This window comes from Streptomyces sp. NPDC048671 (assembly GCF_055587045.1).
Genome location: NZ_JBVJHB010000007.1, coordinates 1 through 56641 on the forward strand (window position 1 = coordinate 1; position 56641 = coordinate 56641).

Below are 56641 nucleotides of genomic sequence, written 5' to 3' on the forward strand. Positions count from 1 at the left end.
ACGAGGGCACCCCGGCGCCTTGCGATCGCACGCACCGGACCACGCGAGACCCGCCCTCCGGGCGGCCGACGCTACTTCTAAAACACTCCCTAGGCCGCGGACACGACCTGGGGCGGTTCAGACGCCACGGGGCCGGGCGGGATTCCGAGAAGCACGCCCCAGGCCCGTGGGCCCGGACCGCCGGGATCCGCCCCCGGGTCCGGGCCCACGGTCCGCGGTCCGCAGTACCCACAGCAACCACCCACGTCCCGGCCCGGGGCGACAGCGACCGGGCCTCGGGACGACAACGACCGGGGTGTCCGATTGACCATGACCCATACAGCCGCCGCGACCGAGGGCAACGAGGCGGCAGCTCTTCTGGAGTACACCCGATCCCTCGTCGACCCCCATCTGCGGGCGGCGGTCGCCTCGCTGCCCGGATCGATCCGGCGCGTCGCCATGTACCACTTCGGCTGGCAGCACGCCGACGGAAGCCCGGCCGCGGGCGGTGCGGGCAAGGCGATCAGACCCGCGCTCGTGCTGGCCGCCACCAGGGCGCTCGGAGGCGATCCCCGGGACGCCGTGCGGGCGGCCGTCGCCGTCGAGCTGGCCCACAACTTCACCCTGCTGCACGACGACGTCATCGACGAGGACCGGACCCGTCGCCACCGCGCCACGGCCTGGACGGTCTTCGGCATCCCGGACGCCGTCATCGCGGGCGACGCCATGCTGGCCCTCGCCCAGCGGCTGCTCGCCGAGGACGCCCGAGCGGTGTCGTCGAGGGCCTCGGCCCGCCTCTCGACCTGCGTCATCGAGCTGTGCGCGGGCCAGCAGGCCGACTGCGCCTTCGAGGAACGCGGCCCGGACGAGGTCTCGTTGGACGAGTGCCTCACCATGGCCACGGCCAAGACGGGCGCACTGCTCGGCTGCGCCTGCGCGCTGGGTGCGCTCTACGCGGGCGCGGACGAGCGTGGCGTCGGGGCGATGGACGGTTTCGGCCGGGAGGCGGGGCTCGCCTTCCAGCTCATCGACGACCTCATCGGCATCTGGGGTGACCCGGCCCAGACCGGGAAGCCGGTCGGGGCCGATCTCGCCGCCCACAAGAAGTCGTTGCCCGTGGTCGCCGCGCTCACCTCCGGTACCCCGGCGGCCACGGAGCTCGCCGCGCTCTACCGCGGTCCCATGAACACGCCCGGCGAGGTGAGCCGTGCGTCCGACGCCGTCGACCGGGCCGGCGGCCGCGACTGGGCGCAGATCTGCGCCGCCGACCGGATGGCCCGAGCCGTGCACCATCTGTCCCGCGCCGTGCCCGATCTGTCCGCGGCGGGCGATCTCCTGGCCCTGGCGGAGTTCGTCACCCGTCGGACGCACTGAACGAAGGAGCACGGCGGAGGTACTCGGCGCGAAGGGGCGCGGAGCGCGAAACGAAGGGGCGTGGAGCGAAAGGGCGTGGAGCGAGAGGGTGTGGAGCGAGAGGGTGTGGAGCGAGAGGGCGTGACGTGGTGCGGTGAGTCGAGTGGGCTGGTGAGCGGGGCCGACGGGGCGGGTCGATGATCGGCCGAGGTCACAGGGCCCGCGCGGGGAAGTGGAGGGCGGCAGGGGGAGTGTCGGAGGCACGGGCTACAGTCCCTGCCCATGACAGATGAGTCGTGGGCAGGGTGGTACCGGGACCGGCAGGGATCCGATGCCGTCATCCTCACCACCGACGGACAGCAACTCCGCCTCCGTATCCGGGGAGTCGACTTCGAGGGCGAAAGCTTCGACGGTCTGCGCCCCGTGGCGGGCACGCCGGACCAGGGTGAGACGTTCACCCTGGCGGACGGCGTGCTCAACGACTGCGTCCTGGAATGGGACCTGCCGTTCCCGGTCACCGCGGACGGGGTGGCCCAACAGGCGAGGCTGAGCTGCCTGCTGTCCCTGCGCAGGCCGGACCCGTACCTCTACCTGGAGCTGCAGTTCGGCGGAGCGGGCTTCCGCTCCCACCGGGCCGAGAGCGACTTCGGCTCCGCGCTGGCCACCATCCAGCGGGTTCTGCCGCCCGGGGTCCGGCTCCAGACCTGTATCGCCTGCGCCTTCTCGGACTACTTCCCGGCGCCCGGCCGAGGTCTCTCCGGCGGTCTCGCCTGCTTTCGGGGCGCCAAGGAGGCCTACCGCGGCGCGGACGGCCAGGGCGATGTCCTCGATCTCTGGGACCGGCGCAGCGGTTTCGTCCAGGAGACCTGGAGCTGCCCGGAGTTCGAGCCCAGGCCGGCGGCGGGCGCGGGCACCGGCCACCGCGGCGCGTTCCCCCTCGAACTGGCCTGACCGGCCCGCCGCTTACACCGAATCGCCCCTCACACCGGCCCGCCCCTCACGCCGACCCGTCACCAAGCCCGCCTGACAGCGCGTCACCGTCAGGCGGGCTCCGCATTGCCTCACCTTCATTGTTCTACTAGCATGCAAACAATGGAGGTTTCGATGAACCGTAGGAATGCCGGCCGTGTGGCCCTTGCCGCGCTGCCGTTCGTGCTCGCTCCCGCCGCCGACCTCATCCTTTTCGCCACCCGCCGCGACCGGCTTCCCGCGCAGCTGGCCAGCCACTTCGTGGGTAACGGCCAAGTGGACGACCATGCGAGCCAGGGCTCGTACATCGCGATCGTCGCCGTTCTGTTCATCGGGATCGGCGTCCTGTGGACGCTGATGGCGGTCGCGGGGAAGTTCACCGGCCGCTCGTACCGGAGGCTCGTCGCCAGTGGCTATGCCGTCGCCGGAGGCCTCGGCTACCTGATGGCGGTCGTCATGCTCATCAACGTGGATGCCGCCGAGGACGCGCAGGGCCGCGCGCAGGGTGTCTCGTTCCCGATGTGGCACATGGCCGTGGCCCTGGGGGTCGCCGCGCTCACCTTCGGGCTCGGTCTGCTGCTCGCCGCCCTCCTCCCCGTGGAGGAGGCGCCCGCCGGTGACGCGCCGGCCGGTGGCGCCGAACGGATCGCGCTGGCCCACGGGGAGGTCGCGGGGTGGGCGCGCAGTGCCGGGACCTGGTGGCTTCCCCCGGTCGCGCTCGTCGTACTCGGAGGCGGGATCGCCCTGCTGTTCACTGCCGGCTGGGTCTCGGCGCTTCCGGCTCTCCTCGTGGGTGTGCTCCTCGTCTGCTTCGCCCGTCCGTACGTCACAGTGGACCGGCGCGGCATCACGGTCTCCGGGCTGCTGCCGTGGCCGCGCATACGGGTCCCGCTCGACAGGATCGAGGAGGCGAGCAGCCGTGACATCAAGGCCCTGGCCGAGTACGGGGGCTGGGGCTACCGGCTCACCCCCGGTCGTACCGGAATCATGATCCGTTCCGGTGAGGGAATCGTGGTACGGCTCTCCGGCGGACGGGACTTCGCGGTGACCGTCGACGACTCGGCGACCGCTGCCGCGCTTCTCAACACGCTGGTCGATCAGCGTCGAACGGAAAATTGACCGTGCTCTTCCGGGTCGACCCCACCTCCACCGTGCCGCTCGGCGACCAGATCGCGGCCTGCGTACGCCGTGCCGTCGCGGACGGGGCGGTGGGCCCGGGTGAGCGGCTGCCCGCCGCCCGCGTCCTCGCTGAATCGCTGGGCGTCAATGTGCACACGGCGCTGCGCGGCTACCAGCGGCTGCGCGAGGAAGGGCTGATCGAACTGCGCCGGGGGCGCGGTGCGATGGTCGCCGCGGGCGCCTCCCCGCATCGCGCCAGGCTGCTGGAGCGGGTACGCGACATGGTCGGCGACGCGCGTGAACTCGGGATGACGGAGGACGAGCTGCTGGCCCTCGTCCGTACCGAACTGAACAGCTGACACGAACTGAGCGAACGCGACAAGGCCTCAGCGAAGGCGAGGAGGGCTCAGCGAACGCGACAAGGCCTCAGCGAACGCGCGAAGGGCTCAGCGAACGCGAGCAAGGCTGACCGGACGCGCGAAGGGCCACCTCGTCTTGCGAGGTGGCCCCGGTCGGCGCAGAGGTCAGGAACCGCTGCGGGCGAGCGCGGCCGCGAAGCCGTTCTGCCACAGGTAGTTCACCTGGTTGCGCTCATTGGTGTCCGGATACGGGTTGGTGCAGGACGGGCCGGGACCGCCGCCCGACATCAGCTCGCTGCACGGGCCCGAGTAGTGGTCCGGCAGGCCGAGCACGTGCCCGGTCTCGTGGGTCGTGACGCGGGTCGAGTCGTACTGCTGGTTCTGCGCGTAGTCGAGGAAGATGTAGCCGTTGCCGTGCATGTCGGTGCTGGCGTACGAGCCGCTCGGGTCGTTGCCCTCGTAGTAGGTGAAGTCCGCGTTGGACCCCTCCTGCAGCCGGACGTTGGAGACCGAGCTGTTCCAGATCTGCGCGCTGTTGGCTATCTGGGTGCGGAAGGACGGTGCGTTGGTGGTGCTGTACACGATGGTGACCGACTTGATGCCCGGGTGCGCGGCACGCTTCTCGGCCACCGACTTGGTGACCGCGTCGAAGAACGCCTCGTTGGCGGCGGCGCTCTCGTGCGATCCGGAGTGGGCGGCGTAAGCGACGTGGGGGGCCGGGGCGGAAGAGGCAGGTGCCGGGGCGGCGGTGGCGAGCGCGGGTGCGGTTCCCAGCGCGGCGGCGAGGCCGAAGCCGAGGCCGACCACGGCCGACATGACGGTCCTGGGGTGTCTCATGGGGGGTCTCCTACCAGTTACCTGTCCGAGGAACCCGTCCGATGATCGGACTCGGACGGGGGCGGTACGGAGAGAGTGTCGGTGAAGCGGAGCCCCGGCGGATGATGCCAACCGGCGATAGCACCGCCCTATCACCCCGCTGTCGCTCATGGGCGGATACGGGATGACACGTGAGGGCACAAGCGGTGGCCGGCATTCCGACGCACGCTGAATTGCGGGCGTTTGATGGGGTTGGGGTGTCTGGTGCGGCACGGTCCGCCGCCCTACTCTCAGCGGTATGGAGCTTGAGGTGAGGCACCTCAGGGCGCTGTGCGCCATCGCCGACACCGGCAGCCTGCACCGGGCGGCCCGCAGGCTGGGCGTGAGCCAGCCCTCGCTCACCACGCAGCTGCGCCGGATCGAGAACTCCCTTGGCGCCGAGCTGTTCAGCCGCGGACGCACCGGCTGCCGCCCCACCCTCCTCGGCCACGCCGTCCTGAGCCGGGCCCGTCCGCTCGTCGACGGCATGCGGGCCCTGGTCACCGACGCGAAGGCGGAGGCGGAGGCGGCCCGAGCCGGCGGCCCCCGGCTGCGGATCGGCTGCACCGCCAGCCGGGTCATCGGCGGCTGGCTGCGCAGGCTGCGCGTCCGGCTGCCCGGCACGGACATCTCGCTGCGGGTCGACGTGTCGGCCCACGCACTGCTGCGCGCGGTCGAGGCGGGCCGGCTCGACGTCGCCTTCGTGCACGAGGTGGAGGGCTGTCCGCTGTACGTGCCGGACGGTCTGGTGCAGCGGGTGCTCCTGGACCGCGAACCGCAGTTCATCTCGATGGCCCGCGACCACCCGGCCGCCGCCCTGCCCGTCGTCGACCTGAGCGACCTGGCCGCCGACCGGTGGATGGTCGACCCCACGGTGGACGGCGAGTGGGACGGCCTGCGCCGCGTGTTCGGCGCGGCCGGTGTTGCGCCGACCGTGCTGCACGGCGACTACCTCACCGCCGCCTCCCTCGTCGTCCTGGGCGAGGCGGTCGCCCCCTGCCAGCCGACCTCGGGCCCGCGCGACGACATGGCGATCCGCCCGCTGCGCGACGACCCGCTCGCCGTGCGTCTGCTGCTGGTCTCCCGTCCGGGCGCCGACATGGCGGTGGTGTACGGGGAGCTGGAGGACGCGTACCGGGAGGCGGCCCGGCAGGCCGACGGCTACCACCAGTGGCTGCTGCGCAACCGGAGTCCGCTCGCCCGTTCCTCCTGAGCGCGGACCGGGCCGACTCGATTCTGCCCGGAACGTGGTCAGTCCGGCCCGGAACGAGGCCGGTTCAGCTCGGAGCGAGGTCGGTTCAGCTCAGCGCGAGGCGGGTTCAGCTCGGAGCGAGGTCGGTTCCGGTCCGGGGCGCGGGGAGGCAGAGTCGCCGTCATGAGGCTTCTGATGCTGGGTGGTACCGAATTCGTCGGCCGGGCCGTCACCGAGGACGCCCTGGCGCGCGGCTGGGGGGTCACGGTGTTCCACCGCGGCCACCACAGACCGCCGCCCGGCGTGGCCGAACTGCTGGGCGACCGCACCGCCGAGGGCGGTCTGGCAGCCCTCGAAGCCGCCGGGGGGCCGGAGGACGGCACGTACACCTGGGATCTGGTCGTCGACACCTGGAGCGGCGCCCCCTCGGCCGTACGGGACGCGGCCCGGCTGCTGTCGAGCCGCGCCCGGCGGTACGCGTACGTCTCCAGCCGTTCCGTCTACGCCTACCCGGCCCCGGCCGGTCTGGCCGAGGACGGTCCGCTGGTGGACGGCGCCTCACCGGACGCCGGCGGCGACGTCTCGTACGCCCTGGCCAAACGCGGTGGTGAACTGGCCGCAGTGGAGGCGTTCGGTGACCGGGCGCTGCTCGTCCGCGCGGGACTGATCATCGGCCCCTGGGAGAACATCGGCCGGCTGCCCTGGTGGCTGACGCGGATCGCCCGCGGCGGGCCCGTACTGGCCCCCGGGACACCCGGTCTGCCCCTTCAGTACATCGATGCCCGCGATCTCGCCGGATGGGTGCTCGACGCCGCCGGGAGCGGACTGCACGGACCGTACAACCTGGTCAGCCGACCGGGGCACGCCACGATGGGGGAGCTGCTCGACGCCTGTGTGCGTGCCACTGGTTCCGGTGCCGAGCTGCGCTGGACCGACACCGGGACGATTCTCGCGGCCGGTGTGGAGCCCTGGACCGATCTGCCGGTCTGGCTGCCGCCGGGGGAGCTGTACGACAGCCTGCACCAGGGCGATGTGAGCCGGGCGTACGCCACCGGGCTGCACTGCCGGCCGGTCCGGGAGACGGTCGCCGACACCTGGGCGTGGCTGTGCGAACGGGGCGGCGGCGCACCGCAGCGGCCCGACCGGCCCGCGGTCGGCCTCGATCCGCAGACCGAGGCGAAGCTGCTGGCGGGGTGACGGGGCCGCTGTGCGAGCACCCCCGGCCCGCCACCCGATACCCGATACCCGCCACCCCAAACGCACTGTCCGGGACTGGCTCGAACGGCCGACCGGTCGGCGAAAGAGGGCCGTTCGCCCGGCGTGGCACAGCTGATGAACACTCAATAAACCTGCATATTGCGCTGTATGGGAACAAAAGCGCGCAGAAGCGGTAAATATCACCGCGTGGCGGTGACGGTGGTCGCGGCGGCGGCCATGGTGGGGGCCATCGCGCCCACCGCGGCCGCCGACCCGCTGCCAGGCGGTCTCGGTCCGTGCCTCGGGGACGACTGCCCCGCGGTCTGGCAGGACCCGAACAACATGCCCGTCACCCATCACGACAGCAACATCAACGTCTATGTCGGTGGCGACTACCTGGTCAGGGAGGCCGCCGCGGAGGCGGAGGGGAAGATCGTCACCCTCGGCCGGTTCGACATGAGCAAGCGGGCGGGCGCCTCGCAGATCTACAACGTCGGCGTCGCCGGAGTGGGGTCACGGGTGCCGCCGCCCGACGGCTCCGACTACCTGACGGTGGGCGGCGATCTGAGCATCGCCGCCGGGGAGCGGCTGCTCGCCGAGGAAGGGCTCAACCACGGTGTGGTGCGCTACGCCCAAAACCTCACCGGGACGGTGATCCCGTCCGCGGTCCACGAGGCCGGTGCGACCGCCCCGTACACCGCCCTGCGCGACCAGCTGACGGCGGCCAGCCACTGCTACGCGTACGACGACAACGAGGACCACCGCCGCCCGGCGACCGGCACGGTGGAGAGGGACGGCTCCGAGACCCTCTTCACCGGCGACGGCACCTCCGCCCTCCAGGTCTTCGCGCTGGACGCCGATCTGGCCACGGACTCGGGAGGCCCGCAGGGCATCGTCTTCCGCGATGTCCCGGACGGTGCGACCGTGCTGGTCAACGTCTACGGAAGCACCCGCGACATCAATACGTACATGGGCTCGCTGCCTCGGTCCGGGCTCCGCGAGCGGCTGATGTGGAACTTCCCGGACGCCACCGCGATCGGGCTGAAGGGCGCCGGCCAGTTCCAGGGCAGTGTGCTCATCGGGCAGCGGTCCAGCGTGGTGAACCTGACGATGAGCGGCACCAACGGCCGTTTCTACACCGCCGGTTCGCTGACCCACTCGTCGGAGGGCGAGTCGGGCGGCCAGGAGATTCACGCCTACCCGTTCGACGGCCGTCTGCCGGGCTGCGGCGAGGAGCCGTCCCCGACCCCGACGCCCACGGACTCACCCACCCCGACCCCGACGGACACCCCCACCCCCACTCCCACCCCCACCCCCACCCCGACGGACACGCCGGGACCGTCGCCGTCGGAGACGACCCCCGGTCCCGGGCCCACCCCCACCCACTCCTGGCCGCAACGGCCCCACCCGGGAGGCGAACTCCCGAACACGGGTTCGCGCGGCGGTGAATGGGTGATCGGCGGGATCGCGGCGGCGCTGCTGATCGCCGGATCGGCGGCCACGCTGATGGCCCGGAGGACGCGTCGGCGCGGCTAGTTTTGGCTCATGGCCGAACTGCTGCACCTCACCGAAGGCCCGCTGTGGGAGGCGGCCCGCGGGATCGGGACATACGAGATGTCCACCCGCGGCCGCACCCTGCACGAAGAGGGCTTCATCCACTGCTCGCTGCCCCACCAGCTCCCCGGTGTGGCCGAGATGCTGTACGGCGCCGGGAGCCGGGCCGGAGCCGGTGACCAGGACCTGGTGGTGCTCGTCATCGACACCGAGCGGCTCCCCGCGCCCGTGCGGTACGAGTCGGTCACACCCGGCGGCGAGGAATTCCCGCACATCTACGGACCGGTTCCGGTCGACGCGGTCGTGGAAGTGCGCCCCTGGCAGCACAAGGAAGGCGACCCCGTATGACCCCCTCGGACGACACGCACGGACCCGAAGACCTCACGAGCGGCCCCCTCACCGCGGTCACCGGCGCGAGCGGCGCGCTCGGCGGCCGGGTCGCGAAGCGGCTGACCCGGGCCGGAGTTCCCGTCCGGCTCCTGGGCCGCGACCCGTCCCGGCTGCCCGAACTGCCCGGCGCCGACACCGCACCGGCCGCGCCCTACGGCGACGGGGAGGCGATGCGCCGTGCGCTGGCCGGGGCGCACACCCTGTTCCTCGTCTCGGCGCACGAGAGCCCGGACCGGGTGCGCGAGCACATGACCGCCGTGGACGCGGCGACTGCGGCGGGCGTCGAACGGATCGTGTACGTCTCCTTCCTCGGCGCGGCGCCCGACGCGACGTTCACCTTCGCCCGGGACCACTGGGAGACCGAGGCGCACATCCGCGTCTCCGGCGTCCGCCACACCTTCCTGCGCGACAGCTGGTACCTCGCCGGCCTCCCGGCGATGACCGGCACCGACGGCGTGCTGCGCGGGCCGGCCGGGGACGGCCGGGTGGCGGCGGTGGCCCACGAGGACATCGCCGACGCCGCGACCGCGGTCCTGCTGCCCGCCGGCGGCCCCGAGGGCGACGCCGCGCACGACGGGCAGACGTACGACCTGACCGGCCCCGAGGCGTTCACCCTCGCCGAAGCGGCCGACGAGCTGAGCCGGGCCACCGGACGGACCATCACCTACGTGCCGGAGACGCGGGAGGAGGCCTATGCCTCACGGTCCCGGTACGGCGCGCAGGACTGGGAGGTGGCCGGCTGGGTGACGTCGTACGAGGCGATCGCGGCGGGGGAGATGGCCGCCGTCTCGGACGCCGTACCGCGGCTCACCGGCCGGCCGGCCAAGGATCTGGCCACCTACCTCATGGAGCACCCGGACAGCTACCGGCACCTCCTCGGAAGCTGATGCGGACGGAAACTCCCTGGGGCCCCTGGGACCCGCTGTCCCTCGCCGAAACCGCCCGCCTGCTCGCCCCGCTGCGCAGCCCGTGGTGGATCGCGGGCGGGTACGCGGTCGAACTCGCCGTCGGCCGCGCCTACCGCGAACACGGCGACATCGATGTACTCCTGCTGCGCCGCGACCAGCTCGCCGTCCAGCGGATGCTGCCGGGCTGGGAGTGGTGGGCCGCCGATCCGCCGGGCACGCTGCGGCCCTGGAACCCCGGCGAGATCCTGCCGGCGCAGGTCCACGACATCTGGTGCCGGCCGGGCCCGGACGAGCCGTGGCGCGTCCAGTTCATGCTCGACGACGTGGCGGGCGACGACTGGGTGTTCCGGCGCGACCCCAGGATCAGGCTCGCGCTGGACCGGCTGGGAACGGTCTCCGCGGACGGCGTCCCCCATCTCGTGCCGCAGGTGCAGCTCCTGTACAAGTCCAGGTCCCGACGCCCCAAGGACGAGCAGGACTTCGCGGCCGTGCTGCCGGTCCTCGGCGACGACCAGCGCGCCTGGCTGACCGAGACGATCACCCTGGCCGAGGGCGCGGACCACCCCTGGGCGGCCCGGCTGCGGGCGGGCTGAGTCAGCGGGCGCGGACCACCCCTGGGCGGCCCGGCTGCGGGCGGGCTGAGTCAGCTCACGTACGTACCCGCCCTCGCGGCCGCCGCGGCGGCGTCGGCCGCGCGGTCGGCGGCCGCCGCGTCGAGCGGGTCGCCGCTGGCCAGCAGGCGGTAGTAGAGCGGCGCCGACACGGCACGGATCACCTCGTCCGGGTCCGTCCCCGCGGGGAGCTCCCCGCGCTCGACGGCCTCGGTGACGCAGCCGGACCACTCCTTGATCCGGATCGCGTAGAAGCGGTGCAGGGCCCGAGCCGTGCGCTCGTCGCAGGCCGCCGCCGCGATCACGGAGCGGAACAGGGCGCCCTGGCGCGGGTCGGTGAGGGTCTTGAGCACGAGACGGGCGTTGGCCCTGAGGTCCTCGGTCAGCGAGCCGGCCGCCGTGCGCGGGGACGACTGCTCGGCCATGTCGTCGAGCAGATCAGCGATCAGCCCGGTCGGGCTGGACCAGCGGCGGTAGACGGTCGTCTTGCCGACCTCCGCGCGGCGCGCGACATCGGCGAGATCGAGGCGGTCGAAGCCGTGCTCGGCCAGCGCGTCACCCGCCGCGCGCAGGACGGCCTCCCGGACGCGGGCGGTGCGGCCGCCGGGCCGGACCGTACCGGGTTCCCCACCCTCAGAACCCTCAGACGTCATAACGGGTCTCCAGTTCCATTACTGCACTCTCCTCTGCTACGGTCGCCCCATCTTAACGGAACTATAGAACCGTTAAAGCCTCCGTCCGAGGAAGGGCGACCATGTCCGCACCCAACCAGACCCCGTCACGCGCCACCGGAAGCGCCCCGGCCACCGCGGGTCCACCGTCGCACGCACCCCGTATGACCGGCCGGCAGAAGATGACCGGCCGGCAGAGGCTCGTCCTCGCGCTCCTCCTCGGCGCCCAGTTCATGATCGCGGTGGACTTCTCGATCCTGAACGTCGCGCTGCCCGTCGTCGGCGAGGGGCTCGGCTTCGCCCTCCCGGACCTCCAGTGGATCGCCACCGCGTTCGCCCTGGCGGCCGCCGGGTTCACGCTGCTCTTCGGCCGCGTCGCGGACCTCGTCGGGCGCAAGCGCGTCTTCGTGGGCGGCATGGTCGTCCTCGGGCTCTCCTCGGCGCTGGGCGGCCTGGCGACCTCTCCCGAGGTGCTGCTCACCGCCCGCGTCCTCCAGGGCCTCGCCACCGCTGCCGTCACCCCGGCCGGACTCGCCCTGCTGACCACGGCGTTCAAGGAGGGCCCGCTGCGCGAACGCGCCCTGGGCCTCAACGGGGCCCTGATGTCCGCCGGGTTCACGGCGGGCGCGATCCTCGGCGGGCTGCTCACCGATCTGCTCTCCTGGCGCTGGGCCTTCTTCGTCAACGTGCCCGTCGCCGCCCTCGTCGTTGCCCTGGCCCCGTCCGTCATCACCGACTCACGCCCGGCCGTACGGCCCCGGCTCGACGTACCCGGAGCCGCGACCGTCACCGGCGGACTGCTGCTCCTGGTCTACGGACTCACGCAGGCCGGCGCGAGCGGCTGGACCACACCCGCCACCCTGGCCGCACTGCTCGCCGGTGCCGCGCTGCTCACCGGCTTCTGGTTCGTCGAGAAGCGGAGTGCCGCGCCGCTCGTCCCCGTACACATCCTCAAGCGCCGCAGCGTCATCTGGGGCAACGCCACCGGCCTGATCGCCTTCGTCACCGAGACCTCCCTGGTCTTCCTGCTGACGCTCTACCTCCAGGAAGTGCTCGGCTACTCGCCCCTCGCCACCGGCCTCGCGTTCGGCGTCCTCGGCATCGGCACGGTCATCGGCGGCACCCTCGGAGGCCGTACGGTCGGCCGCTTCGGCAACCGGACGGCCATCGTCGCCGGCGGCATCGTCCAGGCCGCCGCCACCCTCTCCCTGGTCGCGCTCGGCACCTCCGGGGCGTGGATCTGGCTGCTGCTGGCGGCCACGTTCATCGGCGGCATCGGCAACATGCTGATGATCGTCGGCTTCATGGTCACCGCGACCTCCGGGCTGCCCGACGAGGAACAGGGCCTGGCCACCGGCCTCGCCACCATGACCCAGCAGGTCGGCATCACGCTGGGCATCCCGGTGATGAGCGCCGTGGTCACCGCCCGGATGTCGGGCCTGGGTGACAACGGCCCGCAGGCCGTCCTGTCGGGCGTCTCGCTCGCGATCCTGGTCAACTCCGCGCTGGTCCTGGCCGGCGCCCTGCTGGCGGGTGCCTTCCTGGGGCCCCGGCGCAAGGGGAGCGGCGCGTGAGGCGTGGGGCGTGAGGTCCGGCGTGCGCCGGGGCGGGGCACCGGCCCCGCCCCGGCGCACGCCGGAGGACCGCTCAGGCGTGCGCGTCGCCCGGGTACGTGACTTCGTACGCCGCCCGGAAGAGGGCGGTGACGTCCTGGCCACTGAGACCTTCGGCCTGCGCCTGGCGCATCCACTCCGACAGCGCGTTGCGCAGGGGGGACTCGGGGCCCGCCAGCGGCTGAGCGAGGGAACGGGTGATGAAGGTGCCGGCTCCCTGGCGGACCTCGGCCAGGCCCGCGCGCTCCAGCTCGCGGTAGGCCTTGAGCGTCGTGTTCGGGTTGACCTTGGTCGTCGCGGCGACCTGCGCGGCCGTGGGCAGCCGGTCGCCCTCCTCCAGCGCGCCCATCCGCAGGGCCTGTTCGACCTGGTGGACGATCTGAAGATACGTTGCGACTCCGCTGCGCCGGTCGATGCGGAAAACGACCACGGACTTCATCCCTTCCGCTCGATGCCGACACTTTACGTAGAACGGGGTCCCGATCCCTACAGGGGGCGCCGGGAGACCCGCCACAGGGTGAACGCCGTCAGCAGGGCCGTACCGGCGAGCAGGATGCCCGCGCCGGTCCACTGCATGGCCGCCATCTGGTCGTAGCCGAAGTACTCCATCACGTTGTTGATGATCCCCTTCTCCTTGAGGCACGCGTCCGCGGCCTTCTCGGTGGCCTCGGCGCAGGAGCCCCAGCCGTAGAGGTGTCCGTCGGCGCTGCCGATCCAGCGGTCCAACTCGTACGACTCGGAGAGCCGGGCCGGGATGTCCTGGTCGAGGGGGTAGGAGACCATGCGGGACGCGGCCAGGTGCTCGCGGATCTCGCCCCAGGCGACCTGGACGAAGACGGCGAAGACGAAGGTCACCACCATGGAGGCCAGCAGACGGCGCACCAGCACGCCGATGGTGATGCCCGCCGCGGTGAGGAAGACACAGAGCGCCGGCAGCATGGGGCCGGTGTTGTCGAAGATGCTCCCTTCCAGCCAGGTGGTCTGGAACACCGAGTGATAGGGCTTCCACCACAGGGTGAAGCACAGCGAGAGCACCGCCCCGGCCAGCAGGGCGACCGAGAGGCCCCAGGCGCACTTCGTGGCGAGCCAGCGCCCGCGCGTCACGGACTGGGTGGTGGCCAGCTGGGCGGTGCCGTTCTCCTGGTCGGCCGCGATCAGCGGGGCGCCCAGGAAAACGGCGAGAACGACCGGGATCGCGTTCAGCAGGGTGGAGAGATAGTCGTACTGCCGCCCCAGGAGCTGTTGCGGGGCCTCCTTCTCGGGCCAGCCCACCTTGTCGAGCGTCTGGGTCATGTCGGCGTGCTGGTACAGGATCCAGGCGGCGGCGACCACCACCAGGGCGAGGACGCCGAGCAGTGTGGCGCGGTGCTGGCGCACGAAGAGCCAGTTCAGCCCGCGCAGCATCCGGGGCCTGGCTGATCGTTCGGTGCGGGGTTCGGTCAGGGTGGTGCTCATGCGGTCCTGGTCCCTTCGGCCTCGATACGGGCGCCGGGTGTGTACAGCGCGGGTGCGTCCGGCGAGCGCAGATGGGCGAGCAGCACTTCCTCCAGGCTGGGTTCGGTGATCTGCCAGTCACCGCGCAGCGGGCCGTTCGGCCGCACCATCGCCTGGAACTGGCGGCCCTGGATCCGGCTCTCGATCAGCGTGTGCGGACCGAGCGCCGCGGGCAGCGTCCCCTCCTCGGTCACCCCTGTGACCAGGGCGTGGGCCGGAACGAGCGCGTCGGCGTCACCGGCCATCCTGATCCGGCCTCCGGCGATGACCAGCAGGTAGTCGCACATGTCCTCCAGCTCGGTGAGCATGTGCGAGGACATCACCACGGTGGTGCCGCGCTCGACGGCCTCCGCCATCAGCAGCGTGCTCATCTCGTGGCGGGCCAGCGGGTCGAGATCGGACATCGGCTCGTCGAGCAGCAACAGATCGGGCCGCTTGCCGAAGGCCAACGCGAAGGCCACGCGGGTGCGCTGACCGCCGGAGAGCGTGCCGACCCGTGCGTGCATGGGTACGTCGCCCGAGCGGACGATCCGCTCGGCGGCCGCCATGTCCCAGCCGGGGTTGAGCTCGCTGCCCATGCGCAGCGTCTCCGCCACGGTGAACCGCTTGAACAGGGGCTTGTCCTGTCCGAGGAAGGCGAACCGGGGCATCACCGCGGGGTCGTTCACCGGTATGCCGAAGACGTGGAGTTCACCCTCGGTCGGCTCCACCTGCTTGGTGGCCATGCCGAGCAGGGTGCTCTTGCCCGCGCCGTTGGGTCCGACGAGACCACAGATCCTTCCGGCCGGCAGCCGGAAGGAGCAGTCCCGCAGCGCCCAGCCGCGCCGGTAACGCTTGCTCAGACCGCGGGCTTCCAGCGCCCACGCGCCCGAAGTCCTGTCCGGGGTGCTCGTGTGTGCCACGCGCCTCGCCTCAATTCAATTAGTCAACTAATGGAATCATGGTGTCCTGGCCGAGCGAGTGTCAAGCGAGGCAGCCTGAACGGCCTGTGAACGAACGACAGAGAGGCCCGACCGCTCGATGCGGTCGGGCCTCTCTGATTCCTGCGCTGACCTGCTGTCCAGCCCGGGGCTGAACGGCGGGTCGATCAGGCCTTCTTGGTCTCCTAGTAATGGGCCAGGTCGGTGACCTGCGGGGATTTTCCCTGCGGGCTGCTGACCTGGCCTTTTGCTGTTGGCTGGCGATGGGGTGCGACGGTCGTGATCGGGTGTCCTGCGGACTGTGTGCGGACTGGGGACCTTGAACTGCTGCCGCAGATACGGCTACTCGAGTGTCTCCGCACAGCGGGCTGATGTGCCTGCCGCGCCTGGCAATCCGCACTGGTACCCCCAGCGGATTGCTCTGCGTAGCTATGCTGGCCAGGGCTTGGCTGGCGGGGTCGGGTTGGCCGCCAGCCCGATGCGGGACGGGGGGAGCCCCATGCAGCAGTTGTACGTCGTTGGCCTTGAGGTGACGCTCGCGGATGGCTGCAGTGCGCCGTCGGCTTTCGAGCGGCTTATGGCGCATATGGAACAGCATGTCTCACCAGTTGCGAGTGGTGTGTCCACTGCGGAGCTCATGTCTGGCAAAGGGGAGGTCGTTATCCCCGGCTACGGGCAAGGGCGGCCTGACCAACATGTAAGTTGGCTCCCCGTCACTGTTGCCGATGGGGTTCGCGCGCTTCGAATGGATATAGGGCAGGATCTTCCTAAAGGTGGGAGATTCCTGTGCCAGTTGACGGCCTCCGAGTACGGTGGAACGACTGGTTTCCGAGTCGTAATGGGGCGCGAGAGTGGCGGCCTACTTGCCCCTGCGACGGTGGAAGAACTTCGGCCACCCCGATCGCTCAATTCGGTCATGCAGGATTCTGGCCTTAGGTGTGCTGACGGATTAGACGTCATCACAGCCAGGGAGAATTCAACGCTGACGTCCCAGCTTCCATCTGTTCGCGATCACCTCTTTTCGCCCGGGCGGCGTCTACCCGTCCTCCTTATTTCCTCGATTCGTACAGTGGGGCCGCCGGCAGTGTTTGCGCGTAAGGCCGCGCGGCGTCTGGCTGGCCTTGCTCATGTCGTGGTCGTCTCTGGCTGGCTAGCGTTTGACTCATTCAATGCTGGTCTTGAGCGAAACCTGCTGCCTCGTGACGGCGCACGGCTGTACTGGCCTACTGTCGAAGCGAGAGCTCCCTGGTGGGGGTCGGCGGATCTCTACGGCGATCACGATGCTCTCTTGGGTAAGCTCACTCGGCTTCTTGCCCCTCTTAGCGTCGTTGCTCGCGGTCGAGACCGCTTGTGGGACGCGGTTCGCTCGGCCGAGACCGATGCCCTCCTGGATGACCTTGCTGGCACCGAGAGTGAACAGATCGACCTGCTGAAAGATAAGCTGGAGGAAGAAAGAGGGCATCTGGTTCAGCTTCTTGAACAAAACGAGTTGCTGGAAAATCAGGTCGCCCGCCTGGAGATTGAGTCGGCCAACCTCACCGCTCAGCTTGAGATGGCGACGTTGCCGACCGTTACGGAGCCTACAGATGTGCGGCGGCAGCCCATCGCAAATCCGGGTGATTTCTCCGCAGATTGGGATCGTTGGACGGAGGAGTCTGAAGGGGTGCTTGTATTTACACCCCACGCGAAGGATCAATGGGGTAAGTGTGAATATCCCTATCCTGAGCGAATGAGGGAGGCGCTGGATACGCTATCTGATCTCGCTCGAGAATGGAGAAAGCAGCGAGGTAAGCTGGGGACCTCGCTTGTATCCTGGATCGGTGACAGGACTCCATTGGTGTATGCGCCACAGGATGAGGCGCTATGCAGAAAGAAGTTGCACGAATTTAAGTTCGAGCGAACGAAGTCATGGGATCGGCAGCCCCACATCAAGCTCGATGATTACACAACCCCTGATCGGGTTGGGAGAATCTACTTTGCCATTGACGGTGACAAATACCGATGGATTGTCGACCATGTTGGGCTGAAGCTCTACGGTCTCTAAGCTTGACGTTTATGCAGCTCTGCTGCCTGCGGTGGCTTCCGCGAAGTTTGGTTTGTCCTGTTTCCTGACGGGGTGCTCGCGTGCGCGGCGCTTGTTCTGCGTCCCGATTGGCTGGCCGGGGCCCGCGACGCTGGATTTCGGTGCGCTGGCCGGCTGAGGTGTTTTCCCGTGGAGGCGGCGAAATCCTCGACGGACGCGCGCGGGTGTGAGGCGCCCCTGACGGGCGGGCCGTTCCCAGGGATTGCGGAGGTCTTCTTCGAGGGGCCGGGCAAGGCGGAGTTGAGTGTGGGCTGCGATGACGAGCCAGGTCCAGCGGTCGGCGGCGGCCGGCTCGCGGAGTTTGGGAGCGGTCCACCCCAACGTCTGCTTGAGCATTCTGAAGGTGTGTTCAAGGTCGAATCTGCGCAGGAATGTTCGCCAGAGCCGGTCCACGTCGTCTGCCGTTGCGGCGGTGCCCGACCACCACAGCCAGACCGGCCTGGGGTCGTGGTCTCCACGGAGATGGTCGACCTGAAGACGGACGACGGTGCCTTCGATGACCGGCAGCTCTCCTTCGGGGTGGCCGACCCAGGCCGAGCGCCGAACCAGTAGCGGGTGCAGGCGATCCCAGGCACTGGCGATGGCCTTCCCGTAGTGGGTGGTGTCGGGCACCGTGGTGACCGACGGGACAGGCTGAGTGGCCGCGGCCTCGAACGCGAACTCAGCCCCGCGCTTGGGCTTGCGCCCGCGATTGGCCGGTGGCTGCGGCGGAGGCGGGAAGTACAGGACGCGGTCCGAACGCATCCTGCCCAGCAGCTCCACGGGCAGGTCCGCAAGCAGGAAAGCCAGACGGGTCACGTCATAGCCGGCATCAAGGACGACCAGGACAGGCGGGTCACCGACCTGCCACTGGCCTGTCACATACAGCCGCTGCAACACGTCCCGGACCTTGGCGGCGGTGACGGCGATCGCGTCGTCCCAGGGACACAGCCGGACCACGTCCAGCAGGGCAGTCCACGACGTCCGCCCCTGCTCCAGAGCGGCAACGAAGGAGCAGGGCCACCCGGGGATCATCTGGGCCGAGCCCCTGCCACGACCGTACGTGTGGCAGAACATCCGGTCCGGGCTGGTATTCGCATCAGGCCGCGACCAGGTGCTCACGTCGACCGCCAGGACCAACCGCCCCTCCGATGTGCGGGGAAGCGGCAGCCCTGCCAGCGTTCTGCGCAGCCGTGCCACATCCAGATCTCCGTGGTTCAGGCCGCCGTACAAGGCGCCATGCCCGCGCCGGTGCTCGGGCTCCAACGACAGCTCGACCAACGTCCTCACCGGACCATCCGCGCACAGCAGGGCATCACTCAGCTCGAACAGCGCATCGCGCCGCCCGGTCAGACAGGCATAGAGCCCCATCCGGAAGCCCGACAGTTCGGCAAACGCATCCCGCGGGGCGCCGTGGTGCAGCAGACTCATAGCGACGGCCTTCCTGTTGATCCCATGCGTCTGTGACGGAGCACAGGATCAAGCGAAGGCCGCTCTTACGTCCGGAACTTAGGCAAAATCATCAGCAAGTTCGAGACCGGTGTTCGACGGCAGACCATAAACGTCAAGCCTAGAGGAACAGAGCATTGAGGGATCACCGGTTACACGGACGTGCAGTCGGATAGCCTCAGTAGCCCTACGGCTGGGGGAAGGGGGGCGGAAGAGCCCAGTTGAGATGTGACCGCCCAAGATGATATCGAACGCTTGAACGATATTCCTGGCGGCGGACTTCGCCCGAACTTATCGACGCACGCAGCAGTGAGCAACTAGACAACTGATCAACCTGCTAGAAGTTAATTCAGAGGGACGGACGCCGGGGGTTCGGATGCATATTAAATCCTTTCGAGTTGAGAATTTCCGCCGGCTAAAGAACGTCCGAGTGGACCTCGATAAAAAAACGACAATCTTCGTTGGCGCAAACAATAGCGGCAAAACCTCCGCGACTCACGTATTTCAACGATTCCTGGACCCCAAGGTTCGCTTCCAGATTTACGACTTCACAGCTGACTGCTGGGATGTATTTAATAGCTTCGACCCCGCCGAGGGTAACGCAGAGACGGATCTTCCCAAGATCTACTTTGATCTTTGGTTCGAGGTCGACGACGAAAATATGCATCGCGTGGTCGATCTATTGCCAGGTCTCGACTGGAACGGGGAACCCGTGGGCCTGCGTATGGTCTATGCACCGAGAGACCCCTCCACCTTGATGGCGAACTACCTGAAGTCAAGGAATGACAGAAGGTTGCCCGTCACGATCCCTGCCGGCGCCTATCAACCATGGCCTTTGAACCTCACCGACTACCTCACCAAGCGACTGACGAATGAGTACGAGATTAAGTACTTTGTACTGGACGCACGGAAGTGCGATACCCAACTTATGCCTGAAGTAGGGTATGACCCCTTCTACCTTGGGACGAATGCCTCTGGGGCCGGCGCCCTGGTTAGCGCGCTCCTCAAAGTCGACTTCCTAAACGCTCAGCGGCATCTAACGGACGCGGAATCGCACGGTCGAGCGGAAGACCTATCTCGACGTCTTAGTAGGTACTATCAACGCAATTTGCAGAAATTTGAAACTGACCTCGATGCACTTAGCGCTATCGCTAACTCAGAGTCAGCTCTCAACGAACATTTTGCCCAAGCCTTTGGTTCAATCCTAAAGAGCATTGAACATCTCGGGTACCCCGGGGCTAACAACGCAGGCCTCGTAGTCAAAGCCTCTTTCAATGTGCAAAACATGCTCAGCACAAGTGCACGCGTTCACTACATGCTCCCTACCGCGAATGGGACTACACCTTCTGATGCATCGCAGGTCCTGCCGGATCAGTACAACGGCCTGGGATTTAAGAACCTAATCTACATGGCTGTTGAGATCCTAGATTTCCACCACGCCTGGGAAGAGACAGAGGGGCAGCGTCCACCCGTACATCTCATTATGATCGAGGAACCGGAAGCCCACCTTCACGCTCAGCTCCAACAGGTATTTATTCGGAGAGTGTTCGAACTCCTACCTGAACCCAAACCAGGGTTCCATACCCAAATGGTTGTCACTACTCACTCGTCACATATCTTGTACGAGAGCAGCTTTCAGCCGATTCGCTATTTCTGCCGGGATAGGAGTGGACAGGCAGTACATCGCAGCGAGGTCAAGAACCTTTCAATCTTCTATAACGGCGAACAAAAGGCGACTCGCGATTTCCTGCAGCAATATTTGAAGCTCACTCATTGTGACCTGTTCTTCGCCGATGCTGCCGTTTTGGTCGAAGGGAACGTTGAGCGACTATTGTTGCCCCTGATCATTGAGCGCAAATTCCCCGCATTGAAGGCGTGCCATCTCACTATCCTGGAAGTCGGTGGGGCGTTTGCGCACAAGTTTCAGGAGCTGCTGGAATTTCTAGACATTACAACTCTGGATATCACTGATCTTGATAGCAGTGAGCCAAAGGAACAGCAAGGATCCGAGAAGAACGACTCCAATGGAGGACATGCGTGTAGGACTACTGTGCCTCGTGCCGTCACATCAAACGAGACCCTCGCGCGCTGGTTTCCAAAGCTGACCACGATTGAGGAATTGCTAAACCTGCCGGACAGCGAGAAAGTTGTGCAATGCGATGGAGGGGGCAGCGGCAACATTCGCGTCACCTACCAGACTCGTCGGCTTGCCGCTTGGGGGGCCGACGCGATTGAGTTGGCCGGACGGACTCTCGAAGAGGCTTTTGCCTTAGAAAATTTGGCTTGGACGCAGGATCCGTCAAAAAAATCAATCGGCCTGTCCATCCCGAAATCAAGTCAGATGACTCTTGACGAACTACATGACGCGCTCTTCAAACGGGTTCGGAATCTCGATAAAACAAGGTTTGCCCTTGGCCTAATCGCGGAGCAAGACACTGCGTGGAGGCCGCCGCAGTACATCATGGACGGGTTGGAATGGCTTCGCGAGCATCTGCTCCCTCAGTCTCTGCAAGCCTCAACTGAGGGTAAGGACAAAGAATGAGATCGAGAATTTCGGCGCCTGATACGCCTGCAGACATCACGTTGCGTCGCCTCCTGGACGGAGACCAACGTCAGTCCTTCGTCGTGGTTGCCGGCGCCGGTTCGGGTAAAACTACCTCCCTGGTGAAGGCGCTCGATCATGCAGCGACACGCCACGGCCCTCGTCTACGAGCACGAACCCAACAGGTCGCCTGCATTACCTATACCGAAGTGGCGGCTAAGGAAATCCATGCAGATGTGGGCAACAGCCCTCTGGTCTCCGTATCCACCATTCACAGTTACCTATGGACCCTCGTCAGGCCGTTCCAAAAGGATATAGGTCAATGGGTCGGCCGTCACATTGAGGACGCGATGGGAGAGATCAAGGAGAAGCAGCAAAAATACACTTCGCGCACCCGTCCAACAACCATCGCGAAGGATGCCTCTGACCTAAACAAGCTCGGCATCCAGCTTCAAATGACCCAAGAGGTTGCACGGTACTCCTACGGCATTGGGAGCGACTACGCAAAGGGAATCCTTGGGCACGAGGATATTGTCACGATGGTTCCCAATCTAATTCTTGACAACGCTCTCCTCCGGCGAATCATTGCCAGCAAGTACCCTTTTATTTTTGTCGACGAAAGCCAGGATACCTTTCCCAAGGTCGTCGAGGCGCTCAAAGCTGTCGATGCCCAAGCCCAAGGAGCCATCTGCCTCGGTTTCTTTGGGGACCCCATGCAAAACATTTTTCAGCGTGGAGTAGGGGTGATTTCTCAAGAGGCCGGGTGGGAACGCGTTGAGAAACCGGAAAACTTCCGTAGTTCGAAAAAGGTTCTGAGCGTTATCAATCAGGTGCGCTCTGAGGCTGACGGCATTGTTCAGGTGACCGGACGCTCTCTCGAAGATGGAAAAAACGGAGAGTCCTTTTTCTTCGTGCTTCCTGCGGATGATCGACGGAGCGAACAACTGGACGACGTGCGCACCTGGCTAGGGCAGCACAGTGATGCTGGCAGCTGGGCCGCGAACTCGGCTGAAGATGGCTCGGGCGCGAAGATACTCATGATCGTTCACCGCATGGTGGCAAACCGTATGGGTTTCGCACATCTTTACGCTGCTTTCCACGACAGTGGCTCAAGTAGCTTGAAGCAGACTTTCGACGAGGGAAGCGCCTGGCCACTTCGACCGTTCGAGGAAGTGATTCTTCCGATTTGTGAGGCTGACAGCGTTGACTCTCCAGCAGTAATTGCCGCCCTCCGTAAACACGGGGGTGTTTTCAATGCGGACACACCAGAGCAGGATGTTAAGAAAAAATTAGCTCTTGCGCGTGACGCGGTATCAGACCTTCGCAAGGTTGTTTCGGAGGGCGGTTCAAGCTCTACCGGAAAGGCGCTGACGCTAGCTGTAACCGCCGGGCTAGTTGCACCTGACCCGCGGCTCTCCTTCTACCTAGAGCCCGAGGGGCCGCACCGCGATATTGTGCTGACATCGGAAACAAGGGAGGCTTTGGGCGCTTTCACGAGATGTGACGTAGATGAGATCTCAGCTTACTTCAAATATATTCGACAAGAATCGCCCTACTCCACGCAACATGGAACCAAGGGAGCGGAATTTTCCAAGGTCATAGTTGTGCTGGATGACGAAGAGGGTAAATATCAACTTTACTCGTATGAGAAGCTTTTTGGGATCAAGGAACTATCGGAGACCGATAAGCGAAACATTGCCGCGGGTAAGGAATCAGTTCTGGAACGGACTAGGCGACTTCTCTATGTTTGCGTATCGCGTGCAATCGACTCACTCGCTGTTGTCGTATTTGCGAAGAACACGACCGAAGCCAAGTTGGCCATTGAAAAATCCAACATTACGGCTGGCGGAAGAGTCCTGACCGAGGCAGACCTTGCACACCTGTAGTTACCTGCTTAATTAGACAGAAATCTTTCCTACTCTAGAGTCCTCTCGATTTTCTATCTTGGCACGGCTCTCAAGGAAGTCCCGCATCCGAAAGATGACGTCGCACTGTGCTCGCCTGGCCTGGACGTACGGCGCATAACCATGAGGGGGGCCAGCAAGCGGCCGCTGAAGCGGCGCTCGCGGTCACCCCGGCAACGTCGCCTGGTGGCCGCCGTCCGCCATCACAGCGGACGCCAGCTTGAGTCCTTGGTGACTGACGTAGCCTCAGGCCATTGGCGTCGCGCGGGGACGCCGGGACGGTGAGTTGGCCTCGGGATGGTCATCAGCGGCCCCCACCTTGGTTTCTCGGCACGAGTGATAACCGGGTCCGCCCTGGGTGGGCCACAGTTGGCCTCTACTGCCAGCCATCGAGGGAGACCTCCGGGCCTCCCGCGAGGTACTGATGGAGGGCGCTTGAGGTGGTGTCCACGAAGTTGTCGGGGATTTTGTCGACGTCGACCCAGCCGACCTGAGCGTGCTTGCGCGGTTCGCGGTTCTCGGGTTCGCCGGTCCATTCGTGAGCGGCGAAGACGACGGTGAGGAAGCCGTTGGGGGCTTCGACGCCCCAGGCTCCGTGAATGATGTGTGCGACCTTGAGGGACTCTGGCTTCACCGTGAGGCCGGTCTCCTCGTAGAGCTCGCGGACCGCCGTTTCGGTGATGGGCTCGCCCGGTTCGCTCTTGCCGACGGGCAGGTCCCACAGGCCCTGGGCGAACTTGGCGTTCTCGCTGCGCTGGAGGAGCACGACGCGCTTGGTGGCCTTGTCGTGGACGATGACGGCCGCGACCAGCAGCGTCATCGAGTCGAGCGCCGGCTTGAGGGCTGGGGGGCGGTTGTCGGTCTGCTGGGCCACGGGGTTCCTCTCGTCGGGCAGGTTGTTGGGCATGTTAGGCGAGGGCTTCGCGGGCTCGGCGGGCGAGATCTGCGGCTCCGGGGACGCGGCGGCGCTGGTAGATCGCGAGCGTCGAGCGGATCGAGGTGATCGCCTTGCGGGTGCGGTCTGAGGTCATGCCCTCCATGAGGACCAGGGCCTGGGTCCAGGCCGCGACCGCCTCGTCGGCTCGGGCCTGGGCGGCGAGGCTGTCGCCGAGGTCGGCGTGGGTGAGGGCGTGGACGCGCTTGTACTTCTGCGGGTCCCAGCGGGTGAGCGCGTCGCGGTGCTGCTGTTCCGTACCGATGTGGTCGGCGAGGTCGGTCAGCGTGCGGGCGGTGTGGCTGGCCACGGTGCCAGCTGTGGGGCCACTTACGCGGGAGAAGCTGGGCTGGGGACCGTCCTCGCGCAGGAGGGCGTCTTCGGCGGCGAGGAGAGCGCGGGCGGCCAACGGGTTCTCGCCGACGGCTGCGTAGGCGCGGGCGTGCGTGATGTGGAGGAGCGCTTCCGTCTGTCCGTCGACGTGGCCGAGGCCGCGGGCGAGGGCGCCTTTTACGAGGTCCACGCAGTGGTGGGGTTGCTTGAGGCTGAGGGACTGGTGGGCGAGGGCGCGCATCATCCAGGCGGCATGGCCGTGGGGGTCGGCTTCGCAGGCGAGTTGATAGCCGACCTGGTAGTAGCGCTGAGCTGCCCCTTCGTGGCCCAAGTCGTGATGCTTCCACCCCGCGAGGTAGGCGAGTTCGGCGACGGCGCCGAAGGCGGCCTGGCGTAAGGGTTCCGAGGGGAAGCGTCCACGGAGCATAGGTGCGGCTGTGTCGGCGAGGTACGCGGTGACTGTGGTCAGGCCGTGCCCGCCGCCGAGCCGTTCGTCGGCGGCGCTGAAGGCTGCCGTGATCTGTCGTACGACGTCGATGTCGTCGCTGCCTACGAGGGAGCGGGCGGTGCGGGCGCGGAGCATCCGTGAGGTGGCTTCGTGGTCGTGCAGGAGCGGCATGGCAACGCCGGCCGTGGTGAACGCGGCGATGGCGAGGAAGCGGCGGCGCTCGACGTCCGCGCGGCCGAGGTCAGTGACCGCGGTGACGGGGTCGGTATCCGGTGGCGACTCCGTGTCGGGTGAGTGGAGGCCGAGCTCGGTTCGGGTGACGACGCGGCCCAGCCGCCGGGAGAGGGCTTCGGCGAGGTACTCGCCTGCCTGGCCGGACGGCGCGCGGGCACCGCCCACCCAGTGGGAGATGGCCGACTTGTTGGTCTGGAGCAGTTCGCCGTTCTCGGCGGCGATGCGGCGTACGTCCTTGGCGAGCGCGTCGTACGTGCACCCGGCGGCGTTGATCGTGTCGCGCAGGCGGGAGTTGGCGCTGGTCGGTGCCAGCACGATCGCCTCCGCTCCGGATCCGTAAACCGTGTATACCGCTTGGCCTCGCTCACACCGTACCCACTCTGCGTAGCGGACGGTTCACTTATCGACAGCCGCCCCACTCACGGCATCGCGGGCCGGGCGGCCCCCAAGTTCCGTACGCCCCAACGGTCTCGGGCATCCCTGTGCCCCGGCCCGGACGATCAGAGACGGAGACACGGTGACCACCATCGACACCGCGACCATCACGGTCGAGCTGCCCGACGCCTTCGACCCGCGCTGGAACCGCCTGCCCGGCATCCACGTGGACGGCCGGAGCATCACCATCGACCCCGCCGAGTACTTCTTCCGCTTCGAGTCCAACACCTGGCTCGTCGCCGACTGGGAGCTGGTCAAGACTCAGCTCCTGGACGTGGACGAGACCACCGAGAGCGCGGTCGAGCAGCTCGCGCTCGACTTCATCAAGAACCACAGCGAGTCCACCTCCGACGCAGCCCGCGTGCTGGCAACGGCGTACGGGGTGTACTCGTACCTCTTCCGCGAGGAGCACCTGGCCGACCTCGGCCTCCCGCAGGTCACCGCCGACCACCTGCGCATGCTGCGCGAAGCGGCCACGCTGATGGCGCTCAACAAGGTCGAGCTGGACGGGCACATCTCCAACGTCGGCCCGTGCTGGTTCTTTCCCGCCGCCACGTCCGTCGTTTTCGACCTGGACGACGCGACGGGCGGAATGCTGGACGAGGTCTACCACGGCGGCTGGTTCAACGAGCACCGCCGGATCGAGTCCATCAAGGCCCACGCCGCGCTCGGCGGCCGGCTCGTGCACGGCTGCCAGTCCGTGCCGGACCAGTCCGGTGGCGTCGTCGCGCCCTACGGTGCCTCGATGGCCAACTTCCGTGACGACCTGGCCGAGTTCAAGGCGGGCTGGATCGAGCAGGTCTACGCCCACCGCGTGACCGCAGCCGAGTAACCCTGCCCCCAGTACGGCTCCGGGGCGGGCCAGCTCGCGCGCGCCCGCCCCGGAGCCCAAACAGTCCCCTGGAGACCCCCATGGACCAGAGCCTGTCCGCCACCCTGCTGGACGACTTGTGCACCCTCGTCGGCAAGCCCCTCCCCAACCGTGCCGAGATTCGCGTCTGGGGCATGTCCGGCGTCGAACGCGTCACCTTCCCCGACGGCACCACAGCCGTTTTCAAGTACGCCAAGGAGCCCTTCGACCGCGAGGCCCAGGCCCTGCGGGCGGCATACCAGCGCGGGCTCCCGGTCCCCGCCCTCCACGCCACCGCCATGCAGGACAAGTGGCTCGGGATGCTCATGGACGACCTCGGCACTCCCGTACGGGACGCCGACGACCTCGACGGCGTCGCCGCCGCCGTCATGCTCCATGCCGCCCGCCCAGCGGGCGGTCTACCCCTCCTCGACGGGGCGGGCCTCGCGGCCCTGCCCGGCCGGGCCCTCGATCACCTCCAGCGGCTCCGGAAAGCCGACCGATGGACGGACTGCGACGACATCGAGACGGCGTTGGGGAAGATCTCCGCCGCAGCCGAGACCCGCGTCCAGGGGGCGACGCTCGACCCGTTCGGCTGGGTCCACTCCGAGTTCCACCCCACGAGCATCCACATCGGGGAGAACGGCTGGTACCTCCTCGACTTCGCACGCGCCTTCACCGGCCCCGGCCTGATCGACCTCGCCTCGTACCACGGCACCACCGACGTACCGAGCCCCTTCCGAATGCGGGTGCTCCTGGAGCAATACGTCACCGCAGGCGGCCACGAGGACGCCCTCGCCGCGCGGGGCGGCCTGGCCGCAGAAGCATGGGCCCTGGGCTGGCATCGGATGTGGGCCGTGGAGTGGTTCATGGAGCAGGCCATCCGCTGGATCAACGACCCGGCCAAGGACCCCGCGTACATCTCCGTCGTCCGCCGCCACCTGAACGACGTGGTCCAACTCCTGGAGGTCTAGGTGCTCGCCCAGATCTCCCCCTGGTACGCCCACGCAGCCCAGCGCACAGCCACTGCTCCCCCGCACGCCCTCACCGCGCCAGCCCGGATGGAATGGAGCACCCACGCCGGCATCGGTCCTGGCGCCGAGACCCTCGGCCGGGACCTGCGCGGCAAGCGCGTTCTGGAGCTGGGCTGCGGCCCCGGTCACAACGTGGCCCACCTCGCGAAATACCACCAGGCCCGCGTCACCGGCGTGGACCTGGTCGGCCTCCAGGTACGCCGGGCCCGCTCCCACTACGGCCACATCGACGGCGCCACCTTCGCCGCCGGCCACGCACTGCACCACTTGCAGGCGCCCGGCCAGACCTTCGACGCGATCTACTCCGTCTTCGGCGCCGTCGGCCTCGTCGCCCCCGAGCTCCTCCTCGCCGCCATTTCCCGACGTCTGAAATCGGGCGGTTTCCTGGCCTTCTCCGTCCCTCACCCGGCACGGGCCGGAAGACATCCATCCACGGACGACCGTCCGCGCGAGGACTACGTCACCATGCCCAACCGCACCCGACTGCCCCTCGCCCGATGGGAGTTCGACGCCCACCGCTGGGGAGCCCACCTCTCCCGGACCGGCCTGCGCGTCACCTCGACGGTGGAGCTGCGGCACCCGCGCCGCGACCCGTGGCCCACCACCCTCCTGATCACCGCCCGCAAACGCTGACCGACGGAGGCAACGATGCCCCTGCCCTACCTGCTCCTGGACATCGACGGCGTCCTCATCCCGTTCCCGGCCGCCGACGGCAGCACCCCGCCCACCCACGTCCGCCACACCGTCCTGCCCACCGGCCGGCACCCCGACGACCCCGTGCCCATCTGGCTCGACCCGAGCCACGGCGGCATTCTCACCGACCTCCTGACCAGCGGACTCGTCACCCCCGTGTGGTGCACGAGCTGGCGCAGGGACGCCACCACGATCATCGGCCCTCTCCTGGGGCTGCCCGACTTCCCTTACATCGACCTGCCTCGCCCTCAGATCACCACCAGCCACCCCGACGGCTACCTCTGGAAACGAGACCACGTCGACGTCTGGCTGGCAGACGCCCCCGCCGTCTGGATCGACGACGACTTCACCGGCCTCGACCATGACTGGGCGGCGGAGCGCACAGCCCGGGGAACAGCGACTCTCCTCATCCAGCCTGATCCGTACGTGGGACTGCAGCCGGAACATCTGACGGAGGTTGCGTCGTGGGTGTATCGGGTCTCGGCGTACCGTCCCGGTCGGGGAATTCGTCACCGACGGGCGCCTCGCGCACCTTGCCGCACGCCCCTCCACGGAGTGGCTGTTCACGATGGAGGAGAGGGAACCGCTCAACTACCGCCGCTGGAAGACCGAGTGGAACTGCGCCCGTAGGGCACTCCAGGCGGAGGAGAGCGAGGCGGCCAAGCACGAGGGCCGCAAGCCCGTCGAGCTGCCGCACATGGTGACCCACGACCTGCGGCACTTCTACGCCTCCGCGCTCATCGCGGGCGGCGCGAGCGTCAAACAGGTCCAGCTCGTCCCCGGCCACGCGTCCGCCGTCATCACCCTGCGCATCCACGCGCATCTGCGGCCGGGCGAAAAAGACCGCACCCGGTCCGTGATGGACGCCGTTCTCGGCGGCCTGCGGACCGGGTGCGGACCGGTAGGGAGTCCGACCAGCGAAACCGCAGGTCAGACGGCCTAACCAGAGATCAAGCCTTCTTGGTCTCCCAGAAGATCTTGTCGATCTCGGCGATCAGGTCGAGCGCCTTCTGGCCCGTCGCCGGGTCCGTGGAGCCCTTCGCGGCCGACAGCGCCTTGAGGGTGTCGTTGACCAGCTGGTGCAGCTCCGGGTACTTCTCGAAGTGCGGGGGCTTGAAGTAGTCGCTCCACAGCACCGAGACGTGGTGCTTGGCGAGCTCGGCGCGCTGCTCCTTGATGATCACCGCGCGGGCCCGGAAGTGCGGGTCCTCGTTGGCCTGGTACTTCTCCTGGACGGCCTTGACGGACTCCGCCTCGATGCGGGCCTGGGCCGGGTCGTATACGCCGCAGGGGAGGTCGCAGTGGGCGCTGACCTTCACCTTGGGGGCAAACAGGCGGGAAAGCATGGGGCTGTCCTTCCTCGTGATCGTCTTCTCAGGTGGGACATTACTCCGTGAGAGGCGCGAAATAGTGGGTGCCCCCATGGGCTTAGGCCAAAAGTCCGGGGTGAGGATGGGCCCAGTGGCCGAATGTACGGAACGCTGTTGTGGACGGTGTACTGGACCGACGGGGAGGTGCCGGAGAGATGCGGGAGGTGCCGGAGGTGCCGGAGCTGACCGATGAGCAGCCCGGACGCGGGCTGGCGGCGCGGGTGCCGTTCCAGGTGGTGGAGGTGACGGGGCCCTCGATGGTGCCCACGCTCCGCCACGGGGACTGGCTGCTCGTGCAGTACGGGGCGCCGGTGCGCCCCGGTGACGTGGTGATTCTGAGACATCCGTTCCAGCAGGATCTGCTGGTGGTCAAACGGGCCGTGGAGCGGCGGACCGGGGGCTGGTGGGTGCTCGGTGACAACCGGTTCGCGGGCGGCGACAGCACGGACTACGGGACCGTGCCCGAGGAGCTCGTGCTGGCCAGGGTCCGGGCGCGCTACCGGCCGCTGACGAAGGATCAGCGTTCGCTGCGCGGCGTGGCGGGCTGGGCGGTCTCCGCGCTGCGGCCCGTCTCGGCGGCGCGCTCGGTCTCCAGGCGCTTGCGGGCCCGGTAGGCGGCGACGTTGGCGCGGGTCGCGCAGCGGTCCGAGCAGTAGCGGCGGGACCGGTTGGTCGAGGTGTCGAGGTAGGCGTTGCGGCACGGCGCCGCCTCGCACAGGCCGAGCCGGTCCACGCCGTACGAGGTGAGGTGGAAGGCGAGGCCCATCGCCGCGGTCGCGGCGTAGCCCGCCGTGGCGTTGGACGGGTGGTCGGCCAGGTGCATGTGCCAGTCCGGCTTTCCGTCCACGTCCCGGATGTCGTGGCCGGAGATCTGCGGGCTGACCGGGAACTCCAGCAGCAGTGAGTTGAGCAGGTCCACGGCCAGCGTCTCGTCCCCGCCGTCGGCCGCCTCGAAGACCGAGCGCAGCCGGGCCCGGACGGACCGGAAGCGGGTCACATCGGCGTCGGTCGCCCGGCGGGCGGCCTGCCAGTTGACGCCGAAGAGCTCGCGCACCGCGTCGACCGAGGTGAGGGCGTCCTTGTTGCGGGCCGGCTCCTCGGTGTTGACCAGGCGCACGGCGTAGTCCGAGTAATAGGCCAGTTCCACTTGTAGTCCTTACGGCGTCGGTCTAAAGTCGGTGCGACGATGATGTAATGGGCTTACCTGGGTCCAGGGTATTACATAGGAGGCTTTCGGGTGACGGACACAGCACGGGGTACCGACTGGCAGGCCTGGCAGGAGAGCTGGGACCGGCAGCAGGAGTGGTACATGCCCGACCGCGAGGAACGCTTCCGCGTGATGCTCGACATGGTCGAGGCCCTGGTGGGCCCCGAACCGCGGGTGCTCGACCTCGCGTGCGGTACGGGAAGTATTACGGACCGGCTGCTCCGGCGGTTCCCGAAGGCCACCAGTACCGGGGTCGACCTCGACCCCGCGCTGCTCGCCATCGCCCGCGGCTCCTTCGCGGATGACGCGCGCGTCACCTTCGTGACCGCGGACCTCAAGGACCCGCGGTGGGCGGAGCGGCTGCCCCACGACTCGTACGACGCGGTCCTCACCGCCACGGCCCTGCACTGGCTGCACAGCGAGCCGCTCGCCGTCCTCTACGGGCAGCTCGGCGGCCTCGTCCGGGACGGCGGGGTCTTCATGAACGCCGACCACATGACCGATACGGACACCCCCCGGATCAACGCCGCCGAACGCGCCCATCGGCACGCCGTCATGGACGGGGCCAAGGCCGGCGGCGCCCTGGACTGGGCGCACTGGTGGGCGCTGGCCGCGAAGGACCCGGTACTCGCCGGGCCGACCGCCGAGCGGTTCAGGATCTACGGCGAGCACGCCGACGGCGACACGCCGTCCGTCCGGTGGCACGCGGACACCCTGCGCGCGGCCGGCTTCGGTGAGGCGCGGGCCGTCTGGTCCTCGCCCTCGGACAGCCTGGTGCTCGCGGTGAAGTAGCGGCGGGCACGGACGGCGGACACAGCGGGAGGGCGGTGCCGGCTCACCGAGCCGGTACCGCCCTCCCGCGTACATCGGTCGCAGCGCCTACAGGACCTTGGAAAGGAACGACTTCGTCCGGTCGTGCTGCGGGTTGGTCAGCACGTCGCGCGGGTGGCCCGACTCGACCACCACGCCGTCGTCCATGAAGACCAGCGCGTCCCCGACCTCACGGGCGAAGCCCATCTCGTGGGTCACGACGATCATCGTCATGCCGTCCTCGGCGAGACCGCGCATGACGTCCAGGACATCGCCCACCAGCTCCGGGTCGAGCGCCGATGTGGGCTCGTCGAAGAGCATCAGCTTCGGCTCCATGGCCAGGGCGCGGGCGATGGCCACCCGCTGCTGCTGTCCGCCGGAGAGCTGCGAGGGGTAGCTGTCCGCCTTGTCGGACAGGCCGACCCGGTCCAGCAACCGGGTCGCCCGTGCTCGGGCGACGGCCTTGGACTCGCGCTTGACCTGGACCGGAGCCTCCATGACGTTCTCGATCGCCGTCATGTGGGGGAACAGGTTGAAGCGCTGGAAGACCATGCCGATGTCCCGGCGCTTCAGGGCGACTTCGCTGTCCTTGAGCTCGTAGAGCTTGTCGCCCTTCTGGCGGTAGCCCACCAGCTCGCCGTCGACGGACAGCCGGCCGGCGCTGATCTGCTCCAGGTGGTTGATGCACCGCAGGAAGGTCGACTTGCCGGAACCGGACGGGCCGATCAGACAGAAGACCTCGCGCGGGGCGACCTCCAGGTCGATGCCCTTGAGGATGTGCGCGGCGCCGAAGGACTTGTGGACGCCCTCGGCCTTCACCATGGCGGTCATGCCATGCCTCCCTTCGGGCGGCCGAGTGACAGCAGGTTGGTCCGGATCTTCTGCAACGGGGTGGGCGGCAGGCTGCGGCTGGAGCCGCGGGCGTAGTACCGCTCCAGGTAGTACTGCCCGACGCTCAGCACCGAGGTCATGATCAGGTACCAGGCCGCGGCGAGGAAGTACATCTCCACCGGGGCCCCGGAGGCCTGCCCGATGTCCTGGGCGTACTTGAAGAGTTCGTAGAACTGCACGGCGGCCACCAGTGAGGTGGTCTTGAGCATGTTGATGACCTCGTTGCCCGTCGGCGGCACGATCACCCGCATGGCCTGCGGGATCACGACGCGTCGCAGGGTCTTGCCGTGGCTCATGCCCAGCGCGTGGGACGCCTCCGTCTGGCCCTCGTCGACCGAGAGCAGACCGGCCCGGCAGATCTCCGCCATGTACGCGGCCTCGTTGAGGCCGAGGCCGAGCAGCGCCGTCAGCAGCGGCGTCATGAAGCTCGACCAGTAGTCCTTGTAGATCGGACCGAGGTTGATGTACTGGAAGACCAGGCCCAGGTTGAACCAGACGAACAGCTGGACCAGGACCGGTGTGCCGCGGAAGAACCAGATGTAGGACCACGCGATCGACGAGGTCACCGGGTTCTTCGACAGGCGCATGACGGCCAGCAGGATGCCGCCGACCACGCCGATCACCATCGACAGGGAGGTCAGCAGCAGGGTCTGGCCGACGCCCTTGACGATGCGGTCGTCGAAGAAGTAGTCCGGGACCGCACCCCAGTTGATCCTGCCCTGGCTGAAGGCGTAGATGATCGCGACGAGTGCGGCGATGGCGACGACCGCCGAGACGTACCGGCCGTAGTGCCGGACCGGGATGGCCTTGATCGCCTCGGGTCCGGCCGCCGGGACGGGCGATGCGGGTGGCTGGTCGGCCGGGCCCGGCTTGTCGGTGTCAATCACGGCTGATGCCTCTCAGTGCCGGGGTCCGGTCACGATCCGCCGTTCAGCTTGGCCTCGGTGACCGCTCCGGCCTCCACGCCCCACTTGGCGATGATCTTCTCGTACTCGCCGCTCTTGATGATCGCGTCCATGGCCGCCTTGACGGCCTTGGTGAGCTGGTCGTTGCCCTTGGCGACGGCGATGCCGTACGGGGCCGCCTCGACCTGGTCGCCGACGATCTGGAAGTCCTTGCCGCCGCCCGAGGTCTTCACCGCGTACGCGGCCACCGGGAAGTCGGAGGAGCCGGCGTCGGCCCCGCCGGAGCGCAGCCGGGTCTGGGCCTCCAGGTCGTTGTCGTACGGCTCGATGGCGAGCTTCTTGCCGCCGGTGCACTTCTTGGACTCGGCCTTGGCCAGGTCGTGCGAGACGGTGTTGCGCTGGACGGCGATCTTCTTGCCGCAGAGGTCGGACCAGGTCTTGATCCCCTGGTCGTCCCCCTTCTTGGTGTAGATCGAGACACCGGCGGTGAAGTAGTCGATGAAGTCGACGCCCTCGCCGACCTTCTTCTTGGTCTCGGGGTCGATGCCCTCCTGGCGGTCCTTCGTGTCGGTCATCGCCGACATGGCCAGGTCGTAGCGCTTGGAGCGCAGCCCCGTGACCAGCGTGTCGAAGGTGCCGTTCTCGAACTGGAACTCCACGCCCAGCACCTTGCCCAGCGCGGCGGCGAGATCCGGGTCGATGCCGACCGTCTTGCCGGACTTGTCCTTGAACTCGACCGGCGGGTACGCGATGTCCGAGCCGACCTTGATGACGCCCTTGGACTTGATCTCCGCGGGGAGGAGATCGGCGGGGGAGTTGCCGGCCGTGGTCTTCGCCGTGTCCGAGCCGCTCTTGGTCTGGTCGCCACAGGCGGTCAGCAGCATGGTGCCGGCGACCGCGATGGCGCCAACCGCTGCAATCCGGGACTTCGCGGTCGTACGACGGTTCGTGCGTGCGGTCATGATCGGGTTCCTCCGGCAGATGAGGGCGGTGTTGCCAGGCGGTTTGGCACACGGCGTCGGGCGTCGCCGCCGTGTGCGATTACGGCATCTTGCCATTCGGACCAGCGCATTCAGGGGGCCGGTCATGTCAAAATCGGGTAACGGGCGATCCCCGATCCTCATGTGGCCGGTACACCAGCGCCGGACCATCTATGGGGTTTCCTTCCCACGACCGCAGAATCTGCGGCGCGTCTCGACCGGTGGACACCCATCCGGGCGTGGCTGACTTGTCCAGATATTCGACTATGAGTCACGTCACCGAGTGGGTATGGACTCGTCCATGACCCGGTCCGTCCGGTATGAAAGACGTTTACACCCCTCATCCGGGGCTCAGGGCGCGTGTGCGGCGCGCCCGCGCGTACGTACCTCTCCCCCTGCCAGGGCGGGCCACCCGCCCGGCGCAGGGCATGTACGCGGTGCCCGCCCACCCCTCCTCAACCAGGAGTGGCCACCCTCAAACGATGAAGACTTAAGGGGTCAACACCATGGCAGCGGAGATCGTCAATCCTCGCAGCGACAGCAGCACAGACAGCACGGGCAGCACGACCGACGAGCCGTTCGATCCGGCCTTCGCGCTCCACCGCGGCGGGAAGATGGCCGTGCAGGCCACCGTCCCGATCCGGGACAAGGACGACCTGTCCCTCGCGTACACGCCCGGTGTGGCGAAGGTGTGCAGCGCGATCGCCGAGAATCCGGAACTCGTCCACGACTACACCTGGAAGTCGCAGGTCGTCGCCGTCGTGACGGACGGCACCGCGGTGCTGGGACTCGGCGACATCGGGCCCGAGGCCTCCCTCCCCGTGATGGAGGGCAAGGCGATCCTGTTCAAGCAGTTCGGCGGCGTCGACGCGGTGCCGATCGCGCTGGCGACCACCGACGCGGACGAGATCGTGGAAACCGTCGTCAGGCTCGCACCGTCCTTCGGCGGGGTGAACCTGGAGGACATCTCGGCCCCGCGCTGCTTCGAGATCGAGCGCAAGCTCAAGGAGCGGCTCGACATCCCGGTCTTCCACGACGACCAGCACGGCACCGCCGTGGTCACGCTCGCGGCGCTGCGCAACGCCGCGAAGCTGTCCGGGCGCGGCCTCGGCGAGCTGCGCGCCGTCATCTCGGGCGCGGGCGCGGCCGGGGTGGCCATCGCCAAGTTCCTGCTGGCGGCGGGGCTGGGCGATGTCGCGGTCGCCGACCGCAAGGGCATCGTCAGCCGGGACCGCGAGGACCTGACGGACGTCAAGCGGGAGCTGGCCGAGCTCACGAACAAGGCGGGTATCTCCGGGCCGCTGGACACCGCGCTGGCCGGCGCCGACGTCTTCATCGGCGTCTCGGGCGGTACGGTCCCGGAGCCGGCCGTCGCCTCGATGGCACCCGGTGCGTTCGTCTTCGCCATGGCGAACCCGAACCCCGAGGTGCACCCCGACATCGCGCACAAGTACGCGGCCGTCGTGGCGACCGGGCGGTCGGACTACCCGAACCAGATCAACAACGTGCTGGCGTTCCCCGGAATCTTCGCGGGCGCGCTCCAGGTGCGGGCGTCCCGGATCACCGAGGGCATGAAGCTCGCCGCGGCGAACGCGCTGGCGGACGTGGTGGGCGACGAGCTGGCCGCGGACTACGTGATCCCGTCGCCGTTCGACGAGCGGGTGGCCCCGGCGGTCACCGCGGCCGTCGCGGCGGCGGCGCGGGCGGAGGGCGTGGCCCGGCGCTGAGTGCGCTGAGGCGGGGGTCCGTGGGCGGCGTCTCTTCGTGGGCGCCGCCCACGGACCCCCTGCTTCTCTATCGCCGGAGGGGCCGGATTTCGCGCGGTGCGTGTCACAGCCGCAGCCGGTTACGCGGGACCGCCGCCCGGCCTATCGTCGGCCCCATGTTCGCCGCCTACGCATCCCGCCTCGACCGCGACCACCCCCTCAACGGCCTTGAGCTGGGCGAACGCCCGGCTCCCGGCACACGTCCCGGATGGACCACCGTCAACGTCCGGGCCGCCTCCCTCAACCACCACGACCTCTGGTCGCTGCGCGGTGTCGGCCTCGCCGAGGACAAGCTGCCGATGATCCTCGGCTGCGACGCCGCCGGGACCGACCAGGACGGCAACGAGGTCGTCCTGCACTCCGTCATCGGCCAGACCGGACACGGGGTCGGCCCGGACGAGCCCCGCTCCATCCTCACCGAGCGCCATCAGGGCACCTTCGCCGAACAGGTCACCGTCCCCAGCTGGAACGTACTGCCCAAACCGAAGGAACTCACCTTCGAGCAGGCGGCCTGCCTGCCCACCGCCTGGCTGACCGCCTATCGCATGCTCTTCACCAACGCCGGGGTGCGGCCCGGCGACTCCGTGCTCGTCCAGGGCGCCGGCGGCGGGGTCGCGACCGCCGCGATCGTCCTCGGCCGGGCCGCCGGACTGCGGGTCTACGCCACCAGCCGCGACGAGGCCAGGCGCGAGCGGGCCGTCGAACTCGGTGCCATCGACGCGTACGAGCCCGGCGCACGGCTGCCCCACCGGGTCGACGCCGTCATTGAGACGGTCGGCGCCGCCACCTGGTCGCACTCCGTCAAGTCCCTGCGCCCCGGCGGCACGCTGGTCATCTCGGGTGCCACGAGCGGCGACCGCCCCTCGCACGCCGAGCTGACCCGGATCTTCTTCCTGGAGCTGAGGATCGTCGGCTCGACCATGGGGTCCAAGGACGAGCTGGAGGATCTGCTGGCGTTCTGCGCGACCACCGGGGTGCGCCCCGTCATCGACGAGGTGCTGCCGCTGGACCGGGCCCGTGAGGGCTTCGAACGGCTGGCCTCGGGCGGCCAGTTCGGGAAGATCGTGCTGACTGTCAACCAGGGTTGACGCGTGATGGGTGTCAATGTAAGTTGACATCCATGACCGAAGCAACGGATCTCGCCGCTCGCGCCGGCGACCACGACCCCCGGGTGGGGCTGCGGTCGGTCGCCGCGCTGCGAAAGCTGCTGGAGCAGCTCGAAGCCGTACAAGTCACAAGCGCCCGGGTTCAGGGCTGGTCGTGGCAGGAGATCGCGGCCGAACTGGGCGTCAGCCGGCAGGCCGTGCACAAGAAGTACGGGAGGCATTGATGTTCGAGCGATTCACCAAGGGCGCCCGCGCCACCGTGACCGGAGCGGCGGACCATGCCGAACGGGCCGACGCCGGCGCGGTCAGCGAGGAGCACCTGCTGCTCGCACTGCTGGACCAGGAGGGCAGCCGGGCGTCGTTCGCCACGGCGGCGCTCGGTCTCGCGGACCGCAAGGCGTCGCTCGCGGCCGCGCTGGCCGACGCCCGCAGGCGCGGCGGCATGACCAGGGCCGACGCCGACGCGCTCGCCGGCATCGGCATCGACCTCACCGCAATCGTCGACCGCATCGAGGACGCGCACGGCGAGGGTGCGCTGGACGGCGGGCGCAGGGCCCGGCGCCGGTGGTCGGGCCACCGCATGTTCACCCGGGAGGCCAAGGGGACCCTGGCGAAGTCCCTGCGGATCGCGCTGGGCCGGGGCGACCGGTTCATCGGCGAGGAACACCTCCTGCTGGCTCTCACCGCCGGCCCCGGCGTTGTCGCCGACGTCCTGGCCGAGCACGGTGCGACGTACGAGACGGTCAGCCGCGCGCTGTACGGGGACGGCGGCGCGCAGCAGGACCGGAAGGCGGGCTGAACGACCGGGCGGCCTGGGGGTTCCCCGGGCCGCCCGGCGCTAGGGCCTGTATTGGGTTGTCCCGCGACGCCGCGGGACAACCCAATACAGGCCCTAGGTCCGCAACGCCCCCTAAGTCGCACTGCCGTCTGAGTCCTGCCGCAGCAGCGCCCCGATGTGGGCCGCCGCCGTCGACAAGTGCCGGCGGGCCTCCGACAGCTGGTCCTCCGTGACGCCCCGGTCACGGGCCGCGTCGCGGATGTCGTCGCGGAAGCGGTCCAGCAGGCGGTCCAGATCGCGGGCCGGGTCACCCGTGCCGCCCACGTCCTTGCCCCAGTCGGGGTCGGCGTCGGCGGGTTCCGGCTTGACGTACGGGGGCCGGCCGCCGGTACGGGCGAAGCCGCCCAGCTGCCCGGTGATCTCCGCCAGCCCTTCCCGTACGCCCGCGGGCCAGTCGCCGCGGGCGAAGTGCTCCTGGACCTGGCGGGCGGCGTTCTGCATCTGCTCGCGCGCCCGGTCCTGGGCCTCCTTGGCCTGGCGGCGGGCCTGCTGGGCGTCCTCGCGGGCGCGCCGGGACTCGTCCTTCGCGCGGCGGGCCTGCTCCTTCCACTCCTGCTTGGCCTTGCGCAGCTCCTCCTTCGCGGTGCGCCACGTCTCCTTGTCACCGAAGTCACCGAGGTCGCCGAGGTCGCCGAAGCCGCCGAAGGGTGACTCCTTGCCGCCCTTGGCGCTTCCCTTGGCGTCGGAGCGGGTGGTGCCGTGGCGGGACTCGTCCGCCGCGGCACGCATCTCGCTGCGCAGCTTGCCCGCGGCCCCGCGGACGTCGTCGCGGATCTCGGCGGCCAGTTCGGAGACCGAATCCCGGATCTCCAGCTCCAGATCGGCCAGCTCGCCGGTGCGGCCCGCGAGTTCGGCGCGGCCGGCGTCGGTGATGGAGTAGACCTTGCGGCCGCCCTCGGTGGCGTGGGTGACCAGGCCCTCGGCCTCCAGCTTGGCCAGCCGCGGATAGACCGTGCCGGCCGAGGGCGCGTACAGCCCCTGGAACCGCTCCTCCAGCAGCCGGATCACCTCGTAGCCGTGGCGGGGTGCCTCGTCGAGCAGCTTCAGCAGGTAGAGGCGCAGGCGGCCGTGGGCGAATACGGGGGGCATGTCAGAGCACCTTTCCGGTCGGCTCGGCTTCGTGCGCGTCGTCCTCGGCCGGTGGGCGGCGGAGCAGGGCGATCGACCCCGAGACCGTTGTCGCCTTCAGTGTCCCGGTCCCGGAGCCGAGCGTGCCGGTGATCCGCTTCGCCCCCCACTGGCCGTTGACCCGCAGATCCTCGAAGCCGTTGGAGACGGAGCCGCTCGCGGTGTTCGCCTCCACCCTCGCGTCCGCCGGGTGCGGCAGCCGGATGGCGACCTCGCCGGAGACGGTGGTGAGCCGGATGTCGGTGGGCTTCCCGGTCGGGTCCAGGTCGAGCACCATGTTGCCGCTGACCGATTCGGCCCGTACGGACACACCGGCGCCCTCGATGACCGTCAGATCGCCCGAGACCGAGTGGAAGCGCAGGTCGCCGGTGACCGCCTGGGCCTCCAGATTGCCGGACACGGTCTCCGCGCCGACCGGCCCGGCGAGTCCGACGAGGGTGGTGTCGCCGGTGACGCCGCGTACGTCCGTACGGCCGCGGATTCCGGAGACGAAGGCCCCGGCGCCGACCACGCCGACCTCCACGGCCGATCCGGCCGGAACCGCGAGGGAGACGGCCGCGTGACGGTGCCAGCCCTTGCGGTCGAACCACTTGAGGAGACCCTGCCAGGCCAGGTCCTCGTAGGTGACGGTGAGGACGCCGTCCTGCTGGGTCACGATCAGCGGCGGTCCCTCGATGCCGGTGACCTCCAGCCTGGCGGTCGGTTCGTCCGTGCCGACGACGTTGACCGTGCCGTTGACGATGCGCACGCTGAGCGCCGTCACAGGTTCGTCGAAGGTGAGCTTCTGCGGCTCGGCGATGGCCCACGTCGACACAGGCATGGATCTGACCTCCTGGGGAGCGCGGATGACGCAACATATCGCGTCTCTTGCAGAACACGATATATCGCGGATGGGGGAAGTCAAGACGGGTCGCGGCGGACGGTGGGGTGAGGTTGATGGGTCAAATCGCCTTAAGCGGTGATGAATGGTGCGAAATTGTCTTACGGTGTGAGACATGGACGCGACATCACCCGTGGGCGCACTGCTGCTGTGCCGGGCCGAACCCGAGACCGTGCGGCCGGTCGCCCACCTGCTGCGCGAACGGATGCTGCTCGCACCCGCCGGAGACGGGTGGAGCGTCCTCGTACCCGAGGGAACGCCCTGGCGGGGCGGACGCCCGCAGGACGAGCGGGAACCGGAGGCGGCCGAGCCCGTCGACCGGGTGCTGGGCGGCTGGGCCACCGCACTCGCGGTCGGCTCCACCTGGCCGGTCCTCGCGCTCTGGTGGGACGGCGACCGGGCCGGGTACACCCTGGCCGCGGGCTTCCGGCGGCCGGTCGGCTACGTCTGGCTCGCCGACGGGACCCCGGCGGGTGAGGACGAGGCGATGCGTACGTTCGCCGAGCGGCTCGGCCTCGATCCCGTACTGGACGTCCAGGCGCTCGAAGCCCTCACCCGCCCCGATCCGGAGGCGGACGCCCGCGCCCGGCTGCGCGGACTGCTCGCCGTCCTCACCCGGATCGGGCTGACGCTCCCGGCCGGCCTCGACCCCGGCGCGTCCGCCGCCGCGCTGACCGCCGGAGCCGGTGCGGGCCCCGCGGTCGAACGGATCGCGTGGACCGGCTGGCGCGACGCGGTCAGGGTGGAACTCGAAGCGGTCGAGAACAGCCGCGCCGGCCCCTGGATGCGCGGCCCCAGGGCCCGCGCCCTGGCAGGCGCCCAGCTGGCCGCGGGACTCCCGCTCGCCCTCTGGGGAGCCGGCCGGCGCAGCGGCGGCTGGGTCTTCGCCGGGGCGCTGCTGATGGTGCACGGCGCGCTCGGTCTCGCGTACGACCGGATCCGGGACGACGGCCAGGACGGGGCGGGCGGCGGGCCCGCCTGAGAGGCCGGTGACGGGCGGGCGGAGGACGGCGGCCGGGCGGTGACTACTCGTCCTCGTCCTCGTCGTCGTCCAGCCGGGCCAGCCAGGTGGCGAGGCGCTCGACCGGCACCTCGAAATCGGGATTCAGATCGACGAACGTACGCAGCTGCTCGGCGAGCCACTCGAAGGTGACCTCCTCCTCGCCTCGCCGCTTCTCCAGCTCCTCGATACCGCGGTCGGTGAAGTACATGCCGGGAAGTTTAATGCCTGGTGACACCCCGCGAGGGCCGCGGGACCCGGTCCTCGGACGCCGTGGGATCCGGTCCGGACCTGCCGTGCGCAGGGCCCGCGAACCGATCCGCCACGCCCCCGCGTCCTGGTCCATGTACCGCGCATCGGCCGACTACGGCCGTTAACCTGCGAGTAGTTGGGGAACGGGGGGTGTCATGGGAGACAGCGCGGCCCGTATCACGCGCATCGAGATGCCGGACGGCACGCCGGTCTGGGCCAGGATCTCGGGAGCCGAGGAGCTGGACCTTCCGGCGCCCGGTGCCGGTCCGACGTACACGGACACCGGGTTCGGCGACATCGCCGACCAGGTGCAGGCCCGGGTCGAGAGTCTGCAGGGCGTGGTGACCAGTGTCGCGCGCTCGCTCGCCGTGCCGCTGCGCGCCGTGCGGCCGGACGAGGTCAGCGTCGAGTTCGGGATCGAGCTCACCGCCAAGTCGGGCAGGATCGTCGGGCTTCTGGCGGACGGCGAGGCCAAGGGAGCCATCAAGGTCACGCTCACCTGGAACGGCGGCGGACCACCCGTCGATCCGCCCCCGCCGGCCCCCGCACCCGTGCCCGCGCAGGCCCCCGGCCCTCCCGTGCCGCCCGCGTTCGTGCCACCGGTTCCGTTCGCGCCCCCCGGAGCCCCGCCCGCCGCACCGGCGCCCGCGCCCCCCGGCCCGCCCGCCGGTGCGTCCCCCGGCGCCCCGGCGCATCCGGACGGGGCGGACGACACCGACGGCGGCGGGACATGAGCCCGGAGGGCGACGGGGGCGCAGAGGGGGGTCCGGGACAGCCGGAGGCTGCGCTCATGGGCCTCGTGCACGACGCCACCGTGCGCATCCATCACCCGGGGTCCGGGTATGCCCATGACGGACCCGGCGGGGACTTCCTGGGGAGCGGCTTCTTCATCGCCCCGAGCTGGATCCTCACGTGTGCGCACGTGGCGACGCGGGGGGAGGGGGACGTGGTGAACGTGTGGTTCAAGGAGGACCGCTACAGCACCGAGCTGACCGAGGTGCCTGGCAAGGTCGTCGCCGCGATGCCCGGCGCCCGTCCGCAGGGGGCCACCGGCTGGCCGGCCCCCGACCTCGCGCTCATCAAGCTCCAGCGGCCCGTCGAGCACACCTGTGTGTACGTCACCGAGCGCTCGGAGGCCATGCTCCGCAGCCGGGAGATCCACTGCGTGGGCTGGGCGCCCTCACAGGGCGGGGGACTGCTCAAGCGCAGCGGCGTCTGTGTGGTGAAGGGGGCCTACGGCGCGTCGGACGACGCCGAACAGGTCGTCCGGCTCGACGGGGACTGGCTGGAGCCCGGCATGTCCGGCGGCCCCGTGGTGGACCTCGCCCGGGGGGAGGTGGTCGGGGTGATCAAGTCGCGGCTCGACAACCACCAGGGCGGAACGGCCGTGGGGATCGAGCGGCTGCGCACCCTGAAAGTGCCGTCCGCGCCCGTCGAGACCGAGGGCGACGACACCTACCAGTCCGTCTTCCACGCCCACGACCGCTACCACGCGGACCGGCACAACAGCCCGGCCAGCACCGAGCGGACCTGGGCCGACGTGCAGAGCGAGCTCTCCGCCCCGCCCGGCGGCGTCCTCGGCCCCAAGCGGCGGGCGGATCTGCTGGGGCGGCTCGCGGAGTTCCCGCCCCCGGTCAGCACCCGCGGCCTGCTCCTTCTCCTGGACGCCCTGCCCGGCGTCCACTCCCGCGACCACCGCCCGGCCCCGCGCGGCTGGCGGGACGGTCTGGGGGCGCTGTACGACGCCCGCGCCCGCGACCACGACGCCCCGCTCGAACTGGTCCTGCGCTACTGCATGGGCGTGCTCGCCGCTGACCGGCCCTTCGACGTGCCGTCCACCGGGACCGCGGCCAAGTCGCTGTGGGAGTGGGTGAAGCGGATCGCGGACGAGAAGCTGTCCCGCGACTTCCGCCGGCAGCTCGCCATGGAGTGGGCGGCCGTCCGGCTGCGCCTGGAGGAGGACCGCCGCCGGGCCGTCGCACCGCCGAGCGAACCCGTCCGGTACGGCGATCGCGCCTGCGTCCTGCTGGAACTCGAACCCCAGGGCTGGGCCCGGGACCGCTACGACTGGCGGATCGGGGTCGCCCGCCACACCGGCGAGATGCTGCCCGTCGCCGAGGACAGCCAGGGCACCGCGCTCGACACCCTGCCGGACCGGCTCGCCGCCGCACTGACCGAGGCGTTCCGGCAGTGCGACGAGCCGGGCAGCCCCGCCCTGCTCCAGGTCTCCGTCACCCCCGCGCTGTTCGGTCTCGAGGTCGACCGCTGGGAGCTCCCCTCGGACGGGGTGCCGCTCGGCGTCGTACGCCCGGTGGTCCTGCGCAGCTCCTACCGCGGGCCCGACGACGAGCGCCTGGCACGCTGGAACGCCACGCAGGACGGGATGCGGGCCGAAGTCGTCGACTGCGAGAACGAATTGCGGGTACGGGTACCGGAGGTCGCACAGCTGCGCGACCTGGCCCACGAAAGCGTGCCGGTGCTCTGCCGTTACGGCAACCCGGACCCCGGGATCACGGCCGGGGCGGTACGGGTGCTCGACACCGGCTTCGGAGTGGCCCTGCTGCAACGGCGGCCGACGGAGACCGACACGGTCTGCCGGGAATTCCACCGACGGGTGGCCGAGGCCGTCTTCGACGCCCGCGCCCGTGACGGACTTCCGCGGAAGCTGCACGAGCTGAGACAAGGAGTGAGCGAGGAACGTACGGAGACGTACTGGTCCGACGGGGTCGCCCTGTTCTACGACGATCCGCACCACCCGCTGCCCGGCTCGGGCGAGTTCCTGGAGGCGCCGTGACGAGCCGCGCCGGCCATCATCCGAAGGACCGTGCCGGCCCGCCCCTTACGGGGGGTACGCCGGATCGCTACGGTAAGGCACGTTCGACAGCTGCTGTCCCTGGCGGACGAGTGACAACGAGGACCACGCTATGAGTGAACCCAGCGAGTGGCTCATCTACCGCGGAATCGGTGAACCGCACGACGGCGTCCCGCAGTTGCCGCCCCCGCCGCCCTGGCGCGACTTCTCGGGCGGTCGAGGCGCCCCGGCGGACGGGGACGACTCCGCCGACCGCCGGCTCGGCATCCCCGGACGCATCGCCGAGGAGCACCGGCCGGGCGCCGAGGAACTGGAAATGATCAACGCCGCGCTGTATCTGCGGCGTCCGCTGCTGGTCACCGGCGATCCGGGGGCCGGAAAGAGCACCCTGGCCCACTCCGTCGCCCGTGAACTCGAGTTCGGCAAGGTGCTGCGCTGGCCCATCGTCAGCCGCTCCTCGCTGCTGGACGGCCTCTACCACTACGACGCGATCGCCCGGCTCCAGGATGTGCAGATCGCCTCGCACGCCTCAGCGGACGGCGGCGGCGCCGACTCGGCCCAGAACGTGGGGAGTTACATCAGGCTGGGCCCGCTGGGCACCGCGCTGCTGCCCTCGGACCGGCCTCGGGTGCTGCTCATCGACGAGCTCGACAAGAGCGACATCGACCTGCCGAACGATCTGCTCAACGTGCTGGAGGAGGGCGAGTTCGCCATTCCCGAGCTGGAACGGATCGTGGACCGGCTGCCCGACGGCGAGGCGGACGTGCTGGACCACGACGGCAACAAGGTGCGGATCAAGGGCGGCCGGGTGCAGTGCCAGGCGTTCCCGTTCGTCGTCCTCACCAGTAACGGGGAGCGGGACTTCCCGGCCCCCCTGATGCGCCGCTGCATCCACCTGGAACTCGACCGCCCCGACCACAAGCGGCTGGCCGCCTTCGTCAAGGCGCACCTGGGCGAGGAGGCGGCCCGCTCCAGCGAGGACCTCATCACCCGCTTCCTGGAGCGCTCGCGCAGCGAACTGCTGGCCACGGACCAGCTGTTGAACGCCATCTATCTCACCCACGCCGCTGCGCCGGCCGGCCGCGACCGGCTGGCCGAACTGCTCATCCAGCGGCTCGACCGGCCGAGGTGAGGTACTGATGTCCGGGGCGGACGACGCCTCTGTGCCGCCCGGTGGGCCCGATGCCCCGGAGCCGTACGGCGGAGAGCCGTTGCAGGCGCTGGTCGCACGGCTGCGCGGGGCCGGGCTCGACCCCGATGTCGAGCAGCTCTGCGACGCCCTCTGGCTGGCCGGGTGGACCGGCGCGCCCGGCGCCCCGGAGGAGGACGGGGACGAGTCCGGGGCGACGCCTCCGGCTGCCCGGCTGCCCGGGGAGCAGGCGGGTCCGGGCCCCGTGGACCGGGCGGGCGGGGACGGCGGCCGCACCGCGGACACCGGCCGGCCCGGTGCGGACCGCGATCCGGGCGACGGGTCGATCGGTGACGGGCTGATCGCCCTCCACCCCGTCCCGATCCCCGCGCGGGCCGGCGGCGAGCGGGGCGAGGACGAGCGCGACGAGGGCGACTCCCGGACCCGCGGACGATCCGGCACGGAGTCCCGCACCACCGAACTCGCGCTCGGGGTGCCGGCCGCCCCCGTCCTGCCCGCGCCCCTCGAACTCACCCGCGCGCTGCGCCCGTTACAGCGGTACCGCCCGGTCTCCGCTCCGCTGCGCCGCGCCCTGGACGAGGCGGCGACCGCGGACCTCAGCGCCCGCGCGGGCGGCATGATCATGCCGGTGTTCCGTGGGGTCGGCCGGGGCGACGCGATCCTCCAGTGCGTCATGGACGCCTCGTCCTCCATGCTGGTGTGGGACCGGATGTTCGGGGAACTCCAGCAGATCTTCGGGCAGTTGGGCGCATTCCGGGATGTGCAGGTGCGCTATCTGCACCAGGGCCCGGACGGCGGCTGCGCCGTCAGCCGCAGCTCCGACCCCGCCGCCGCCCCGCTGCACTCCGCGGACCGGCTCAGCGATCCGACCGGGCGCCGGGTCACCGTGGTGATCAGCGACTGCGCCGGGCCGCTCTGGCACAGCGGGCGCGCCCACCGGCTGCTGCACCAGCTCGCCCGGCAGGCCCCGGTCGCCGTGTTGCAGCCGCTGCCGCAGCGCATGTGGAACCGCACCCGGCTGCCGGTCACCTTCGGTTCGCTGTCCCGGGGTGACGGCCTCGCCGGCGCCACCCTGCTGAAGGTCACCGAGGACGCCGGCACCGGCCCCGCGGTGCACCCCGGCGCCCTGGCGGTCCCGGTCCTCCCGCCGGTGCCGGACGCGCTGGCGGCCTGGGCCAGGCTGCTCTCCGGTACCGGGGCGGCACGGATCTCCGGAGCGGTCGGCTGGGTGCGGGCCGACCAGCCCCCGGCGGCCGCCCAGCGCTCCGGCGCCGCCCTGTCCTCGCTCCAGCTGGTCAGCCGCTTCCGTTCGGCCGGCTCACCGGCCGCCGGACAGCTGGCCGTCTATCTCGCGGCCGCGCCCCTCTACCTGCCGGTGATGCAGCTGGTGCAGCGCACCATGCTGCCCCAGTCGGGCCCCTCCGAACTCGCCGAGGTGCTGCTGAGCGGCCTGCTCTCGCGCGCGGACGGCGCGGGCGGCGGCCGCGGGCAGTGGTACCGCTTCGAGCCCGGCGTCCAGGAGGCGCTGCTCGGTCCGCTGGGCCGGGACGAGGCTCTGCTCGTACTCAAGCACTGCTCGCAGTACATAGAGACGCGGTTCGGCAAGGGCGGGCCCAACTTCCCCGCTCTGGCCTTCGCCCAGCTCGGCGACGCAGCGGCGGTCGACTCCCCGTACGCCACCGGGCACGCCACCACGGGCGCCGGGTACGAGGAGGGCGACGACGGCGAGGAGAACGACGACAGCGAGGAGAACGAGGCGGACGGGGGGAGCGAGAGGCGCGGCGGTCCCGGCGTTCCCCATGCCTTCGCCGAGGTCGCGGCCCGCGTACTGGAGCGATTCATGCCCGTACCCCCCAGATTCGTGATCCCGCCGCAGGCTCCCGCCCCCGGGCCGCCGGCCCCCGGTACCACCTCCGCCGTGGAACGCGCCCGCGAGCTGGTGCGGCAGTTCGAGGCGGACAAGATGGTGCAGCGCCTGATCGACGCCGTCCAGCTGCTGCGGGGAGCCGCCGAGAACGGCCCCCGGCAGGCCGTGGACCCCGGACTCTGGGCGGAGTACGCGCGCTGCGTCCTGCGGCTGTGGGAGGTGCAGGGCGGCGCGGAGCTGCTCCGCGAGGCCGAGAGCGCCGCCGAGCGGGCAGCCGCGGTCCCCGGTGCGGTACGCGAACGGGCCGTGCTGGCCAAGGTGCTGCACGCGGCGGCCGACGACCGGCGGCGGCGTGGCGACCGGCGCGGCGCCCTGGAGCTGCTGCGGCGCGCCGACCGCGAGTACACCGCCGCCTGCGCGGCCCCCGGCCTCGCACCGGCCGAGGCGCTGCGGCTCACCCTGGAGCGGGTGCGGGCCCTGGAGGCGCAGTGGCGGCTCGACGGCGACAGCGCCCTGCTGCAGAGCGCCTGCGGGATGCTGGAGGCGTTCGCCGACTCCTGGCCCGACCAGGAGAACCGGCCCGCCGCCCTCCCGCTCCAGCACGGCCGGACCCTGCTGAAACTGTCCGGCGCCACCGAGGACACCGAACGGTCCAGGGAGTTCGCCCGCCAGGCGGCCCGCTCGCTGCGCACGGCCTTCGCCCAGGGCGGCCGGCACACCATGGGCACCGAGGTCCGCATCGTGCTGGACCTGGTGGACGCGCTGCTGGCCTCCGGCGAGGAACCGGACGAGGCGGCGGCCCTGACCGGCCAGGCGCTGGAGACCGTACGGGAGGAGCGCCAGCGCGCCCAGCTCCAGACCAGGGCCGGACGGGTCCGGGTCGCCCGCTACGAGCACACCGGTGATCCGGACGAACTCGTGGTGGCCGCCGACTGGTTCGCCCGAGCGGCCCGCGGGATCCCCCGGGACTCACGGGCCCACACCGATCTGCTCGCCGAGTGGGGCGGCACGCTGCTGCGCCGCGCCGAACTGCCGGACGGCGGACCGCACATCGGTGCGGCGGTGCGGGTGCTGCGCGACTGCCGGACCGAGACGCCGTCCGGCGGGCCACACCAGTCCGAGCGGCTGCTGATGCTCGGCCGGGCCCTGATGCTGCGCCACCGGGCGACCGCGGACCGGGTCGATCTCCGGGAGGCCGAGTACCTCTTCGGGCTGGCGGCGCAGGAGGCCGGGGCCCCGCTGACCGCGGCGCGCTGCTGGCTGGAGCTGGGCAGGGTCCAGCTGGAGGCCGCCGACGTACTGGTCCGGCCGGCCCGGCGCGACGAGGCGGCGGAGGCCTTCCGCTCGGCCGCCGCCTCCGCCGCGACGGCGGAAGCGGAGCTGGAGAGTCCGCAACAGATCAGGGAGGCCGTGGAGTTGGGTGCTACAGCCAACCACTGGCGGGGTATGACGTATGAGAGAGCGGGGCGCCCCCGGGCCGCGCGAGAGGCGTACCGGGCGGCCCGCCTGGAGTGGCGCAAGCTGCCGGACGGCGGCGGGGCGGCGGGCGAGTGGAGCGCCGAACGGCTGGCCGGTCTTGAGCGCTGAGTGCTCGACGACGAGCACCCGGAGCGGCGGCGCGTCCGGACCGGGCAGGCGCACGACCGGCGCGTGACCGGCGCCGGCCGAGGGCGCGGGCAGCAGGACGGAGCGAGTCAGGGACGCGGGACCGGCGGTGTGCGCTCAATGGCGAGCGCGGCGCGGCGGGCCCGGTACTGAGTACGGGGAGGCGTGATGAACGAGTCGGCACGTAACAACGGGGCGGGTGCGCCCGGCGGTACGGGCGGTGGCGCGTCCGGAGCCGCGGACGCGCTGCCGGATCTGCCGGATCTGCCGGATCTGCCGGATCTGCTGGGTCTCGACCTGGAGACCCTGCGGACCCTGCACCACCCGGTCCTCGCGGAGGTGGTCGCGGATCTGCGTGGCCGGGCCGAACAGCCGCGGGAGATGCTCTGGGGCTTCAACAACGCCTTCTGAACCGGGCGGTCCCGCAGCCCCGCGCCCCGACGGCCCGGCGCACGGTTTCGGCCCCGGGCGCGGCCGATCAGGACATCATCGTCCGGGACAGGTCCGTTCGCACCGCGCGCCGGGGATACTCACCCCGGGCCGGTGCCGGTGACCGTCCCGGCAGACGTACAGCACGGGGGTGCCGGAGTGGTCCGAAGGACGACACCACAGGGGGAGCGGCCCGCAGAGCGGTACACGGAACAGGCGCGGAACGGGCGCGGCGGGCCGCCGCGCGCCGACGCGCCCCCACCCGTGCCGTTCGGGCAGTTCATCGTGAAGGTGCACGGCCGCTGCAACCTGGCCTGCCGGTACTGCTACCTGTACGAGGGCCCCGACCGCACCTGGCGGAGCCGTCCCGCGGCCGCCGCGCCCGCCGTCCTGGACCGCACCGCGGACCGGATCGCCGAACACGCGGCCGCCCACCGCCTCCGGCACGTCGCCCTGGTGCTGCACGGCGGCGAACCCCTGCTCGCGGGCCCGGCCCGGCTGGCCGCCCTCGCCAACCGGGTGCGCGAGCGGGTACCCGCGGGCTGCACCGTCCACGCGACCGTCCAGACCAACGCCACCCTGCTCACCGACGAGGGCGTCACCACGCTCGCCCGGCACGGCATCAGCATCGGCATCAGCCTGGACGGCGGCCTGGCCGCCCACAACTCCCGGCGCACCGACCACGCGGGCCGCCCCTCCTGGCCCGCCGCCTCGCGCGGCGCCCGGCTCCTCGCCGACCACCACCCCGACGCGTACGCGGGCATCCTCACCGTCGTGGACCCGCGCACCGACCCCGTGGAGATGTACGAGTCGCTGCTCGCCCTGCGACCGCCGGCCCTGGACCTGCTCCTGCCGCACGGCAACTGGACCCGCCCGCCGCCCGGACTGCCGGACCTCACCGGCAGCACGGCGGGCCCGGGGCCGGGGCCGGGCCGCGCCACCCCGTACGGCGACTGGCTGTGCGCCGTCTTCGACCGCTGGTGGCCGGCGGCCAGGCGGGAGACCCGGATCCGGATCTTCGAGGAGTGCGTCGCCCTGCTCCTGGGCCTGCCCGCCGCCACCGAATCCCTCGGCCTCGACCCCGTCAACGCGGTCGTCGTCGAGACCGACGGATCGATCGAACAGGTCGACTCCCTCAAATCCGCCTACGACACGGCCGCCGCCACCGGACTCGACGTCTTCCGGCACACCTTCGACGACGCCCTGCGCCACCCCGGCGTCGCCGCCCGACAGGCGGGAGCCGGCGCGCTCGCCGCAGCCTGCCGCGCCTGCCCGCTGCTGACCGTCTGCGGCGGCGGCCACTACGCCCACCGCTACCGTGCAGAGAACGGCTTCATCAACCCCTCCGTCTACTGCGCGGACCTCGAACGGCTGATCCGCCACGTGGCGGGCCGGCTCGCCGACGCAACCGCAGGAGACCCCCCATGAGCCCCGCCATCCCTGATCGCGTACTGCGCGAACTCGGCCGCACCGAGGGCGACACCGACTCCCTCGGCCTGCTCGTACGCGATCAGGACACCCGCCGCCTCGTCCTCCTCAGGGCCGTGCTCGACGCGGCGGCCGCCGCCCCCACGACCGTATGCCCACCCCGTCCGCTCGACCGGCTGCACGAGGACTGGGCGCTGCTCGAAGCGGCCGAACGCGCCGACCGGGCCGCGGCGCGCACCGTGCTGTTCCACCCCATGGCCGGCCCCTGGGCGCAACGGCTCCTTGGCGGCCTCACCGGCGCCACCGCCACGGGCCCGGAGCTCCACACCGACCTGGCCCACCTGAGCGCCCTCGCGGCGGCTGCCGCGATCCGGGCCGCACTGCCCCGCACCGCCCGGCTCACCTCCCGCGAAGGACTGCTCTCGCTGCCCACCCTGGGGGCGGTGCGCGCGGACCCCGGCCCCGTCGCACTCACCTACGCCGGGGGCGAGCTGACGATCCGCCCGGCCGGTGCGCCGCCCCTCTCGGTACGGGCCCTGCCGGACGGCACCATGACCTCGGCCGACCCCCGCTGGCTGCCGGTGCTCACCCTGCCCGCCGTACTGCCGGGCGCCGGCCCCGTACCCCTGGACGACCTCGACCCCTACCGCACCCGCGGCACCGGGCTCGAACGCCACGGACTGAGCGCCGCCACCCATCTCGACGACCAGGAACGCAAGGCCTGGACCGATTCCTGGTCCGGGGTCGAACCGCTGCTGCGCGTGGGCGGCGAGCACCGGCTCACCGAAGCGGCCGTCCTGCTGCGCTGCCTCGTCCCGCTCGGACCGCCGCCCGGCTCCGGGCCGTCCGGCCAGGGCGCGGCCCACTGCAGCGGCACCCGGCGCGAGGCGTTCGGCGCGGTCCTCAGCAGCAAGCCGGCCACCCCCGCCTACTTCGCCTCGACCCTCGTGCACGAACTCCAGCACACCAAGCTCGCCGCCCTCGGCGCACTCGTCCGGCTGCACCACGAGGACGCCACCCCGCGCCACTTCGCACCGTGGCGCTCTGACCCCAGGCCCTTCGACGGGCTGCTCCAGGGCGCCTACTCGCACCTGGCGCTCGCCGACTACTGGCAGCGGTTCGCGCTCGGCGCGCGGCGGGTCACCCACCGCGATCTGGCCTGGGCGGAACACGCGCGCTGCCGCCAACAGGTCGGAGCCGTACTGCCGGTACTGGCAGGCTCGGCCGGGCTGACCCCCGAGGGTCGGGTCGTCGTCAACGAGATGATCACGGTCTACCACCGTCTGGAGGATTCGCCGCCACCCACGGGGCATCTGGCACGCGCGGAGGCCTATGTGAGCACCGCCAGGGTGATATGGCAGCAGAGGAACGGATCACCAAGGAGCTGAGCAGCCAGGTGATTCAGGCCGGTGCGCACAAGCTCCGGTGTATCTTGAAAGAGCTCGTAACGAGGTCAGGGAGACGGTTGAATGCCCGGAACGCGTAGGCAAGTTGGAGCAACCGGGGCGCAGACCGTCACCCTCAGTTTCGCCGGTTTCAACCGGGCCTGGGCGGCGTGGATCGCGGACCGGCTTGAGCGGCGCGGGGTGACGGTCGTCCAGCAGCGCTGGGACCCTCCGGTCGAGGTCCCGCTGGAGGACGCCCTGCGGGACCTGATGCTCTCCCGCGGCCGGATCCTGGTCCTGCTCAGCGACTGGTACTTCCAGGTCGGCCCGCGCGGCCACGAGGAGTGGAACCGCGCCCTGCGCGAGGTCGTCGCCCCCGACCCGGACCGCTTCGCCGCCGTGTCCGTCACCACCTCGGCGCTTCCCGGCGCCACCTCGGTCTTCGGCGCCGCGGACCTGACGAACGTCGGCGCGGACGAGGCCGAACGCCGGCTGCTCGTACGCCTGGGGCTGCCCGCCGACCCGCTGCCCGAGTCCGCCGCGGCGCGGCCGGGCCCGCGCTATCCGGCCGACACCCCCGAGGTGTGGGGCGGGGTGCCGCGCCGCAACACCCGCTTCACCGGCCGCGAGGAACTGCTCAGCAAGGCCTACACGGCCCTTCAGGACGCCGGGTCCGGTGCGGGCGTCGTCACCCTGCACGGCATGTCGGGGGTGGGCAAGACACAGCTGGCCGCCGAGTACGTGTACCGGTTCGGCTCCGAGTACGACGTGGTGTGGTGGGTGCCCGCCGACCGGCGCGCCCTCTACCGCCAGAAGCTCGCCGAACTCGCCCCGGAACTGGGCCTGTCCACCGGCGCCGAGTACGGCGAACGGCTGCGCGCGGTACGCGACTCGCTGCGCCGCGGCGACCCGTACGCCCACTGGCTGCTGGTCCTGGACGGCGCGGACGAGCCGGAACAGATCTGGGACCTGGTGCCGACCGGCCCCGGCCACGTCCTGATCACCTCCCGCAACCCCGAGTGGAGCGAGCACAACAGCAACCTGGTCGAGGTACCGGTCTACGACCGTGACGAATCGGTCGCCTTCATCCTCCGCCGGGCCCCGCGCCTCACCCGGACCGAGGCCGGCCGGCTCGCCGAGGCGCTGGAGGACCTGCCGCTGCTGCTCGACCAGACCGCGGGCTGGCTGAACGACTCCGACATGTCGGTCGAGGAGTACATCGAGCTGCTCGGCGGCGGCATCGACCAGGACGTCGTCAAGGTCTCCGCCGACTTCCCGCTGGCCTTCCAGACCGCCTGGTCGATACTGCTGAACAAGCTCCGGGACACCGTCCCCGAGTCCGTCGACCTGCTGCGCCTGTGCAGCTTCTTCGCACCCGGCTCCATTCCCGTACGGCTGCTGAAGGAAATGCCACCGGGCGAGCTGCCCGAGCAGCTCTCCGGCCTGATGAACGACCCGCTGCTGTGGAACAAGGCGATCAGCCAGCTGCGCCAGTACTCCGTGGTCCGCCTGGAGTCCCACGAGTCCGTCATCGACGAGACGTCCTCCGGCGAGTCGATCTATCTGCACCGCATGGTCCACCAGATCGTCCGCAAGGACATGCCCGAGCGCGACCGCGAGGAATTCACCGACGTGGTCCGCCGGGCACTCGCCTCCGCCGACCCGGGCCGCCCCACCGACACCCGGCTGTGGCCCGGATACGCCGAGATCACCCCGCACCTGAAGTGGGCCGACGTGCTGCGCAGCACCGACCCCGCGGTGCATTCCCTGGTGCTCAACTGCCTTCGCTACATGTACCTCTCCGGGGAGTACCGGGCCGGCATCAAGCTCGGCTCCCGCGCCACGAAGGCCTGGGGCGAGCTGCTGGGCGAGAACCACCCCCGGGTCTGGGACCTCAGCTACAACTACGCCAACCTGCTGCGCGCGGTCGGCGACTACGCCGGAACCGAGGCGATCGAGCGGGCCGCCGTCGACCACCTGCGCGTCGAACGCGGCGCCCAGGACCTGGAGCACCTGCGCGCCGCCGGCGGCCTCGCGGCCGACCTGCGCGGCCTCGGGCGGTACGACGAGGCGCACGAGATGTCCAGCTGGATCCTGGTCTCGTACCGCGAACTGCTGGGGGACCAGGACTCGCGCACGCTCAACGCGCAGAACAACCTGGCCATCTCCCTCCGACTGCTCGGCCGGTACTCGGAGGCCCTGGAACTCAACCGCAGGACCCTGGAGTCCCGCCGGCAGCTGCTCCGGCCGCGCCACAACTGGACCCTGTTCTCCGAGCTCAACTACGCCACCGATCTGCGCCTGCTCGGCCGTTACAACGAGGCCGAATCGCTCCAGACCCAGAGCGCCCGGGTGCACCGTCTCGTGATGGGCAACGACAACCCCCAGACGCTGGGCGCCGAGCACAACCTCGCTCTCTGCCACTACCGCTCGGGGGAGCGCAGCAAGGCCGCCGTGCTCTTCACCCGGGTGCTCGAACGCTGTGAGCGGGTGCTCGGCGAGAACGACCCGCTGACCATGATGTTCGCCGCGAGCCAGAGCTGCTTCGCCCGGGAGCACGCCGACATCGACCAGGCCAGGGGCATAAGCGAGAAAGTCGTGAGCGGCTACGCGGACATGCTGGGGGAGCAGCACCCGTATGTGGCGGGCACCCGCGCCAACCACGCCCTGATCCTGCGCAGCGTGGGCGAGCGGGAGCACGCGCACGCCGTCCTGGAGGATTCGCTCGCCGCCATGACACAGGCCGTCGGCGAGAACCACCCCTGGACCCTGGGCTGCGCCATCAACGCCTCGGCGCTGCGCAATCTGGTGGGTGACCCCGAATCCGCCGCCGAACTGATGGACTCCGTCGTCGTCCGGGCCACCGAATCCCTCGGCCGGACCCATCCGCTGTGTCTCTCCGCCCGCGTCGCGCACGCGGCCGATCTGCGTGGAGTGCGCGACCGGCAGCGTGCGGACAAGGTCGAGACGGAGGCGCTCGACGATCTGGCGGCCACCCTGGGCGCCCAGCACGTCCACACGGTCTCCGCGCGCTCGCGCAACCGTCCCTACTGGGACTTCGAGCCGCCCGGCATCTGAGGACCGGGGGCAACGCCGAGGGCCCGGCACCGCGATCGTCTCGCGGTGCCGGGCCCTCGGTTCGTGATGTGCCGGTCAGGCCTCGAAGACCTCGTCGAGCAGCTGTGCCTGCTCGGCCTGGTGGCGCTTGGCCGAGCCGACCGCGGGCGAGGAGCCGCGTGGCCGCGAGATGCGGCGCAGGCGCTCACCGTGCGGGACGTCGGCGCCGACGGCCAGGTCCAGGTGGTCGATGAGGTTCAGGGCGATGAACGGCCAGGCACCCTGGTTGGCCGGCTCCTCCTGGGCCCACAGGTACTTCTCGGCGTTCGGGTACTTGGCGATCTCCGCCTGGATCTCGGCACCCGGCAGCGGGTACAGGCGCTCGAGCCGGATGATCGCGGTGTCCGTGACGCCGCGCTTCTCGCGCTCGGCCTCCAGGTCGTAGTAGACCTTGCCGGCGCAGAAGACGACCTTGCGGACCGCGTTCGGGTCGGCCGACTCGTCGCCGATCACCGGACGGAAGCCGCCGGTGGTGAACTCCTCCACCTTCGAGGCGGCCGCCTTCAGCCGGAGCATCGACTTCGGGGTGAAGACGATCAGCGGCTTGTGGTGCGGGTTGTGCACCTGCCACCGCAGGAGGTGGAAGTAGTTCGACGGCAGCGTCGGCATGGCGACCGTCATGTTGTCCTGCGCGCACATCTGGAGGAAGCGCTCCGGGCGGGCGGACGAGTGGTCCGGGCCCTGGCCCTCGTAGCCGTGCGGCAGCAGCAGCGTGACGCCGGAGGTCTGGCCCCACTTCTGCTCGGCCGAGGAGATGAACTCGTCCACGACGGTCTGCGCGCCGTTGACGAAGTCACCGAACTGGGCCTCCCAGATGACCAGCGACTCCGGGCGGGCCAGCGAGTAGCCGTACTCGAAGCCCATCGCCGCGTACTCGCTGAGCAGCGAGTCGTAGACGTTGTAGCGGGCCTGCTCCTCGGAGAGGTAGAGCAGCGGGGTGTAGTCCTCGCCGGTCTTCTGGTCGACGAGGACCGCGTGGCGCTGGCCGAACGTGCCGCGGCGGGTGTCCTGTCCGGCGAGCCGGACCGGGGTGCCCTCCATCAGCAGCGATCCGATGGCCAGCGTCTCGCCCATGCCCCAGTCGATGGTGCCGTTGTCCACCGAGGCGGCACGGCGCTGCATCTGCGGCATCAGACGCGGGTGGACGGTGATCCCGTCGGGGATGTTCACCTGCGACTCGGCGATCAGCTTCACGACCTCCGAGGACACCGCGGTGGTAACGGCCACCGGGAACTCGGCCTGGACGTCCGGGACATGCGGCTGGGACGGTGCCGAGGTGGCCTCGCGGACCTCCGCGAACACCTTCTCCAGCTGGCCCTGGAAGTCCTGGAGCGCCTGCTCGGCCTCCTCCAGCGTGATGTCGCCGCGACCGATGAGGGACTCGGTGTAGAGCTTGCGCACCGAGCGCTTCTTGTCGATCAGCGTGTACATCTGCGGGTTGGTGAACTCCGGGTTGTCGCCCTCGTTGTGACCGCGGCGGCGGTAGCAGATGAGGTCGATGACGACGTCCTTGTTGAACGTCTGCCGGTACTCGAAGGCGAGCCGCGCGACGCGGACCACGGCCTCCGGGTCGTCACCGTTGACGTGGATGATCGGCGCCTCGATCATGCGCG

Annotated in this window: 49 protein-coding genes and 2 pseudogenes (1 of these 51 cut by a window edge); 34 read left to right on the top strand and 17 right to left on the bottom strand. The window is 69.9% G+C overall.

Annotated elements, in window-relative coordinates:
* Positions 1–309 precede the first annotated feature (309 nt).
* The 4 genes from ACZ6S6_RS15355 (at position 310) to ACZ6S6_RS15370 (ending at position 3779) form a co-directional block, all read left to right on the top strand.
* On the top strand, positions 310–1353 hold the full coding sequence (locus ACZ6S6_RS15355; protein WP_469705947.1) for a family 2 encapsulin nanocompartment cargo protein polyprenyl transferase: 1044 nt from the start codon (positions 310–312) through the stop codon (positions 1351–1353).
* A gap of 261 nt (positions 1354–1614) precedes the next feature.
* A complete protein-coding gene (locus ACZ6S6_RS15360) occupies positions 1615–2283 on the top strand; it encodes a DUF6304 family protein (RefSeq protein ID WP_362967357.1) in 669 nt (222 codons plus the stop codon).
* A 153-nt stretch (positions 2284–2436) separates the two neighbouring features.
* Complete coding sequence (locus tag ACZ6S6_RS15365; protein WP_362967359.1) at positions 2437–3420, top strand: DUF1648 domain-containing protein; 984 nt, start codon at positions 2437–2439, stop codon at positions 3418–3420.
* A 2-nt stretch (positions 3421–3422) separates the two neighbouring features.
* Positions 3423–3779: a GntR family transcriptional regulator gene (locus tag ACZ6S6_RS15370; protein ID WP_469706090.1), complete on the top strand. Its 357-nt coding sequence runs from the start codon at positions 3423–3425 to the stop codon at positions 3777–3779.
* A gap of 165 nt (positions 3780–3944) precedes the next feature.
* Here ACZ6S6_RS15370 and snpA read toward each other — a convergent pair whose 3' ends face one another.
* The gene (gene snpA, locus ACZ6S6_RS15375; RefSeq protein WP_362967361.1) at positions 3945–4616 is read right to left on the bottom strand and encodes a snapalysin; all 672 of its coding nucleotides are present in this window, start codon (positions 4614–4616) and stop codon (positions 3945–3947) included.
* Positions 4617–4893: 277 nt separating this feature from the next.
* On the opposite strand from snpA, the gene ACZ6S6_RS15380 reads away from it, so the two are divergent.
* The 6 genes from ACZ6S6_RS15380 to ACZ6S6_RS15405 all read left to right on the top strand — a co-directional run bounded on the left by ACZ6S6_RS15380 (position 4894) and on the right by ACZ6S6_RS15405 (position 10468).
* Complete coding sequence (locus ACZ6S6_RS15380; protein ID WP_362967364.1) at positions 4894–5847, top strand: LysR family transcriptional regulator; 954 nt, start codon at positions 4894–4896, stop codon at positions 5845–5847.
* Positions 5848–6009: 162 nt separating this feature from the next.
* Positions 6010–7023: an NAD-dependent epimerase/dehydratase family protein gene (locus tag ACZ6S6_RS15385; RefSeq protein ID WP_469705948.1), complete on the top strand. Its 1014-nt coding sequence runs from the start codon at positions 6010–6012 to the stop codon at positions 7021–7023.
* 207 nt (positions 7024–7230) lie between these two features.
* Positions 7231–8559: a choice-of-anchor A family protein gene (locus tag ACZ6S6_RS15390; protein WP_469705949.1), complete on the top strand. Its 1329-nt coding sequence runs from the start codon at positions 7231–7233 to the stop codon at positions 8557–8559.
* Positions 8560–8568: 9 nt separating this feature from the next.
* Positions 8569–8925 carry a DUF952 domain-containing protein gene (locus tag ACZ6S6_RS15395; protein ID WP_362967371.1) on the top strand — a complete coding sequence of 119 codons (357 nt, stop codon included), beginning with the start codon at positions 8569–8571 and terminating at the stop codon, positions 8923–8925.
* The gene (locus tag ACZ6S6_RS15400; protein WP_469705950.1) at positions 8922–9854 is read left to right on the top strand and encodes an SDR family oxidoreductase; all 933 of its coding nucleotides are present in this window, start codon (positions 8922–8924) and stop codon (positions 9852–9854) included. Before ACZ6S6_RS15395 ends, ACZ6S6_RS15400 begins: the two co-directional genes overlap by 4 nt.
* Positions 9854–10468 carry a nucleotidyltransferase domain-containing protein gene (locus ACZ6S6_RS15405; protein WP_362967375.1) on the top strand — a complete coding sequence of 205 codons (615 nt, stop codon included), beginning with the start codon at positions 9854–9856 and terminating at the stop codon, positions 10466–10468. Before ACZ6S6_RS15400 ends, ACZ6S6_RS15405 begins: the two co-directional genes overlap by 1 nt.
* A 50-nt stretch (positions 10469–10518) precedes the next feature.
* On the opposite strand, the gene ACZ6S6_RS15410 is transcribed toward ACZ6S6_RS15405, so the two are convergent.
* Positions 10519–11139, bottom strand: a complete 621-nt coding sequence (locus ACZ6S6_RS15410; protein ID WP_362967377.1) for a TetR/AcrR family transcriptional regulator — start codon at positions 11137–11139, stop codon at positions 10519–10521.
* 101 nt (positions 11140–11240) lie between these two features.
* Here ACZ6S6_RS15410 and ACZ6S6_RS15415 point away from each other — a divergent pair, with 101 nt between their 5' ends.
* The gene (locus tag ACZ6S6_RS15415) at positions 11241–12731 is read left to right on the top strand and encodes an MFS transporter (RefSeq protein ID WP_469705951.1); all 1491 of its coding nucleotides are present in this window, start codon (positions 11241–11243) and stop codon (positions 12729–12731) included.
* 73 nt (positions 12732–12804) lie between these two features.
* Here the strand turns inward: ACZ6S6_RS15415 and ACZ6S6_RS15420 are convergent, their stop codons facing one another.
* Genes ACZ6S6_RS15420 through ACZ6S6_RS15430 form a run of 3 tightly spaced genes read right to left on the bottom strand, consistent with a single transcriptional unit; the run spans position 12805 to position 15166 of the window.
* The gene (locus tag ACZ6S6_RS15420) at positions 12805–13209 is read right to left on the bottom strand and encodes a GntR family transcriptional regulator (protein WP_362967120.1); all 405 of its coding nucleotides are present in this window, start codon (positions 13207–13209) and stop codon (positions 12805–12807) included.
* A 47-nt stretch (positions 13210–13256) separates the two neighbouring features.
* Positions 13257–14225, bottom strand: a complete 969-nt coding sequence (locus ACZ6S6_RS15425; RefSeq protein WP_469705952.1) for an ABC transporter permease subunit — start codon at positions 14223–14225, stop codon at positions 13257–13259.
* Positions 14222–15166, bottom strand: a complete 945-nt coding sequence (locus tag ACZ6S6_RS15430) for an ABC transporter ATP-binding protein (protein WP_362967124.1) — start codon at positions 15164–15166, stop codon at positions 14222–14224. Before ACZ6S6_RS15430 ends, ACZ6S6_RS15425 begins: the two co-directional genes overlap by 4 nt.
* A 1102-nt stretch (positions 15167–16268) precedes the next feature.
* On the opposite strand from ACZ6S6_RS15430, the gene ACZ6S6_RS15435 reads away from it, so the two are divergent.
* The gene (locus tag ACZ6S6_RS15435) at positions 16269–17228 is read left to right on the top strand and encodes a hypothetical protein (protein WP_469705953.1); all 960 of its coding nucleotides are present in this window, start codon (positions 16269–16271) and stop codon (positions 17226–17228) included.
* Positions 17229–17237: 9 nt separating this feature from the next.
* Here the strand turns inward: ACZ6S6_RS15435 and ACZ6S6_RS15440 are convergent, their stop codons facing one another.
* Positions 17238–18677 carry an NF041680 family putative transposase gene (locus tag ACZ6S6_RS15440; protein WP_469705954.1) on the bottom strand — a complete coding sequence of 480 codons (1440 nt, stop codon included), beginning with the start codon at positions 18675–18677 and terminating at the stop codon, positions 17238–17240.
* Between the two features lie 394 nt (positions 18678–19071).
* Between ACZ6S6_RS15440 and ACZ6S6_RS15445 the strand changes: the two genes are divergently transcribed.
* Together ACZ6S6_RS15445 and ACZ6S6_RS15450 are read left to right on the top strand one after the other, a co-directional pair.
* Complete coding sequence (locus ACZ6S6_RS15445; protein ID WP_469705955.1) at positions 19072–21237, top strand: ATP-dependent nuclease; 2166 nt, start codon at positions 19072–19074, stop codon at positions 21235–21237.
* Entirely contained in the window at positions 21234–23123 is a 1890-nt protein-coding gene (locus ACZ6S6_RS15450; protein ID WP_469705956.1) for a UvrD-helicase domain-containing protein, read from the top strand. The genes ACZ6S6_RS15445 and ACZ6S6_RS15450 overlap by 4 nt, the downstream gene beginning before the upstream one ends.
* Before the next feature lie 394 nt (positions 23124–23517).
* Here the strand turns inward: ACZ6S6_RS15450 and ACZ6S6_RS15455 are convergent, their stop codons facing one another.
* A complete protein-coding gene (locus tag ACZ6S6_RS15455) occupies positions 23518–24048 on the bottom strand; it encodes an NUDIX domain-containing protein (protein ID WP_469705957.1) in 531 nt (176 codons plus the stop codon).
* 1 nt (position 24049) lies between these two features.
* On the bottom strand, positions 24050–25405 hold the full coding sequence (locus ACZ6S6_RS15460) for a tetratricopeptide repeat protein (RefSeq protein WP_469705958.1): 1356 nt from the start codon (positions 25403–25405) through the stop codon (positions 24050–24052).
* A 202-nt stretch (positions 25406–25607) separates the two neighbouring features.
* On the opposite strand from ACZ6S6_RS15460, the gene ACZ6S6_RS15465 reads away from it, so the two are divergent.
* From ACZ6S6_RS15465 to ACZ6S6_RS15485, 5 genes and pseudogenes are all read left to right on the top strand, one after another.
* Entirely contained in the window at positions 25608–26357 is a 750-nt protein-coding gene (locus tag ACZ6S6_RS15465; RefSeq protein ID WP_469705959.1) for a hypothetical protein, read from the top strand.
* An 80-nt stretch (positions 26358–26437) separates the two neighbouring features.
* Entirely contained in the window at positions 26438–27349 is a 912-nt protein-coding gene (locus tag ACZ6S6_RS15470; protein WP_469705960.1) for a BUD32 family EKC/KEOPS complex subunit, read from the top strand.
* Positions 27350–28042 (top strand): class I SAM-dependent methyltransferase, encoded by a 693-nt coding sequence (locus ACZ6S6_RS15475; RefSeq protein ID WP_469705961.1) that lies wholly within the window; start codon positions 27350–27352, stop codon positions 28040–28042. It abuts the gene before it with no gap.
* A 15-nt stretch (positions 28043–28057) separates the two neighbouring features.
* Positions 28058–28594: pseudogene (locus ACZ6S6_RS15480) on the top strand (HAD domain-containing protein); the annotation flags it as partial.
* Positions 28554–29045, top strand: a pseudogene (locus ACZ6S6_RS15485) (tyrosine-type recombinase/integrase); the annotation flags it as partial. The pseudogenes ACZ6S6_RS15480 and ACZ6S6_RS15485, both read left to right, overlap by 41 nt.
* A gap of 7 nt (positions 29046–29052) precedes the next feature.
* Here ACZ6S6_RS15485 and sodN read toward each other — a convergent pair.
* Complete coding sequence (gene sodN, locus ACZ6S6_RS15490) at positions 29053–29448, bottom strand: superoxide dismutase, Ni (protein WP_362967142.1); 396 nt, start codon at positions 29446–29448, stop codon at positions 29053–29055.
* Positions 29449–29627: 179 nt separating this feature from the next.
* On the opposite strand from sodN, the gene sodX reads away from it, so the two are divergent.
* Entirely contained in the window at positions 29628–30086 is a 459-nt protein-coding gene (gene sodX / locus ACZ6S6_RS15495; protein WP_469705962.1) for a nickel-type superoxide dismutase maturation protease, read from the top strand.
* On the opposite strand, the gene ACZ6S6_RS15500 is transcribed toward sodX, so the two are convergent.
* Positions 29990–30619 carry a CGNR zinc finger domain-containing protein gene (locus ACZ6S6_RS15500; RefSeq protein WP_362967146.1) on the bottom strand — a complete coding sequence of 210 codons (630 nt, stop codon included), beginning with the start codon at positions 30617–30619 and terminating at the stop codon, positions 29990–29992. The two genes, sodX and ACZ6S6_RS15500, sit on opposite strands and share 97 nt — an antisense overlap.
* Before the next feature lie 162 nt (positions 30620–30781).
* Here ACZ6S6_RS15500 and ACZ6S6_RS15505 point away from each other — a divergent pair, with 162 nt between their 5' ends.
* Positions 30782–31471, top strand: coding sequence for a class I SAM-dependent methyltransferase (locus tag ACZ6S6_RS15505; protein ID WP_469706091.1), 690 nt, complete (start codon positions 30782–30784; stop codon positions 31469–31471).
* Between the two features lie 87 nt (positions 31472–31558).
* Here ACZ6S6_RS15505 and ACZ6S6_RS15510 read toward each other — a convergent pair whose 3' ends face one another.
* Genes ACZ6S6_RS15510 through ACZ6S6_RS15520 form a run of 3 tightly spaced genes read right to left on the bottom strand, consistent with a single transcriptional unit; the run spans position 31559 to position 34247 of the window.
* Positions 31559–32311, bottom strand: a complete 753-nt coding sequence (locus tag ACZ6S6_RS15510) for an amino acid ABC transporter ATP-binding protein (RefSeq protein ID WP_362967162.1) — start codon at positions 32309–32311, stop codon at positions 31559–31561.
* Positions 32312–32316: 5 nt separating this feature from the next.
* Complete coding sequence (locus tag ACZ6S6_RS15515; RefSeq protein ID WP_362967150.1) at positions 32317–33267, bottom strand: amino acid ABC transporter permease; 951 nt, start codon at positions 33265–33267, stop codon at positions 32317–32319.
* Between the two features lie 29 nt (positions 33268–33296).
* Positions 33297–34247: an ABC transporter substrate-binding protein gene (locus tag ACZ6S6_RS15520; protein ID WP_362967152.1), complete on the bottom strand. Its 951-nt coding sequence runs from the start codon at positions 34245–34247 to the stop codon at positions 33297–33299.
* Between the two features lie 524 nt (positions 34248–34771).
* Between ACZ6S6_RS15520 and ACZ6S6_RS15525 the strand changes: the two genes are divergently transcribed.
* From ACZ6S6_RS15525 to ACZ6S6_RS15540, 4 genes are all read left to right on the top strand, one after another.
* On the top strand, positions 34772–35992 hold the full coding sequence (locus ACZ6S6_RS15525; RefSeq protein ID WP_362967154.1) for an NAD(P)-dependent malic enzyme: 1221 nt from the start codon (positions 34772–34774) through the stop codon (positions 35990–35992).
* Between the two features lie 155 nt (positions 35993–36147).
* Positions 36148–37119 (top strand): zinc-binding dehydrogenase, encoded by a 972-nt coding sequence (locus tag ACZ6S6_RS15530; RefSeq protein WP_362967156.1) that lies wholly within the window; start codon positions 36148–36150, stop codon positions 37117–37119.
* 32 nt (positions 37120–37151) lie between these two features.
* Positions 37152–37361 carry a sigma factor-like helix-turn-helix DNA-binding protein gene (locus ACZ6S6_RS15535; protein ID WP_362967158.1) on the top strand — a complete coding sequence of 70 codons (210 nt, stop codon included), beginning with the start codon at positions 37152–37154 and terminating at the stop codon, positions 37359–37361.
* On the top strand, positions 37361–37936 hold the full coding sequence (locus ACZ6S6_RS15540) for a Clp protease N-terminal domain-containing protein (protein ID WP_469705963.1): 576 nt from the start codon (positions 37361–37363) through the stop codon (positions 37934–37936). Before ACZ6S6_RS15535 ends, ACZ6S6_RS15540 begins: the two co-directional genes overlap by 1 nt.
* A 111-nt stretch (positions 37937–38047) precedes the next feature.
* On the opposite strand, the gene ACZ6S6_RS15545 is transcribed toward ACZ6S6_RS15540, so the two are convergent.
* Complete coding sequence (locus ACZ6S6_RS15545) at positions 38048–39064, bottom strand: PadR family transcriptional regulator (protein ID WP_362960913.1); 1017 nt, start codon at positions 39062–39064, stop codon at positions 38048–38050.
* Between the two features lies 1 nt (position 39065).
* Complete coding sequence (locus ACZ6S6_RS15550; protein ID WP_469705964.1) at positions 39066–39923, bottom strand: DUF4097 family beta strand repeat-containing protein; 858 nt, start codon at positions 39921–39923, stop codon at positions 39066–39068.
* 175 nt (positions 39924–40098) lie between these two features.
* Between ACZ6S6_RS15550 and ACZ6S6_RS15555 the strand changes: the two genes are divergently transcribed.
* Positions 40099–40965, top strand: a complete 867-nt coding sequence (locus ACZ6S6_RS15555; protein ID WP_469705965.1) for a hypothetical protein — start codon at positions 40099–40101, stop codon at positions 40963–40965.
* Between the two features lie 43 nt (positions 40966–41008).
* On the opposite strand, the gene ACZ6S6_RS15560 is transcribed toward ACZ6S6_RS15555, so the two are convergent.
* On the bottom strand, positions 41009–41194 hold the full coding sequence (locus ACZ6S6_RS15560; protein WP_018102711.1) for a DUF6104 family protein: 186 nt from the start codon (positions 41192–41194) through the stop codon (positions 41009–41011).
* A gap of 196 nt (positions 41195–41390) precedes the next feature.
* Here ACZ6S6_RS15560 and ACZ6S6_RS15565 point away from each other — a divergent pair, with 196 nt between their 5' ends.
* The 8 genes from ACZ6S6_RS15565 (at position 41391) to fxsT (ending at position 54989) form a co-directional block, all read left to right on the top strand.
* The gene (locus tag ACZ6S6_RS15565; RefSeq protein WP_469705966.1) at positions 41391–41969 is read left to right on the top strand and encodes a CU044_2847 family protein; all 579 of its coding nucleotides are present in this window, start codon (positions 41391–41393) and stop codon (positions 41967–41969) included.
* Positions 41970–42025: 56 nt separating this feature from the next.
* A complete protein-coding gene (locus ACZ6S6_RS15570) occupies positions 42026–44029 on the top strand; it encodes a VMAP-C domain-containing protein (protein WP_469705967.1) in 2004 nt (667 codons plus the stop codon).
* Positions 44030–44159: 130 nt separating this feature from the next.
* Complete coding sequence (locus tag ACZ6S6_RS15575) at positions 44160–45179, top strand: AAA family ATPase (RefSeq protein ID WP_362960898.1); 1020 nt, start codon at positions 44160–44162, stop codon at positions 45177–45179.
* Positions 45180–45186: 7 nt separating this feature from the next.
* On the top strand, positions 45187–48651 hold the full coding sequence (locus ACZ6S6_RS15580) for an SAV_2336 N-terminal domain-related protein (RefSeq protein ID WP_469705968.1): 3465 nt from the start codon (positions 45187–45189) through the stop codon (positions 48649–48651).
* 186 nt (positions 48652–48837) lie between these two features.
* On the top strand, positions 48838–49080 hold the full coding sequence (gene fxsA, locus ACZ6S6_RS15585; protein ID WP_469705969.1) for an FxSxx-COOH cyclophane-containing RiPP peptide: 243 nt from the start codon (positions 48838–48840) through the stop codon (positions 49078–49080).
* 282 nt (positions 49081–49362) lie between these two features.
* Positions 49363–50526: an FxsB family cyclophane-forming radical SAM/SPASM peptide maturase gene (locus tag ACZ6S6_RS15590; protein ID WP_469706092.1), complete on the top strand. Its 1164-nt coding sequence runs from the start codon at positions 49363–49365 to the stop codon at positions 50524–50526.
* Positions 50523–51914, top strand: coding sequence for an aKG-HExxH-type peptide beta-hydroxylase (locus ACZ6S6_RS15595; RefSeq protein WP_469705970.1), 1392 nt, complete (start codon positions 50523–50525; stop codon positions 51912–51914). The genes ACZ6S6_RS15590 and ACZ6S6_RS15595 overlap by 4 nt, the downstream gene beginning before the upstream one ends.
* 81 nt (positions 51915–51995) lie before the next feature.
* A complete protein-coding gene (gene fxsT, locus ACZ6S6_RS15600) occupies positions 51996–54989 on the top strand; it encodes an FxSxx-COOH system tetratricopeptide repeat protein (protein WP_362960888.1) in 2994 nt (997 codons plus the stop codon).
* Between the two features lie 75 nt (positions 54990–55064).
* Here fxsT and ACZ6S6_RS15605 read toward each other — a convergent pair whose 3' ends face one another.
* Positions 55065–56641: the end of a multifunctional oxoglutarate decarboxylase/oxoglutarate dehydrogenase thiamine pyrophosphate-binding subunit/dihydrolipoyllysine-residue succinyltransferase subunit gene (locus ACZ6S6_RS15605; protein WP_469705971.1), read on the bottom strand. The gene runs 2293 nt beyond the window's last position; 1577 of the gene's 3870 nt are visible here — the last part of the coding sequence; its start codon lies off the right edge, out of view; it ends in the stop codon at positions 55065–55067.

Bases quoted from the DNA above. Each gene is read 5' to 3' on its own strand.
- ACZ6S6_RS15565 (WP_469705966.1), top strand. From the start codon at position 41,391: ATGGGAGACAGCGCGGCCCGTATCACGCGCATCGAGATGCCGGACGGC.
- ACZ6S6_RS15595 (WP_469705970.1), top strand. From the start codon at position 50,523: ATGAGCCCCGCCATCCCTGATCGCGTACTGCGCGAACTCGGCCGCACC.
- ACZ6S6_RS15400 (WP_469705950.1), top strand. From the start codon at position 8,922: ATGACCCCCTCGGACGACACGCACGGACCCGAAGACCTCACGAGCGGC.
- ACZ6S6_RS15450 (WP_469705956.1), top strand. From the start codon at position 21,234: ATGAGATCGAGAATTTCGGCGCCTGATACGCCTGCAGACATCACGTTG.
- ACZ6S6_RS15455 (WP_469705957.1), bottom strand. From the start codon at position 24,048: ATGCCCAACAACCTGCCCGACGAGAGGAACCCCGTGGCCCAGCAGACC.
- sodN (WP_362967142.1), bottom strand. From the start codon at position 29,448: ATGCTTTCCCGCCTGTTTGCCCCCAAGGTGAAGGTCAGCGCCCACTGC.
- ACZ6S6_RS15440 (WP_469705954.1), bottom strand. From the start codon at position 18,677: ATGAGTCTGCTGCACCACGGCGCCCCGCGGGATGCGTTTGCCGAACTG.
- ACZ6S6_RS15355 (WP_469705947.1), top strand. From the start codon at position 310: ATGACCCATACAGCCGCCGCGACCGAGGGCAACGAGGCGGCAGCTCTT.
- ACZ6S6_RS15470 (WP_469705960.1), top strand. From the start codon at position 26,438: ATGGACCAGAGCCTGTCCGCCACCCTGCTGGACGACTTGTGCACCCTC.
- fxsT (WP_362960888.1), top strand. From the start codon at position 51,996: ATGCCCGGAACGCGTAGGCAAGTTGGAGCAACCGGGGCGCAGACCGTC.
- ACZ6S6_RS15535 (WP_362967158.1), top strand. From the start codon at position 37,152: ATGACCGAAGCAACGGATCTCGCCGCTCGCGCCGGCGACCACGACCCC.
- ACZ6S6_RS15385 (WP_469705948.1), top strand. From the start codon at position 6,010: ATGAGGCTTCTGATGCTGGGTGGTACCGAATTCGTCGGCCGGGCCGTC.
- ACZ6S6_RS15510 (WP_362967162.1), bottom strand. From the start codon at position 32,311: ATGGTGAAGGCCGAGGGCGTCCACAAGTCCTTCGGCGCCGCGCACATC.
- ACZ6S6_RS15420 (WP_362967120.1), bottom strand. From the start codon at position 13,209: ATGAAGTCCGTGGTCGTTTTCCGCATCGACCGGCGCAGCGGAGTCGCA.
- ACZ6S6_RS15575 (WP_362960898.1), top strand. From the start codon at position 44,160: ATGAGTGAACCCAGCGAGTGGCTCATCTACCGCGGAATCGGTGAACCG.
- snpA (WP_362967361.1), bottom strand. From the start codon at position 4,616: ATGAGACACCCCAGGACCGTCATGTCGGCCGTGGTCGGCCTCGGCTTC.
- ACZ6S6_RS15580 (WP_469705968.1), top strand. From the start codon at position 45,187: ATGTCCGGGGCGGACGACGCCTCTGTGCCGCCCGGTGGGCCCGATGCC.
- ACZ6S6_RS15545 (WP_362960913.1), bottom strand. From the start codon at position 39,064: ATGCCCCCCGTATTCGCCCACGGCCGCCTGCGCCTCTACCTGCTGAAG.
- ACZ6S6_RS15410 (WP_362967377.1), bottom strand. From the start codon at position 11,139: ATGACGTCTGAGGGTTCTGAGGGTGGGGAACCCGGTACGGTCCGGCCC.
- ACZ6S6_RS15380 (WP_362967364.1), top strand. From the start codon at position 4,894: ATGGAGCTTGAGGTGAGGCACCTCAGGGCGCTGTGCGCCATCGCCGAC.
- ACZ6S6_RS15505 (WP_469706091.1), top strand. From the start codon at position 30,782: ATGCCCGACCGCGAGGAACGCTTCCGCGTGATGCTCGACATGGTCGAG.
- ACZ6S6_RS15555 (WP_469705965.1), top strand. From the start codon at position 40,099: ATGGACGCGACATCACCCGTGGGCGCACTGCTGCTGTGCCGGGCCGAA.
- ACZ6S6_RS15395 (WP_362967371.1), top strand. From the start codon at position 8,569: ATGGCCGAACTGCTGCACCTCACCGAAGGCCCGCTGTGGGAGGCGGCC.
- ACZ6S6_RS15445 (WP_469705955.1), top strand. From the start codon at position 19,072: ATGCATATTAAATCCTTTCGAGTTGAGAATTTCCGCCGGCTAAAGAAC.
- ACZ6S6_RS15365 (WP_362967359.1), top strand. From the start codon at position 2,437: ATGAACCGTAGGAATGCCGGCCGTGTGGCCCTTGCCGCGCTGCCGTTC.
- fxsA (WP_469705969.1), top strand. From the start codon at position 48,838: ATGAACGAGTCGGCACGTAACAACGGGGCGGGTGCGCCCGGCGGTACG.
- ACZ6S6_RS15360 (WP_362967357.1), top strand. From the start codon at position 1,615: ATGACAGATGAGTCGTGGGCAGGGTGGTACCGGGACCGGCAGGGATCC.
- ACZ6S6_RS15530 (WP_362967156.1), top strand. From the start codon at position 36,148: ATGTTCGCCGCCTACGCATCCCGCCTCGACCGCGACCACCCCCTCAAC.
- ACZ6S6_RS15550 (WP_469705964.1), bottom strand. From the start codon at position 39,923: ATGCCTGTGTCGACGTGGGCCATCGCCGAGCCGCAGAAGCTCACCTTC.
- ACZ6S6_RS15570 (WP_469705967.1), top strand. From the start codon at position 42,026: ATGGGCCTCGTGCACGACGCCACCGTGCGCATCCATCACCCGGGGTCC.
- sodX (WP_469705962.1), top strand. From the start codon at position 29,628: ATGCGGGAGGTGCCGGAGGTGCCGGAGCTGACCGATGAGCAGCCCGGA.
- ACZ6S6_RS15415 (WP_469705951.1), top strand. From the start codon at position 11,241: ATGTCCGCACCCAACCAGACCCCGTCACGCGCCACCGGAAGCGCCCCG.
- ACZ6S6_RS15405 (WP_362967375.1), top strand. From the start codon at position 9,854: ATGCGGACGGAAACTCCCTGGGGCCCCTGGGACCCGCTGTCCCTCGCC.
- ACZ6S6_RS15520 (WP_362967152.1), bottom strand. From the start codon at position 34,247: ATGACCGCACGCACGAACCGTCGTACGACCGCGAAGTCCCGGATTGCA.
- ACZ6S6_RS15560 (WP_018102711.1), bottom strand. From the start codon at position 41,194: ATGTACTTCACCGACCGCGGTATCGAGGAGCTGGAGAAGCGGCGAGGC.
- ACZ6S6_RS15540 (WP_469705963.1), top strand. From the start codon at position 37,361: ATGTTCGAGCGATTCACCAAGGGCGCCCGCGCCACCGTGACCGGAGCG.
- ACZ6S6_RS15525 (WP_362967154.1), top strand. From the start codon at position 34,772: ATGGCAGCGGAGATCGTCAATCCTCGCAGCGACAGCAGCACAGACAGC.
- ACZ6S6_RS15425 (WP_469705952.1), bottom strand. From the start codon at position 14,225: ATGAGCACCACCCTGACCGAACCCCGCACCGAACGATCAGCCAGGCCC.